This window comes from Phytobacter massiliensis JC163, assembly GCF_000321045.1.
In the GTDB taxonomy this organism is placed as follows: Bacteria; Pseudomonadota; Gammaproteobacteria; order Enterobacterales; family Enterobacteriaceae; genus Phytobacter_A; species Phytobacter_A massiliensis.
Genome location: NZ_HE578945.1, coordinates 178,278 through 219,407, shown reverse-complemented (window position 1 = coordinate 219,407; position 41,130 = coordinate 178,278). Strand labels below are relative to the sequence as shown.

The window sequence follows — 41,130 nt, the reverse complement described above, 5'->3', positions numbered from 1 at the left end:
AACCACAGCAGATACTCCTCCGGCAAATCAATTAAGCGGCGTCCCTGATACTTGCCAAACGGCATCACCGTGTTGGCAATTTCAATCAGCTGTTCCTTTTCCATTTAGTTCCCCAGCAGCCGCATCATTTCCGCCTCGTCAATAACGGCAATTCCCAGTTCCTGCGCCTTCGCCAGCTTCGAGCCTGCCGCCTCACCCGCAATTACCAGGTCGGTTTTTTTCGAGACGCTGCCCGCCACTTTCGCGCCGAGCTCGGTCAGACGCGCTTTGGCGTCATCCCTGGACAGCTGGCTCAGGCTGCCGGTCAGCACCACCGTTTTACCCGCGAAGGGGCTGTCAATCTCATCCGGGTTAACCACCAACGGCGCGGACCAGTTGACCCCGCGGTTAAGCAACTGCTGAATAACGTCGCGGTTACTCTCTTCGGCAAAGAAATTAAAGACGTGCGCGGCGACGACCTTGCCCACGTCCGGCACTTTTTGCAGCTCTTCAACCGAGGCTGCCTGCAGCGCTTCCAGCGTCCCGAAATAGGCCGCCAGGCCTGCGGCAGTCGCCTCGCCTACTTCTCGAATCCCCAACGCATACAGGAAACGGGCGAAGGTGGTGCTTTTTGCCTTCTCCAGCGCGTTGACCACGTTCTGCGCAGATTTTGGCCCCATGCGATCGAGGCCGGTAAGCTGCCCGGCCGTCAGCCCAAAGAGATCCGCCGGGGTGTGTACGTACTCTTTTTCTACCAGCTGGTCGATGATCTTATCGCCCATGCCGTCGACATCCATCGCCCGGCGGGAGACAAAATGTTTCAGCGACTCTTTACGCTGCGCGCCGCAAATCAAGCCGCCGGTGCAGCGGGTGACCGCCTCGCCCTCGACGCGCTCTACGTCAGAGCCGCAGACCGGACATTGCGTGGGAAACTTAATTTCACGGGTCTCTGCCGGGCGTTCTGACTCCACCACATTGACCACCTGCGGAATCACGTCGCCAGCGCGACGAATCACCACTTTGTCGCCGATACGCAGGCCGAGGCGGGCGATTTCATCGGCATTATGCAGCGTGGCGTTACTGACCAGCACGCCGGCCACATGCACCGGTTCGAGGCGGGCAACAGGGGTAATCGCCCCGGTGCGTCCTACCTGAAACTCGACGTCACGGACAAAGGTCAGCTGTTCCTGGGCGGGGAACTTAAAGGCCACCGCCCAGCGCGGCGCGCGCGCCACAAAACCCAGTTGCTCCTGCAGCGCCAGCGAATTGACCTTTATCACCACGCCATCGATATCAAACCCCAGCGTCGGTCGGTCCTCTTCAACGTTGTGGTAAAACGCCAGCACCTCTTCCGGCGTGTCGCACAGGGTTACCCTGTTGCTGACCGGCAGGCCCCACGCTTTAAACTGCAGCAGGCGGCCCAGATGGGTATCAGGCAGCTCGCCGCCTTCCAGAATCCCCACGCCGTAGCAGAAGAAGGTCAGCGGGCGCTTTGCCGTAATACGCGGGTCAAGCTGGCGTAACGACCCCGCCGCCGCGTTGCGCGGGTTAGCAAAGACCTTACCGCCGGTGCGCCGGGCCTCTTCGTTGATCTTTTCAAAGCCGGCCTGCGGCAGGAAGACTTCGCCGCGCACTTCAAGACGCGCCGGAATGCCTTCGCCGTGCAGTTTCAGCGGAATAGCGCGGATAGTGCGCACGTTGGTGGTGATATCCTCGCCCGTCGTGCCGTCGCCGCGCGTCGCGGCCCGCACCAGCACGCCGTTTTCATACAGAATACTGACCGCCAGCCCGTCGAGCTTTAATTCACAGCAGTAGCTCAGGGCATCGGTACTTTTTAGCCTGTCCTGCACGCGCTTGTTGAATGCCAGGAAGCTCTCTTCATCGAAAACGTTATCCAGCGAGAGCATCGGCACTTCATGCCGAACCTGGCTGAAAGCGGTTAACGGAGCAGCGCCCACGCGTTGGGTTGGTGAGTCAGGGGTGATCAGATCGGGATGCTGCTCCTCCAGCGCGCGCAGTTCACGCAGCAGGCGGTCATATTCCGCATCGGGGATTTCAGGCGCATCCATCACATGATAGAGATATTCATGATGGCGAAGGGTGGTTCGCAGTTCAGTGAGTTGTTGTTCGATTGATTCCATGTCGCACCATCAATGATAAAAACCCCCGACTGGCGGGGGTTCTGGAATAGTAAGCATTGACCGTTGCCGTCAGGCGTTAGCCTCTTTGACTTCACGGATCCGGTCCTGGTATTCACGCAGCTTCTGCGGCGTCATCATACGACGCTGGTCGTCGAGCACCACGCCGCCGACTTCATCGGCGATGTACTGCGCAGACTGCAGCATCAGTTTAAAGTTCTGGAGCTCATCGCCATAAGAAGGCACCTGCATAAACATGGTTATGCCAGGGGTAGTGACCTCGCCCATATGCTCAGGATCGAAAGTACCAGGGTTCACCATGTTCGCCAGGCTGAACAGCGTTGGGCCGCTGCCGTCCGGGCTGAGATGACGGTGGAAAATATTCATGTCGCCAAATTTGAAGCCTGCCTGCTGAATGCTGTTGAGCAGCAGTTCGCCCTGCAACACGGTGCCGTGGTGTGCCGCCACGTTCATGATGATAACCGTCTCTTTACGCGGGGCCGGCGTCTCGACAGGCGCGGGCTCCTGGATTTCCGGTTCCGGCTCGACGGGCTGTTCGACCACCGGCTCGTGACGCGCTGGCGGCTCAGCGGTAAACACCGGCTGCGGCGCGGCTGGCTGAGCTGGCTGCTGTACAGGCTGCTGCGCTTCAACAGGCGGCGCTTTAGGCGCAGGCTGCACGGGCGCCTGCTGCTGCACACGCGCTTCCGGCTGGACCGGCGCGGCCGCGCGCGGCTGGGCCGAAGCATACGGAGGCTGATACTGATGCTGCGGCTGCTGACGCTGCGGATCAGGTTCGCTCGTCGCTTTCGGCGGCGCGTTTACCCGATGAACGCGGACTTCGCCCACGCCGTCGTCATCTTCTTCGACATCCTCGTCGTAAGCGTCATCGTCGTCACGTCGCGACTTCATACGTTTTAATGGTCGATCGCGGAACATTGAGGAACGTTCTTTGCGACTGGTCCAGAAACCGTGAACCAGTAAAGCAATTATGGCGATCGCGCCAACAATGATTAATATCAGACGCAAATCCTGCATCATTATATTCTCTGTTGTTCTAACACCTTGCCAACACGGCAAACATTTACTCACTAAGAGTATTTGCCGATTACGTCAAGTGCAAGTGCACACATGGCTTTCACTGCATAAAGATGAACGAAAACGTGCTTTTTGCTGTTTTTTCGAACATTTCCGAAGCAGTTTTTTTGCGCTTAACCAGATAAGATACCTTTTTGCTTTTTTAGCTGTAATAAAAGGAGCCTGGCCTGCTTATGGTCTCACCTTCCCCGACCTCATCCCGTAGCGGCGTCTATTACTTCTCCCAGGGCTGGAAACTGATAACGCTGCCGGGGATTCGCCGCTTTGTTATTCTGCCGCTGCTGGTCAACATTCTGCTGATGGGCGGCGCGTTTATCTGGCTGTTTACCCGGCTGGATAGCTGGATCCCGGCCATCATGAGCTATGTCCCGGACTGGCTGCAGTGGCTAAGCTACCTGCTGTGGCCGCTGGCGGTTATCTCGATTCTGCTGGTCTTTAGCTACTTCTTCTCCACCATCGCCAACTGGATTGCCGCCCCCTTTAACGGTTTGCTGGCGGAACAGCTGGAAGCCCGCCTTACCGGCGCGACGCCGCCGGATGCCGGAATCAGCGCGATAGTGCGCGATATCCCCCGCATCATGAGGCGTGAATGGCAAAAGCTGGCCTGGTACCTGCCGCGGGCTGTCGTCCTGCTGCTGCTCTATTTTGTCCCGGCGATTGGCCAGACCGTCGCGCCGGTGCTGTGGTTTTTGTTCAGCGCGTGGATGCTGGCGATTCAATACTGTGACTACCCTTTCGATAACCACAAAGTTCCCTTTAAACAGATGCGCATCGCGCTGCGTACCCGCAAAATCACCAACATGCAGTTTGGCGCGCTCACCAGCCTGTTCACTATGGTGCCGGTTCTGAACCTCGTTGTTATGCCTGTGGCGGTCTGCGGCGCAACGGCGATGTGGGTTGATTGCTATCGGGATAAAAATGCCTCATGGCGTTAACGGAATTATTCTTCTTATTCCATACTGATTAGCATTATTTCGCCTCAGCATAACGATATGCTAAATCCTTACTTCCGCCTGGGCGGTAAGCAGGTATGCTGGGGTGGTTCCCAAAATTCATACAGTTAAGGACAGGCAATGAGTAAGATTTTTGAAGATAACTCGCTGACAATCGGTCACACGCCGCTGGTTCGACTGAACCGTATCGGTAATGGACGCATTCTGGCAAAGGTCGAATCCCGTAACCCGAGCTTCAGCGTTAAATGCCGTATCGGTGCCAATATGATTTGGGACGCTGAAAAACGCGGCGTGCTCAAGCCGGGTATCGAACTGGTTGAGCCGACCAGCGGCAACACCGGTATCGCTCTGGCCTATGTGGCGGCCGCTCGCGGTTATAAACTGACGCTGACCATGCCGGAAACCATGAGTATCGAACGCCGCAAGCTGTTGAAAGCGCTGGGCGCCAATCTGGTTCTCACCGAGGGCGCAAAAGGGATGAAAGGGGCAATTCAAAAAGCGGAAGAGATTGTCGCCAGCGATCCCTCTAAATTCCTGCTGCTGCAGCAGTTCAGCAACCCGGCAAACCCGGAAATTCATGAAAAAACCACCGGCCCGGAAATCTGGGAAGATACCGACGGCCAGGTTGACGTCTTTATCTCTGGCGTCGGCACGGGCGGAACGCTTACCGGCGTCTCCCGTTATATCAAAGGCACCAAAGGCAAAAGCGACCTGATCACCGTGGCCGTAGAACCTACCGACTCCCCGGTTATCTCCCAGGCGCTGGCGGGTGAAGAACTCAAGCCAGGCCCGCATAAGATCCAGGGGATCGGCGCAGGCTTTATTCCAGGCAACCTCGATCTCAAGCTGATCGATAAAGTGGTTAAGATCACCAACGAAGAGGCTATCAGCACTGCCCGTCGTTTAATGGAAGAAGAAGGCATCCTGGCCGGTATTTCTTCCGGGGCCGCCGTCGCCGCCGCACTGAAATTGCAGGAAGACGAAACCTTTACTAATAAAAACATTGTGGTTATTCTACCGTCATCCGGTGAGCGTTATTTGAGCACAGCATTGTTTGCCGATCTCTTCACTGAGAAAGAACTGCAACAGTGATGCCAGATTGTTAAATCAGCGCAAAAAAGCACCTGAGAGGGTGCTTTTTTGTGGCATACTTCAAAGTTTCACCCCTCCTGGCATTGCTTAGACTCCTCGGGTCTGGTATTTAACCATCACATTTATTTTGAAGCGCGAAATTAATCCTTACAGGAAATCCGTAAGCTGAATCGATTTTATGATTTGGTTCAATTCTCGCTTTCGCGGCATAATGTTTACTGACGAGCGAAACGTCAGCGGCCAGAGACGCCAGCATGGAATAGCACTTAAACACGCTTCTGAGTCGTGTCCGTAACGCCGGCGCTAACGATACAGGCTAAAGTCTATCCGCCAGGCTAGACTTTAGTTCCACAACACTAAACCTATAAGTTGGGGAAATACAATGTTCCAGCAAGAAGTTACCATTACCGCTCCGAACGGTCTGCACACCCGCCCTGCTGCTCAGTTTGTTAAAGAAGCTAAAGGCTTCACTTCCGAGATCACTGTGACTTCCAACGGCAAAAGCGCCAGCGCAAAAAGCCTGTTCAAACTGCAAACTCTGGGTCTGACTCAGGGTACTGTTGTGACCTTAACCGCAGAAGGCGAAGACGAGCAGAAAGCAGTAGAACATCTGGTTAAGCTGATGGCTGAACTCGAGTAAGTTTTTCCGGGTTCTTTTAAAAATCAGTCACAAGTAAGGTAGGGTTATGATTTCAGGCATTTTAGCATCCCCGGGTATCGCTTTCGGCAAAGCACTGCTGCTGAAAGAAGACGAAGTCGTCATTGACCGGAAAAAAATTTCTGCCGATAAGGTCGACCAGGAAATTGAACGTTTTCTGAGCGGTCGTGCCAAGGCATCAGCGCAGCTCGAAGCGATCAAAACCAAGGCTGGCGAGACTTTCGGCGAAGAAAAAGAAGCCATCTTCGAAGGCCATATTATGCTTCTTGAAGATGAGGAGCTTGAGCAGGAAATCATAGCCCTGATTAAAGATAAGCACGTGACGGCTGACGCGGCCGCGCACGAAGTTATCGAAGGCCAGGCCACCGCGCTTGAAGAGCTGGATGACGAATATCTCAAAGAACGCGCCGCCGACGTCCGCGACATCGGTAAACGTCTTCTGCGTAATATTCTGGGCATGGCTATCATCGATCTGAGCGCTATTCAGGATGAAGTTATCCTGGTTGCCGCCGATCTCACCCCTTCTGAAACCGCACAGCTGAACCTGAAAAAGGTGCTGGGTTTCATCACCGATCTGGGTGGCCGCACTTCTCACACCTCTATCATGGCGCGTTCTCTGGAACTGCCTGCCATCGTGGGAACCGGCAGCATTACCGCTCAGGTTAAAAATGGCGATTATCTGATTCTCGATGCGGTTAACAACAAGGTTTACGTTAACCCTACCGATGAAGAGATTGAAACGCTGCGTAACGTACAGTCGCAGGTTGCCGAAGAGAAAGCCGAACTGGCGAAACTGAAAGACCTGCCGGCGATCACGCTGGATGGTCACCAGGTAGAAGTCTGTGCCAACATCGGTACCGTGCGTGATGTCGCCGGTGCTGAACGTAACGGCGCAGAAGGCGTTGGCCTCTACCGTACCGAATTCCTGTTCATGGATCGCGACGCGCTGCCTACCGAAGAAGAGCAGTTCGACGCCTATAAAGCCGTGGCCGAAGCCTGCGGTTCTCAGGCGGTTATCGTGCGTACCATGGACATCGGCGGCGACAAAGAGCTGCCGTACATGAACTTCCCGAAAGAAGAGAACCCGTTCCTGGGCTGGCGCGCCGTGCGTATCGCCATGGATCGCAAAGAGATCCTGCGCGATCAGGTTCGCGCCATTCTGCGCGCCTCTGCTTTCGGTAAACTGCGCATCATGTTCCCGATGATCATCTCTGTTGAAGAAGTGCGCGCACTGAAAAAAGAGATTGAAATCTACAAGCAGGAACTGCGTGACGAAGGCAAAGCCTTTGACGAGACCATTGAGATCGGCGTGATGGTGGAAACCCCAGCCGCAGCGACCATTGCTCGTCATCTGGCCAAAGAAGTTGATTTCTTTAGTATCGGTACCAATGATTTAACGCAGTACACTCTGGCGGTTGACCGTGGTAATGATATGATTTCACATCTTTACCAGCCGATGTCGCCGTCTGTACTGAATCTCATCAAGCAAGTCATTGATGCTTCTCATGCAGAAGGTAAATGGACCGGCATGTGCGGTGAGCTTGCAGGCGACGAACGTGCTACACTTCTGTTGCTGGGGATGGGTCTGGATGAATTCAGTATGAGTGCCATTTCTATCCCGCGCATTAAGAAGATTATTCGTAACACGAACTTCGAAGATGCGAAGGTTTTAGCAGAGCAGGCTCTTGCTCAACCGACAACGGACGAGTTAATGACGCTGGTTAACAAGTTCATTGAAGAAAAACAATCTGCTAATCCACGAGATGCGGCCCAAATTACTGCTTAGGAGAAGATCATGGGTTTGTTCGATAAACTGAAATCTCTGGTTTCTGACGATAAGAAAGACACTGGAACTATTGAGATTGTTGCTCCGTTATCTGGCGAAATTGTCAACATTGAAGATGTGCCTGATGTTGTTTTCGCTGAGAAAATTGTGGGTGATGGCATTGCCATCAAACCGACCGGCAACAAAATGGTAGCGCCAGTTGACGGTACTATCGGTAAAATCTTTGAAACCAACCATGCCTTCTCTATCGAATCTGATAGCGGCATTGAGCTGTTCGTTCACTTCGGTATCGATACCGTTGAGCTGAAAGGCGAAGGTTTCAAACGCATCGCGGAAGAAGGCCAGCGCGTTAAAGTTGGCGATCCGGTGATTGAATTTGATCTGCCGCTGCTGGAAGAGAAAGCCAAGTCAACTCTGACGCCGGTTGTTATCTCCAACATGGACGAGATCAAAGAGCTGATCAAGCTGACCGGTAGCGTAACCGTAGGTGAAACACCGGTTATCCGCATCAAAAAATAATTGTTGCTGATGATAAAAAATGGCGCCCTCCGGCGCCATTTTTGTTTGTCCCGCAGCGGGCGATTTTATTGCGGCTCGCCTGCCGGCGGCAGTATCAGCTCGTCACAGCCGCAACGCTGTGTCCATGTCATCACTTCCAGCACGCGGGCGGCAGCCTGACGCGTGGCCATTGCCAGCGGTTTACCGTGAACGATACCGCTTATTAACTCCGCACAGAACAGATCCCCTGTTCCTTTCAGGTCCGTCTGCAGACGCGGGTGTTCAATGACCTCCAGCGAATCCGCTGTGACGACCGCTACGTTGATGGTATCAGCCGTCAGGCCAGGTGCGCTGGTAATCACAACCCACTGTAGAACGTCCGACAGAAGCGAGCGGGCAGCGACTACCGCTTCATCGAGCGTGCCGCAGGGTTTACCACTCAGCATTTCCAGCTCGAAGACGTTTGGCGTAAGCCCACGGGCCAGCGGTAAAAGGTGCTGGCGATAGGCCAGGGGGATTTCGGCTTTGACGTACATGCCGCTATCGGTATCGCCAATCACCGGGTCGACCAGAATGCAGACCTCAGGGTGAGTTTTTCTCACCCCAATCAGCCACTGCGCCAGCAGCGCGATTTGCTCTGCGCTGCCCATGTAACCGGTCGTCACCGCCTTAAGTTCCCGTAAGTGGTCTCGCTCGCTTAACGCCTGCAGATAGCCGTTAAACCAGTCGGCCGGAATAATGCCGCCGTAAAATGTGACGTAGTGCGGCGTATTACTGAACAGCACCGTGGGCACCGCCGTTACCCGCAGCCCTTGCGCTTTAATGGCGGGCACCGCAATGCTGTTGCCTACGCTGCCGTATACCACCTGTGACTGCACGGCGACGATGTCGGTCTGTAACGCCCGGTGCGTATCGTCGAAGAGCACCGACTGTATTTCACTATCCTGCCCCATCACCCTCTCCTCTTACTGGACAGCGGGCAAACGCCTCTTTAATATCGTCATATGCTAAAATTCATTTTGTCCTGGGTCAATAATGTTTGCCGGTAAAACAGCCAGCGAAATCTTTAATAACATACGTCAGCACATTGCCAGCGGGAGTTTATCCGCAGGGGACTCCCTGCCGCCGGTCCGGGAGCTGGCGGCAACGCTGAATGTGAATCGCAATACCGTTGCGGCGGCCTACAAACGTCTGGTTGTCAGCGGGCTGGCGGAGAGCCTTGGGCGCAACGGTACGGTCATAAAAGGCGCGCAGTATCCCGTTGCCCTGGAAGGAAACCATCTACGGACGCCGCTTAGCGATCTTTCCGGCGGAAACCCCGCTCCTGACCGCCTGCCGGATACGCGCCGCTATTTTGCAAAAATCATTACCACGCCCCGTCTGTATGGGGATGATGCGGTGTCCCCCGGGTTACAGGCCTGGGCGCAGGCGTGGATGCATCAGGCGATGCCGGGCGCAGGCGCAATTGATGTTACCAGCGGCGCGATCGATGCCACCGAGCGTCTGCTCTTCGCCCATTTGTTACCCGGCGACAGCGTCGCGGTTGAGGACCCTTGCTTCCTGAGTAGTATCAACACGCTGCGCTACGCGGGGTTTACCCCCTGCCCGGTAGGCGTCGACAGCCAGGGAATGCAGCCGGAGGCGCTGGAACAGGCGCTCAGCAAGGGCGCGCGGGCGGTGATCCTCACGCCGCGTGCCCATAATCCAACGGGGTGCAGCCTGAGCGCCCCGCGCGCCGCCGCGCTCCAGCAGGTTCTGGCGCAATACCCGCATGTCCTGGTGATTGTTGACGATCACTTTGCGCTGCTCTCCTCTTCCCCCTGGCATCCTGTTATTCCGCCGCAGACGCGGCACTGGGCGATAGTGCGCTCTTTATCAAAAACCCTGGGGCCGGATTTACGGCTGGCGATTGTCGCCAGCGATCCCGCGACGTCAACAAAGCTACGCTTACGGCTCAATTCCGGTAGCCAGTGGGTGAGCCATATTTTACAGGACCTCACTTACGCCTGCCTGAGCGACCACGAATACTTACAGGAACTCGCCCGTACTCGTCAGTATTACGCCGCGCAACAGCAAAAGTTCATCACCGCGCTGGCAAAGCATGGCCTTGAATTTTCACCGGGAGACGGTCTGAACTTCTGGCTACCGCTGAACAGAGAAAGCCAGACGGCAGCGTTTATGCTGGCAAAAGCGGGCTGGCTGGTACGCGAGGGTGAAGCGTTCGGCGTCAATACGCCCGCTCACGGCCTGCGTATTACGCTGTCGACATTAAATGACAAGGAAATCAGCAAGCTGGCGGCTGATATTCATCAGGCGCTAACACACTAAAGGAGAAAAAATGCGTATTCATTTTGTCGTTCACGAGTCGTTTGAATCACCGGGGGCATACTTGCCATGGGCTGAAGAGCGCGGTTACGCCCTCTCCTGGTCACGCGTGTATGACGGAGAGGCGCTGCCAGCCAGCGCTGAGGGGTTTGATATGCTGGTGGTCTTTGGCGGCCCGCAGTCACCGCGAACGACCATTGAGGAGTGCCCCTATTTCGATGCGCATGCCGAGCAGCGGCTGATTCGCCAGGCGATAGACGCAGGACGTATCGTAATTGGTATCTGCCTTGGCTCACAGCTGATTGGCGAAGCGCTTGGCGCGAAAGTGCTGCAGAGCCCGGAAAAAGAGATTGGTCATTTTCCCATCACCCTGACGGAAGCGGGTAAACAGCATCCGCTCTTCTCTCATTTCGGCTCGCCGCTGACTGTCGGCCACTGGCACAATGATATGCCAGGGCTGACCGCGCAGGCGACGGTGCTGGCCGTCAGCGAAGGTTGCCCGCGGCAGATAGTCCAGTATAGCGAGAGCGTTTTTGGCTTCCAGTGCCATATGGAATTTACCGCCGAAGCCACAGAGGCGCTCATCCAGCATTCAGCGCAGGAGCTGGCGGAGGCGAAAGGCAAACGTTTCATTCGTTCAGTAGCGGAGATGCGCGAGTGGAACTACCGGGAGATGAACGAAAAGCTGTGGCAGTTCCTCGATAAACTGGTGCTGGCGCAAAAAAAACGCTCACCGTTGTGAGCACAGAGGGTGTTGCGCCATGCCGCCATGGCGCAACGGTTAAATTCCCGCGCCCTGGCTGAAATGCTCCTCGCCAAATACCCCGGTAGACAGATAGCGGTCGCCGCGATCGCAGATGATCGCCACGACCACCGCGCTGGGGTTCGCCCGCGCAACGCGCAACGCCCCGGCAACCGCGCCGCCGGAACTGACGCCGCAAAAAATGCCTTCGCGCACCGCCAGCTCACGCATGGTATTTTCAGCCTCGCGCTGATGAATATCCAGCACCTCATCAACCAGCGAAGCATTAAAGATGCCCGGCATATACTCCGCAGGCCAGCGGCGGATGCCCGGAATACTGCTCCCCTCCTCCGGTTGCAGGCCCACTATCGTTACCGGTTTCGCCTGCTCGCGTAAAAAGCGCGACACGCCGGTAATGGTGCCGGTGGTGCCCATACTGGAGACGAAATGGCTAAGCCGACCGGCGGTTTGCCGCCAGATTTCCGGGCCGGTGGTGGTGTAGTGGGCGTAAGGGTTATCCGGGTTGTTAAACTGATCGAGCAGCTTACCTTCACCGCGCTCGGCCATCGCCAGGGCTAAGTCCCGCGCCCCTTCCATCCCCTGCTCTTTGGTCACCAGCACCAGTTCAGCCCCGTAGGCACGCATTGCCGCACGGCGCTCCTGGCTCATATTGTCCGGCATTAATAGCTTCATGCGGTAGCCTTTCAGGGCCGCAATCATCGCCAGCGCGATGCCGGTATTACCGCTGGTGGCCTCGATCAGCACGTCGCCGGGCTTAATCTCGCCGCGCTTTTCCGCCTCGACAATCATCGACAGCGCGGCTCTGTCCTTCACCGACCCGGCCGGATTATTGCCCTCCAGCTTGACCCATATTTCGCTGCCGTTGTCAGGCGTTAAACGTTGAAGCCTGACCAGCGGCGTATTGCCGATAGTATCTTGTAATGTATTCACGTTTTTACTCAATAAAAAAGCCGGGGTGCGATTCGCCTTCCCGGCCTACGGATCGGTGTGTTCTGATGCTCTCCCCCACAGGGAGAGCATGATGCAACAACCTATCAGGCAGATTCAGCGAGAGCAAGCTCCTCGCGGTTTTCAATGCGCTCATTACCGTTGTAGAGGCGTGCATGCTGCAGGCCGACAAAGAGCCGCTCGCCGCGATGCGGTGCATCGTCACCGCGCATCACCACCGTCAGCGGTTCGGTATTCCAGCCCAGCGGCTGCACCACCAGCTGGGTATAATGGCCTTTCGGGCTGGCTTCCAGTACCTGTACCGGCAGCGGCGAGTCCAGGCTGGTGCGGCGGCTGACGTCCACTTCCCACGGGCGCAGGAACAGATCGACCTCGCCCTGCCAGGCGGGGGTATATCCCAGGGGCCAGCGGTGAGCGCCAACATGAAACTGCCCCCCGCGCACGGTGCCTTTGAGGCGGTTAACCTCGCCCATAAACTCCAGTACGAAGCGGGTCGCAGGCTCCCGCCACACCTCTTCCGGCGCGTCCACCTGTTCGATATTGCCCTGGCTCATTACCACAACCCGGTCGGCGACTTCCATCGCTTCCTCCTGGTCATGGGTGACGAAGACGCTGGTGAATTTCAGCTCCTCATGGAGCTGACGCAGCCAGCGCCGCAGCTCTTTACGTACCTGGGCATCCAGCGCGCCGAACGGTTCGTCCAGCAGCAGGATTTGCGGCTCCACCGCCAGCGCGCGGGCCAGCGCCACGCGCTGCTTTTGCCCGCCGGAAAGCTGCGCCGGATAGCGATCCGCCAGGTGCGCCAGCTGTACCATCTCCAGAAGCTGAGTCACTTTCGCTTTGATCGCGGCGGCGTTCGGCCTCTCGCGCTTCGGCAGTACCGACAGGCCAAAGGCGATATTGTCGAAGACCGTCATATGGCGAAACAGCGCATAGTGCTGAAAGACAAAGCCCACTTTACGCTCGCGGGCGTGTAGCCGGCTGACATCCGTACCGTGAAAGCGGATCCGCCCGCTGGTCTGATGCTCCAGCCCGGCGATAATGCGCAGCAGCGTCGTTTTACCCGACCCGGACGGCCCCAGCAGCGCGACCATCTGACCAGAAGGGATATCCAGCGAGATATCATTCAGCACCTGGGTGCGACCAAAAGACTTCTTAATATTGGCAATCTCAATGCTCATGATTTCCCTCCTGTTGCGCGCGTTTTTCCTGATTGCTCAGACGCCACTGCAACGCACTCTTTAAAAACAAGGTCAAAATAGCCATTAATGTCAGCAGGGCGGCGGCGGTAAATGAGCCGACGGTGTTGTAATCCTGCTCCAGTAATTCGATTTGCAGCGGCAGCGACAGGGTTTCGCCGCGAATAGAGCCGGAGACCACCGACACCGCGCCGAACTCGCCAATCGCGCGGGCATTGGTCAGCACCACGCCATACAGCAATGCCCAGCGAATGTTAGGCAGCGTGACGCGGCGGAACATCTGCCAGCCGGAAGCGCCGAGTAAAATCGCGGCCTCGTCCTCCTGGCTACCCTGGCTGAGCATCACCGGCACCAGCTCGCGCACCACGAACGGGCAGGTCACAAAGACCGTCACCAGCACCATGCCCGGCCAGGCGAACATCACCTGCAGGTTATGCTCGTCAAGCCAGCCGCCCAGCGGGCCGTTAGAGCCATAAAACAGCAGATAGACCAGGCCCGCTACCACCGGCGATACCGCAAAGGGGATATCCAGCAGCGTCAGCAGCAGCTGGCGGCCAGGGAAGTTAAAGCGTGTCACCAGCCAGGCGAGCAGCGTGCCGAAGACCAGGTTGACCGGCACCGTAATCAGCGCAATCAGCACCGTCAGCCAGATGGCGTGCAGCATGTCGGGGTCTGCAAGGTTTTCCAGCACCGGCGCCAGCCCTTTGCTGAACGCCTGCACAAAAATGTAGACCATCGGCACCAGCAGAATCAGGGCGGACAGAACCATCCCGGTGCCAATTAAAAACCATTTCCCCCAGTTGATGCGGGGGCGATCAAAGCGTTTCAATTGCGTAATTTCCGCCATTAGTGACCTACCACGCGTCGGCCAAAGCGACTTTGCAGGGTGTTGATTGAGAAGAGCAGCAGTAGCGAAGCCGCAAGGATCACAGAGGCAATGGCGCTGGCCGCAGGGTAGTCAAACTCCTGCAGACGGACAAAAATCATCAGCGAAGTGACCTCTGTTTTCCACGCGATGTTACCCGCGATAAAAATGACCGCGCCAAACTCGCCAAGGCTGCGGGTAAACGACAGCGCGATACCCGCCAGCAGTGCCGGAGAGAGCTCCGGCAGTACCACTTTGCGAAAGCTTTGCAGGCGGGTCGCGCCCAGCGTTTCCGCCGCCTCTTCATACTCCGGCCCCAGCTCCTCGAGCACCGGCTGGACGGTACGCACCACAAACGGGATGCTGGTAAACGCCATCGCCACCGCGATGCCAAGCCAGGTGTAGGTCACTTTGATATCCAGCTTCGCCAGCCACTCGCCGTAGAAGCCGTTGACCGAAAACAGCGACGCCAGCGTCAGGCCCGCCACCGCGGTAGGCAGCGCGAAAGGCAAGTCCATCAGCGCATCCAGCAGAGTGCGGCCGGGAAAACGATAGCGGGTGAGGATCCACGCCATCAGCAGGCCGAACGCGCCGTTGAAAATCGATGCCACGAAGGCGGAAAGTAGCGTGACTTTATACGCCGCTACCACCTGCGGGTTGGTGATAACCTCCCAGTACTGCGCCCAGCTCATCTGGGAGAGTTGCATTACCAGCGCGCTCAGGGGCAGCAGTAAAATCAGACAGACAAACAGCAAACTGGTGCCAAGACTCAACGTGAATCCGGGCAGCACGCGTCTGGAGGAAACAGCAAACATTACTTACGCCCCGCCGCCAGCAGTTTGTCCAGCTCGCCGCCGCTGGCGAAATGGGTTTTCATCACTTCCGGCCAGCTACCGAATTTGTCTTCCACGCGGAACAGTTTGGTCTGCGGGAATTTATCTTTCAGTTTGTCCATCACTTCCGGGTTGTTTACCCGATAGTAGTAATCGGTGATGATGGTTTGCGCCTGCGGGCTATAGAGCCAGTTAAGGTATGCTTTAGCAGCCTTTTCAGTGCCGTTGGCCTGGATATTTTTATCGACCCAGGCAACCGGGAACTCGGCAAGGATATTGGTTTTTGGGATAACAACCTCAAACCCCTGCGCCTCATACTGTTTACGGATGTTGTTCACTTCAGATTCAAAGCTTATCAGCACGTCACCCAGCCCGCGCTCGGCAAAGGTAGTTGTCGCGCCGCGTCCGCCGGTATCAAACACTTCGACGTTTTTCAAAAACTGGGACATGAACTGTTCGGTTTTAGCTTTATCGCCGCCGTCGGCGTCATCTGCCGCGCCCCATGCCGCCAGGTAAGTGTACCGGGCGTTACCGGACGTTTTCGGGTTCGGGAAGATAAGCTTCACGTCGGAACGCACTAAGTCGCTCCAGTCGTGGATATTTTTCGGGTTCCCCTTACGCACCAGGAAGCCCATTGTCGAATAGAACGGCGAGCTGTTGTTCGGCAGACGGCTTTGCCAGTCGGCCGGGATCAGTTTGCCTTTATCGTGCAGGATCTGTACGTCGGTGACCTGGTTGTAGGTGACGACGTCCGCTTTCAGCCCTTGCAGGATAGCCAGCGCCTGTTTGGACGAACCGGCGTGAGACTGTTTGATAGTCAGCTTATCGCCGCCGTTATCCTTTGCCCACTGCTGTTCAAAGGGGGCGTTGAGGGCAGCAAACAGCTCGCGTGAAACATCGTAGGAACTGTTCAATAGCTCTGTTGCCTGCGCCTGCGCCATCAGCAGCAGCGAGGCAGCCAGCGCCAGAGAACCTTTTTTCAGTAATTTAACGGCCATTGCGCACCCTTATAAAATAACGACGATATGGGCATCAGTTTATTTATAACGGGTGTGAAACCAGTAACGGTTTTATATACCGTTTGGCGATTTACAAGCAGAAAAGAGAATAAGACCCTCCCCCGGACGGGAGAGGGCGAAGCGCAGTTACAGCGTCAGAAGACGCTCTGCGCAAGGGGCAAAGTAGTAGCCGCCGGTGACCGGTTTGGTGAAGCGCAGCATCGCGTCGCGCTTGCCGTCGGTATCGCCAAACATGCTCAGCAGCTGCTGTTCAATATTGTGCAGGCGCGCGCTGTAGGCACAGAAATAGAGCCCGTGCGTGCCGCTGGCCGTACCGTAAGGCAGGCTCTGACGAACAATTTTCAACCCTTTGCCGTTTTCTTTTAAATCGACGCGGCTTAAGTGAGAGGTCACGGGACGCGCGTCGCCGTCAATCTCTTCATTGGCCTCTTTGGTGCGGCCAATCATCATCTCCTGCTCGCTGACGCTCATGCGGTTAAGCTGGCGAAGATTATGTTCCCAGCGCTGCACGAAGACATAGCTGCCGCCTGCGTCGACGCCTTCTTTAATGACCGCCACTTCACGGCGCGTCTCTTCCCCGGCAGGGTTTTCCGTGCCGTCTACGAAGCCGCTCAGATCCCGCTCTTCTACCCAGCGGAAACCGTGGATCTCTTCTTGCACCTCCAGCGCGTCGCCGAAGGCTTCCAGCGCCGCCTGCGCCACCGAGAAATTGACATCATGGCGCAGCGACAAAATATGAATCAGCACGTCATACTGCGTGGCTGGGGCAAGCCCTTTACCCAGCGGAGTAAAGTTCTTAAGCTCACGCGCCTCTTCGCTACCGCTCAGTTTACGCCAGGCGTCGTGACCAAACGCGACAACCGCGCCGAGGGCTGCTTCCGGGAATTTGGCCTGAAAGGTCGCCAGCTTATCGCTAAAAATCCGGCAGCCGTCGCGCAGCGTATCGACATCCGTCACGTTTGCTTCAATCCAAATCGCCGCACGGCAATGTTCCGGCAATATGCCGCTCTGAACCTGAGACATTCTTCCTCCTGAAAAAAGATGCCACGCGACCGTGGCAATGATGGCGGGTATTGTACCCGTTTTTCTTTCAGCAGGCGGCGGGTTGGATCAAATTAGCGGCGCCAGATAATTTTATGCACTTTCCAGTTTTTCAACACGTCGTCAGGCGGCATCAGCCCTTCCGGTCCCTGCCAGCTGCCGGTAAAAAGCAGGCTGATATGTTCACTGCCCGGCGCTTTACACTCGACCCCTTTGCCCTCTTCTTCCACTGCGGCCACGCAGTGACCGAAGGCCTTGTCGTAGATAGCGCTAAACGCGTCGCCGGTTTTTACGCCGTCAGCGGTTTTAATATCGCTATCGAGCACGTCAATGCGACTTACTGTTCCCTCGCCGTTGACTACCAGCGCCAGCACATCGCCTTTAAGCGCTTCGAAATAGCGGATGATATTCCCCTTATCGGTTTTCATGCCGCTACGCAGGCGATAGTCGCCGTCAAGCGCTTCGTTTATGGCGGATTCATCCATCGCTGTCGCGCTGGTTATCTCCCCGACGCCCTGCTCGCTCACCTCTGTGGATGAACCAAACCAGTTCCAGGGGTTGGCCGCAGACCAGTTAACAGAAGAGAGGGTTGAGCATCCGGAGAGCGTCAGCGCCAGCGCGCAGAGGCTAAAACGCAGGGAATTCATCATTACATCCTTACTTGTTAAGTCATCGGCTGTTGGAGTACCGAAATGGCAAAAAGTGCCCGCTAATGTTGCGGCATAGCAAAACAGGCCCGGCAGCGTGGGTTCGTGGTAAGCCATGCCAGCGCGACGATGTCAGCCACCAGCAGCCCCAGCCCCACGCCGTTTACCGCTTCGCCTTTAAACCATAAGAGCGGCTGCCAGAGCAATAACAGAATTTGCGCGGCAATAATCAGCGGGCGCAAAACCCGCCAGAAACGGGGAAAGACGTGCCTGCGGCCGCTGAGCAAAAAGGCAAGAACCGCAGGGATGCCGGGTAACAGCCCCAGCCAGAAATTATCGTGGTCGGGATAAAAGAGCGTCAGCAGCGCATCCCCCTGCCCTCTTGACGCGCCCGCCATCACAAACAGCACCCAGGTTCGCGCCTGTAATAACAGCACGCACCAGAACAGAAAAGGCAGGCGCAAGCGGCCATAGCTATCGTAATCCGCGGGGGACAATATGAATACTCCTCAAAAAACGCCTTATAGACATCGTCTGGTAGTCCGGTTTAAGCCTGTCCTTTCTCAGCACATTTTTTATAATACTTCTCTTTTATCGACAGGAAGTCAGTATGCGTATTAGTAAATTGTCTTTGCTTGCCGCGGTGTTGTTTTCCGTTTCCGCCTGTGGCGATGATACCCCTGAGGTTATCGCGATTCCGGATACCGGGCATCAGGTAACCGTCAGTAAGAACTCCTTACGCGACGCCCGCAGCGAATTCAGCACCCAGATTATTCAAACGAGTTTTACCGACTCAGGAAATATCGAAACGCCACCGGATGACATCTATAAGCTGATACATTATCCGACCAAACTCGGCGATATGGCGGCCTATGTTACCCCGGCCCCGAAAGATGGCAAACGTCATCCGGCGGTTATCTGGGTGCATGGCGGCTATGGAGGGTTGAGCGATAGCGATTATTTTTGGGAACCGCAGGACAGGGACAATGATCAAAGCGGCAGCGCGTTTCGCAAGGCCGGCCTGGTTGAAATGATCCCCAGTTTCCGTGGGGAAGACAAAAATCCCGGTAAATACGAGATGTTCTATGGGGAGGTCGAAGATATCGAAGCGGCCTTCGACTGGCTGGCTCAACAGCCTTATGTCGATCCGCAGCGTATTTACCTGGCGGGGCACAGCACTGGCGGCACCCGCGTACTGCTCACCAGCGAATACAGCAGTAAATTTCGCGCCTATTTTAGCCTGGGCGCAGTTCCTGATTTAAAAGCCCGGGTTGAAGGTGGCCAAATGATGGTGCCGGTTCCATTTGAAAAAACAGACCAGGAGTATCGTTTACGTTCACCCGCTACCTTTATTACCTCAATACAAAAACCGACCTGGTACTTCGAAGGCGGCAATGATTACTGGTCCGCGTTTGATAATATCGCGCAGGTAGCGAAAAAACATAAGGTGCCTTTCAGCGTCAAAAAAATCCCTAATGGCGACCATTTCACTATTATCGCCCCCGTTACGGAGATGATTGCGCAAAAAATCCTGCAGGATACAGGCGAAGAGTGCAATATCACGTTCAGTGATGCGGACATTGCACGCATTGACGATGAGCTTTAATCAATGAAGAGCGCTGCCGCAGCATGCGGCGGCGCTTTCAATACTCTTCATCTTCGATGAGACGCTTGCCCAGATTTACCACGTCCGAATGCTCATAGCCCAGCCGCTCGTACATGCCAATAACGACATCATTCTCTTCACGCACCATGATATTGATCTTCGGGCAGCCGCGGGCAATTAGCTTTTTCTCCAGCCGGGTCAACAGCGCGTTGGCGATACCGCGCCCGCGAAACTCCGGGTGCACGCCAAGATAATAAGCCGACCCGCGATGACCATCGTAACCGCCCATCACCGTGCCCACGACTTCACCGTTCACCTCCGCAACCAGAAAAAGGCTCACGTCATGATGCACTTTCCGTTCGATATCCATTTCCGGATCGTTCCACGGCCGCAGCAGGTCGCAACGCTCCCAGAGCGTAATGACCTCTTCGAAATCCTGCTGGCGAAAAACGCGTATTTCCATGGTCTTACCTGCCCATTTTCACAGTGAAAGAGAAATTATGGCGCGGCAGACCGCCGAAGCCAATATGTGGCGAAAAGAACGCCAAAAAATGCCATAATGTCACTCTGTCACGTATTGAAATGAAAAGTAAAACATTTATTAATAAGGACTGTCGTAACGGCAAACACGATACGATATAACACCAGGGACTACGGATAAAAAAACAGGCTGTATGAGCACTTTCAAACCCCTTAAAGTATTCACCTCGCGTCGTCAGGTTCTGAAAGCAGGCCTGGCTGCTCTGACGTTATCAGGTATTTCACAGGCCATCGCTAAAGACGCTTCCGCGCTTAAAACCGCCAACGGCCACAGTAAGCCGAAGGCGAAAAAAACCGGAGCCAAACGCCTCGTCATGCTCGATCCAGGACACGGCGGCATCGATACCGGCGCTATCGGACACAACGGTTCAAAAGAGAAGCATGTGGTGCTGGCCATCGCCAAAAACGTGCGCTCCATTTTGCGCAGCCAGGGCATTGATGCCCGGCTGACGCGTAGCGGCGATACCTTTATCCCGCTTTACGACCGCGTAGAGATTGCCCATCAGCATGGCGCTGACCTTTTTATGTCCATTCATGCGGACGGTTTTACCAACCCCAGCGCGGCTGGCGCGTCGGTGTTCGCCTTATCGAATCGCGGCGCCAGTAGCGCCATGGCGAAATATCTCTCCGACCGGGAAAACCGGGCCGATGAGGTGGCGGGCAAAAAGGCGACGGATAAAGACCATCTGTTACAGCAGGTGCTGTTCGATCTGGTGCAAACCGACACCATTAAGAACAGCCTGACGCTGGGTTCGCATATTCTGCGCCAGATAAAACCGGTGCACCGGCTGCACAGCCGCAGCACTGAGCAGGCGGCGTTTGTGGTGCTGAAGTCGCCGTCGATCCCGTCTGTACTGGTTGAAACGTCGTTTATCACCAATCCTCAGGAGGAGAAGCTGCTCGGCACCGCCGCGTTCCGCCAGAAGATTGCCAATGCGATCGCCTCGGGCATCATCAGCTATTTTAACTGGTTCGATAACCACAAAGCGCATGCGAAGAAACGTTGATGACTAAACCTGACTCAAACGAAGTAAAAACTTTTCTGCTCGCCCTGCAGGATGACATCTGCCAGGCGCTTGCCGCCACAGACGGCACCGCGTTTAGCGAAGATAACTGGCAGCGCGACGCGGGCGGCGGCGGGCGCAGCCGGGTTCTGCGTGACGGCGGCGTCTTCGAGCAGGCCGGGGTTAATTTTTCCCACGTTACGGGCAGCGCCATGCCCGCTTCCGCCACGGCGCATCGTCCGGAACTGGCGGGGCGCAGCTTTGAGGCGATGGGCGTCTCACTGGTGGTGCATCCGCGTAACCCCTACATCCCGACCAGCCATGCTAACGTGCGCTTCTTTATTGCGGAAAAGCCAGGCGCCGATCCGGTGTGGTGGTTTGGCGGCGGCTTTGATTTAACCCCCTATTACGGTTTTGAAGAGGACGCCATCCACTGGCATTGCACCGCGCGCGATCTGTGCCTGCCGTTTGGCGAAGAGGTCTATCGCCGCTATAAAAAGTGGTGTGATGACTATTTCTTCCTCAAGCACCGCAACGAACAGCGGGGCATCGGCGGGCTGTTTTTTGACGATTTAAATACCCCCGATTTTGCCAGCTGCTTTGCCTTTATGCAGGCGGTGGGCCGCGGCTATACCGATGCCTACCTGCCCATTGTCGAGCGGCGAAAAGGGCTGTCCTGGGGCGATCGGGAGCGGGATTTTCAGCTCTATCGTCGCGGACGCTACGTGGAGTTCAATCTGGTATGGGACAGGGGCACGCTGTTTGGCCTGCAGACCGGCGGGCGTACCGAATCCATTCTGATGTCGATGCCGCCGCTGGTGCGCTGGGAGTATAACTACCAGCCAGAGGAAGGCAGCCCGGAGGCGGCCCTCAGCGAGTTTATTAAAGCCAGGGAGTGGGTTTAGCTGTCTCCCGTTCAGCGTAGCCCGCAGGGGCTACGCTGAGGTTGTTGACAAACCCGGGAGTGACGAAAGAGCGGCACAATGACGGTAGCCCGGATAAGGCATTTCGCCGCATACGGGAGTCCCGGGTGCGCTAACGCTTACCCGGTCTACGCGGCTCGTCACAGCGGCTGCGTCTGCGCCTCCACGACCGCCAGCGCCACCATATTCACAATGCGCCGTACCGAGGCGATCGGCGTCAGCACGTGTACCGGCTTCGACACCCCCATCAACACCGGCCCCACCGTCACCCCTTCCGAGCTGGAAACGCGCAGTAAGTTGTAACTAATTCGCGCCGCCTCGACGTTAGGCATAATCAGGATATTGGCCGAGCCTTTCAGCGGACTGTCGGGCATCCGATCCTGGCGAATGCTCTCTACCAGCGCGGCGTCGCCGTGCATCTCACCGTCGATCATCAGTTCCGGGGCGCGCTCGCGCACCAGCGCCAGGGTATCGCGCATTTTCACCGCCGCCGGAGAGTTGGAGGAGCCAAACTGGGAGTGCGACAGCAGCGCTACCCTGGGCTCTATGCCGAAACGGCGCACGGTTTCCGCCGCCAGCAGGGTGATCTCCGCCAGCTGTTCGGCGCTCGGATCGTCATTAACGTAGGTATCGGCAATAAAGGTGTTGCCGCTGGGCAGCAGCAGTGCGTTCATCGCCCCGGCGGCATGAATGCCCTCGCGGTAGCCGAAGATCTCCTGCACCACGCTAAAGTGCTCGTGGTAGTCGCCGATAGTGCCGCAGATCATCGCATCCGCCTCGCCCCGGTGCACCATGATCGCGCCAATCACCGTGGTGTCGGCAATCACTGCCCGCTGCGCCTGCTCCTGGGTAACGCCACGGCGTTTCATTATCGAGAAATATTCCGTCCAGTACTCTTTAAACCGGGGATCGGACTCATTGTTCACGATATCGAAATCAACGCCCGGCTTGATCTGCAGGCCCAGCTTCTGAATGCGCATCTCGATAACGCCAGGGCGGCCGATAAGAATCGGTTTCGCCAGTCCCAGCGACACCAGCTCCTGGGTAGCATGAAGCACGCGCGGCTCCTCCCCTTCGGTGAGCACTACCCGCTTCGGTTCGCTACGCGCCTGAGAAAAGATAGGTTTCATAAACAGGTTGGTTTTGTAGACAAACTCGGCGAGCTTATCCACGTAGGCGTCGAAGTCGGCAATAGGCCGCGTCGCCACGCCGGAGTCCATCGCCGCCTTCGCCACCGCCGGGGCTATTTTGACGATCAGGCGCGGGTCGAACGGCTTGGGAATAATGTAATCCGGGCCGAAGCTTAAATCCTGGTCGCCATAGGCGGAGGCCACCACTTCGCTCTGCTCGGCATGCGCCAGTTCAGCAATGGCGTGCACCGCGGCAAGCTTCATCTCTTCATTAATTGCGGTCGCCCCCACGTCCAGCGCGCCGCGGAAGATGAACGGGAAACAAAGCACGTTGTTCACCTGGTTCGGATAGTCGGAGCGGCCGGTGCAGATAATCGCGTCCGGGCGCACCTCCTTCGCCAGCGGCGGCAGGATCTCCGGCTCCGGGTTGGCCAGCGCCAGAATCAGCGGCGCACGGGCCATCTTTTGCACCATTTCCGGGGTTAATACCTTCGGCCCGGAACAGCCGAGGAAAATATCCGCGCCGTCGATCACCTCATCAAGGCTGCGCTTGCCGTTGTCGTCCACCGCATAAGCCGCCTTGGTTTCCGCCATATTGGCTTCGCGGTTTTTGTAGATAACTCCTTTCGAGTCGCACACCACAATGTTGCGCTTCTGCATGCCGAGCGCCACCAGCAGGTTCATGCAGGCGATCGCCGCCGCCCCCGCCCCAGAAACGACCATGCGCACATCGGAGAGATTCTTTTCCACGACCCGCAGGCCGTTGAGGATAGCCGCGGTGCTGATAATCGCCGTGCCGTGCTGGTCGTCGTGGAAGACAGGGATGTTCATGCGCTCGCGCAGTTTCGCCTCGATATAGAAGCACTCCGGCGCTTTGATATCTTCCAGGTTGATGCCGCCGAAGGTGGGCTCCAGCGCCGCCACCACATCGATCAGCTTGTCCGGGTCCTGCTCATCCACTTCAATATCGAAGACGTCGATACCGGCGAATTTCTTGAACAGCACCCCTTTCCCTTCCATTACCGGCTTACCGGCAAGCGCGCCGATATTGCCAAGGCCCAGTACGGCAGTACCGTTGGAGACCACCGCCACCAGGTTGCCGCGCGCCGTATATTTATAGGCCGCGAGCGGGTCTTTTTCGATCTCAAGGCAGGGGGCCGCCACGCCCGGGGAGTAGGCCAGCGCCAGGTCGCGCTGGGTCGCGAGCGGTTTGGTAGGGGAAACCTGAATTTTTCCCGGTTGGGGAAACTCGTGGAAGTCGAGGGCACTCTGTTTTAACTGGTCGTCCATTTGCTATTCCTTTCACGTATCTTGCGGAAAATTGAAGCGCGATAACGATCCTGATGCGCCGCCTAGTATGCCTTCCTCACCCACGGCAAACTTTGAACACAGCCATAGTCTGACCACGCCGTGACAAAAAATGTTATCAATTCATAACATCATTGTTACAGACCGAAAAAAGCAAGACGGCCCTCGTCTGCTATGCTTTTTAGTTATGCAGATCACTTCTTACGCCAAACTCTCTCGCAATTATTTGCCTAACACCTTGCTTTTAAAGGAGTCAATTCAATGAACCACTTAGACGGCCTCAAACAGTTCACCACCGTAGTGGCGGACAGCGGCGATATTGAGTCAATTCGTCACTATCAACCCGAAGATGCGACCACCAACCCGTCGCTGCTGTTAAAAGCCGCCGCGCTCGATCACTTTAAGCACCTGATTGAAGACGCCATCCAGTACGGAAAGGCCCACGGGGAGACCCAGGAGCAGCAGGTTGCCGAAGCCTGCGACAAGCTGGCGGTTAACTTTGGTCAGGAGATCTTAAAAAGCATTCCGGGACGCGTCTCCACCGAAGTGGATGCCCGACTCTCCTATGACAAACAAAAGAGCATTGATAAAGCGCGCAAGCTGGTGCAGCTGTATGAGGAGCTGGGGATTGATAAGTCACGGATCCTGATCAAGCTGGCCTCAACCTGGGAAGGCATCCGCGCGGCTGAAGAGCTGGAAAAAGAGGGCATTCACTGCAACCTGACGCTGCTCTTCTCCTTCGCTCAGGCCCGTGCCTGCGCCGAAGCGGGCGTCTTCCTGATTTCACCTTTCGTCGGCCGCATTTATGACTGGTATCAGCAGCGTAAACCCATGGACCCGTACGTGGTGGATGAAGATCCGGGCGTGAAATCCGTGCGCAATATCTATGACTACTACAAGCAGCACCGCTACGAAACCATCGTTATGGGCGCGAGCTTCCGCCGCACGGAACAGATTCTGGCGCTGGCAGGCTGCGACCGCTTGACCATATCGCCGGACCTGCTGAAAGAGCTGCAGGCCCAGGAAGGGATGGTGGAACGAAAACTGATCCCCGCCGCCCAGACATTCCCCCGTCAGACCCCACTTACCGAAGCCGAATTCCGCTGGGAGCATAACCAGGATCCGATGGCGGTCGAGAAGCTGGCAGACGGTATCCGCCAGTTCGCGGTAGACCAGCGCAAACTCGAAGACCTCATCGCCGCTAAATTTTAACCTTTACCAAGGAGTGTGTTATGTCCCGTAAAGAGCTTGCTAACGCTATCCGCGCCCTGAGTATGGACGCGGTACAAAAATCTAATTCCGGGCATCCCGGCGCGCCGATGGGAATGGCCGACATCGCCGAAGTGCTGTGGAATGATTTTTTAAAGCACAACCCCACCGATCCGACATGGTACGACCGCGACCGCTTTATTCTGTCAAACGGTCACGCCTCGATGCTGCTCTATAGCCTGCTGCACCTGAGCGGCTACGATCTGTCGATTGATGAGATTAAAAACTTCCGTCAGCTCCACTCTAAAACCCCGGGCCATCCGGAGATCGGCTACACGCCCGGGGTGGAAACCACTACCGGCCCGCTTGGTCAGGGGCTGGCGAACGCGGTAGGTCTGGCCATTGCCGAACGCACGCTGGCGGCGCAGTTTAACCGCCCGGACCACGAGGTCGTGGACCACTTCACCTATGTCTTTATGGGCGACGGCTGCCTGATGGAAGGCATCTCCCACGAGGTCTGTTCGCTGGCGGGCACGCTGGGGCTGGGCAAACTGATCGGCTTCTACGACCACAACGGTATCTCCATTGATGGCGAGACCGAAGGCTGGTTTACCGACGACACCGCTAAACGTTTCGAAGCCTATCACTGGCATGTGGTGCACGAAATTGACGGCCACGATCCGCAAGCCATTAAAAAAGCGATCGAAGAAGCACAGCAGGTAACCGACAAGCCGTCGCTGATTATCTGTCGCACGGTGATCGGTTACGGCTCGCCGAATAAAGCAGGTAAAGAGGAGTCTCACGGCGCGGCGCTGGGGGAAGAAGAGGTGGCGCTGACCCGTCAGAAGCTGGGCTGGAAATATCCGGCTTTTGAAATCCCTAAAGAAATCTACAGCGCATGGGACGCCCGCGAACGCGGCGGAAAAGCGCAGCAGTCCTGGGAAGAGAAGTTCGCCGCCTACGAGAAAGCGCACCCGGAACTGGCCGCCGAATTTACGCGCCGCATGAGCGGCGGCATGCCGGAGAACTGGGAGCAAACCACCCAGGCCTATATTGAAAAACTGCAGGCGGAGGGGGCGAAAATCGCCACCCGTAAGGCGTCGCAAAATACCCTCAACACTTACGGGCCGATCCTGCCGGAACTGCTGGGCGGCTCGGCGGACCTCGCGCCGAGCAACCTCACTATCTGGTCAGGCTCCACATCGCTGAAAGAAGATCTGGCGGGCAACTATATCCACTACGGGGTGCGCGAATTCGGCATGACCGCCATCGCCAACGGTATTGCCCACCACGGCGGCTTTATTCCTTACACCGCAACCTTCCTGATGTTTGTGGAGTATGCCCGTAACGCGGCGCGTATGGCGGCGCTGATGAAAGCGCGGCAGATTATGGTCTATACCCATGACTCCATTGGCCTTGGGGAAGACGGCCCGACTCACCAGGCGGTTGAACAGCTGGCGAGCCTGCGCCTGACGCCAAATTTCAGCACCTGGCGTCCCTGCGATCAGGTAGAAGCGGCCGTGGGCTGGAAGCTGGCTATCGAGCGCCATAACGGCCCGACCGCGCTTATCCTCTCCCGCCAGAACCTGGCGCAGATGGAGAGAACGCCTGAGCAGGTGAAAGCCATCGCCCGCGGCGGTTATATTCTGCAGGATAGCGACGGCAAGCCGGAGCTGATCTTAATCGCTACCGGTTCGGAAGTAGAAATAACCGTGAAGGCGGCAGAAAAACTGCGGGCCGAAGGGCGCAACGTCCGCGTTGTCTCTCTCCCTTCGACGGATATTTTCGACGCGCAGGATGAGCAGTATCGTGAGTCGGTGCTCCCGTCTGACGTGAGCGCCCGGGTGGCGGTAGAGGCAGGCATTGCCGACTACTGGTACAAATATGTCGGCCTGAAAGGGGCGATCGTCGGGATGACCGGTTACGGTGAATCCGCACCGGCGGATAAGCTGTTCCCGTACTTTGGCTTTACCGTCGAAAACGTAGTCGAAAAAGCGAAACGCGTACTTAGCGCGTAACCCAAAGCGTGGGCCAGGCGTCTGGCCCATGCCAGTTATCGCAGCTCGGCTCTTCGGCGTAGCGGGTCAGGCGAAAACGCTGGCCGTCAAACCGCCAGCGCGTCAACACGCCGCAATCCTCCAGCCCGCGACCTTTGGCAAGCGTTGTCAGTTCGCGGGTTTTCTCATCGAAGACGGCGTTCATCAGCTCAAGCTCGTTACCGCCTTTTGCCGGCGTAAAGGGCAGACGCAGGCGCACCAGACGTGAAGCGTAGGGCTTTTTACGTGACACCAGCCAGGCAAGGTCGACCGTGTTATAGGCACCGGCCTCGCAGTCTACAACGAGTAAGGCTTTGTCGTCGGTCAGGGCCGTCACCCGCACTTCACGACGCATAGGGTCAAGCGAACACTGCGTGTTGTCCATGCGCATGCTGCCATAATCCAGCAGGTCGTTAAGCTCCTCCTGAGTCAGCGGCGTGGGAGTGGGATTCACCACCGCCACCTCTTTTAACGCAGGCGCAGGGGGCACGCTCAGCGGCGGATCGTCGCCTTTTTTAATCCAGGCCGTTTCGCTCCCGACCCTTTTCTGCTGGGCGTCGATAAACAGCAGCGCCGCCTTAAGGCCAGCCAGCGAAATTACGCCGTCGCCCTCCTCCAGGGTTATAGATTGCGCATCCTGAATCAGCAGCAAAAATTCGGCAATGGTCTGCGGATTATCGTTCGCCAGGTGCCAGGGCGCGATACGCCACGGCCCGGCAGGCAGCGTCAGCGGCTGGCCGTCAAGGCGCAGACGCGGCGCAATAGCAGGCTGTTTAGCAGGCGAAAGGCCTTTGCCGCCAAGGTCAATGCGCAGCATCGCGTCGGAGCGCGCGCCGGCGCTGCGCCCCAGCGTCATGACCAGGCCGTGATGTTCTCCGGTATTACGCGTAACGCAGTAGTTCTGGTTATTGCAGGTAACCTGCCAGTCCGTAAAGCGTTGCTGCGCTGGCGCCGCCCAAAGAGACGACGCGCAAAAAACGCCCAGTAAAGCAAGTAAGACACGGTAGAACATCGATAACAGGGCCCCGGAAGTCAGACAGAAGATGGCACCGGCGTATCCTGGGTTGTATGCGCCCGTGTCTCAATCAGATTTATCGGATAGATTTATTTATAAAAATTGTTATTAACCACAACAAAATCAGTCCATTAAACCTGAAGCCTGCAAATATTGCAGCAAAATCACACTTTTCCCGTCGCGGATTTCGCCGCTTTTTACCATCGCCAGCGCCGTCGTGAACGGCAGTTCCAGCACCTCAATATCTTCATCTTCTACCCCGCCGCCTGTGCTGGCGCGGCTGCTGTCGTCATAGCGGGCGATAAAAAAGTGAACGATCTCCGTTACGCCGCCGGGGGACATATAAAGTTCAAAGAGCTTGCGTACTTCGCCAACCTGGTAGCCCGTCTCTTCGATGGCCTCTTTGCGCACGCACGCTTCCGGCTCGTCATCGTCGAGCAGGCCCGCGCAGGTTTCAATCAGCCGCCCGTCTTTATTGCCGTTCACCCAGGTCGCCACGCGGAACTGACGAATCATCACCACGCTCTTTTTTTCCGGGTTATAGAGCAGAATCGTCGCGCCGTTTCCCCTGTCGTACACTTCACGCTTATGGCGGATGACCTCGCCATTTTTGCGCGTCAGGTCATAGGTAATGTTGCGCAGAACGAAGTAGTTATCAGAAAGGATTTTGTCTTTGATGACGGTGACATTAAACGACATACGGGCTCCACAGGGTAAAACAGAAACACTATCTTACGCTGCGAAGCCCGTTTTGTCGTTGGCGGATCAGTGACTGGCCGGCGCTTTAACCCCCAGCCAGTCCATCATTCCCTGGGCTGCGTGGCGGCCTTCCGCCATCGCGGTGACCACCAGGTCAGCGCCGCGCACGGCGTCGCCGCCGGCAAAAATCTGCGGGTTGCTGGTCTGATAACGGTACGGACTGTCAACGCTTGCGGCAATCCGCCCCCAGTTGTCGACCTGCACGCCATGTGCCGCCAGCCACGGCATCGAGTGCGGGTTGAAGCCGAACGCCATGATCACCGCATCGGCAGGCATCACAAATTCGCTGCCTTCAATGGGCTCCGGGCGGCGGCGGCCGTTGGCATCCGGCTCGCCCAGCCGGGTACGCAGCAGCCTGACGCCGGTGACGCGGCCTGCCTTATCCAGCTCTAACTGCACCGGCTGAACGTTAAACTCAAATTCCGCCCCCTCTTCCCGGGCGTTTTTAACCTCTTTCTTTGAGCCTGGCATATTGGCTTCGTCGCGGCGGTATGCGCAGGTGACTTTACTGGCGCCATGGCGCAGCGCGGTGCGCACGCAGTCCATCGCCGTATCGCCGCCGCCCAGCACCACCACATTTAACCCCGCGGTATCGATAAACGGCTCTTCCGGCGTATCCGGCAGCCCCATCAACCGTTTGGTATTGGCAATCAGGAAGGGAAGCGCGTCGTATACGCCCGGCGCGTCTTCATTGGGCAAATTGGCCTTCATGGAGCGGTAGGTCCCTACCCCGACAAACACCGCATCGTAGTCAGCAAGCAGCGTTTGCAGGGGGATATCCCGGCCAATTTCGCAGTTAAGTTCGAACTGTACGCCCATAGCGCTGAAAATTTCCCGCCGACGCGCCAGCAGCGATTTATCCAGCTTAAACGCCGGGATACCAAACGTGAGCAGCCCGCCGATTTCGGGGTGGCGGTCAAACACCGTGGCGCTGACGCCGTTGCGCACCAGTACGTCCGCACAGGCCAGCCCGGCAGGCCCGGCGCCGATAATCGCCACCCGTTTGTTTACCGGCTGTACCTGCTGTAGGTCGGGCCGCCAGCCCGCCGCCAGCGCCTGGTCGGAGATATAACGCTCGATATTACCAATGGTCACGGAGCCGTAATCATCACGGATCGTACATGCGCCTTCGCACAGCCGGTCCTGCGGACAGACCCGGCCAGTGATTTCCGGCAGGCAGTTCGTCTGATGGGAAAGTTCAACGGCGGCGGCGATATCCCCCTCTTTTACGCGCTCGATCCACTGGGGAATATGGTTATGCAGCGGGCAGGTCCATTCACAGACGCTGTGCTCGCCGCATTTCAGGCAGCGTTCCGCTTCACGCTGCGCCTGGTCTGCGCGAAACGGCAGGTAAATCTCATCGAAACCGGTTTTACGCGCCGCCAGCGCCAGCTTATCCGGCTCGCCGCGCGGCGGCGTTTTCAGCATCTGTTTGAGTTTGCGATCGTTTAATGCCGGGAGCAATGCACTCCCGGTATGCCAGGGCTGCGCCTCCATACTTGCGGCGCGCAAACGCCGCGCTTTCGCCAGCCCCTCCAGCGCGTCGCGGCTGACCAGGCTAATGGCGTCTGCCGGGCAGTTCTGCGCGCAGGCCGGGCCTTCCGGGCGATCGATACAGAGATCGCACTTGTGCGCCGTCGCCTGTACTGCGCCCTGTTCAGGCGGCGTCAGGAGAATTTGCATTGCGCCGAACGGGCAGGCGACCACGCAGGATTTACAGCCGATGCATTTACGCTGATCGACCTGAATAGAGTCTTGCACCCGGCTAATCGCGCCGTTGGGGCAGCTTCGTTCGCAGGGGGCGGCCTCGCAGTGGTGACAGGTCACCGCTGTGCGCTGCCGTGGGTTTTTTATCACCGTAATTCGGGGATGAAAATGGTCGTGGCTCAGTACATGCTGCTCATTGTTATGCGCCATCACGCAGGCCACTTCGCAGGCTCGACATCCTATACATTGTTGGCTATTAGCCATAATAAAACGATTCATGGCGTCCTTCTTTTCTGGTTTAATAAACCTTATTTTTTATATAAAGAGTGTATTTACCGGGCCTTACTTGCTCAGGCAATGTTCATTTGCCCAGGATGGGCCGCTATGTGTCACGAGCATGTTGCAGATCAATTTCTCGCGGCATTAATGAAAATAATTGTCATTTAGTGAGCCGATCGGTGATGCTGACGGCCTTTTCTGGTAGCGGGAAACGTGGTGACCGTAAAACGCCCTGTGTCGGCAAGCCTTGCCAGCGCCTTTTTTTACATTGTCCTGCTGTCGTTGTTATCGACCGGCGTGGCGCTTGTTACCCTCGCCAGCAGCCTGCGCGATGCGGAAGCGGTCAATATTGCCGGTTCCCTGCGCATGCAGAGCTATCGCCTTGGCTACGATCTGGCTCGCCAGGCGCCGGAACTGGACGCCCACCGTCATGCCTACGCCCGCTCGCTCTATTCCCCGGTGCTGCAGCAGCTTAACCGCTGGTATGTTCCCGCAAGCGTAGGGCGGCGTTACGCGCAGCTCCAGACTGGCTGGCGCGAGATGGACAGCCGCCTCGCCCACCGCGACGTTAACTGGTATCAGAGCAATATTGAGCGTTATGTAGATAACATCGACCAGTTCGTGCTGGCCTTGCAGCGCTACTCCGAACGTAAGATGCTGCTGGTGGTGGGCATTTCGCTGCTGGGGGCGTTGGGTATTTTCGCGCTGGTCTGGTTTACGCTACGGCGGATTCACCAGCAGGTGGTCTCCCCTCTCGGGCAGTTACGGGTTGCCAGCCAGAATATTCAGCAGGGGCGCTTTAACTACCCGCCGTTGAATACCCGCCTTGATAACGAGCTGGGGCTGCTGGCGCTGACGTTCGACCGGATGTCCGGGGAGCTGCAAAAACTTTATCGCACCCTTGAGGCGCAGGTCGAGGAGAAGACCCGCGATCTCCATGAGGCGCACCGTCGTCTGGAGGTGCTCTATCAGTGCTCGCAGGCGCTCAATACCAGCCAGATTGACGTCAGCTGTTTTCGCCACATTCTGCGCATCGTTCACGACCACCATGCGGCAAGCTATCTCGAGCTCAATATAGGCAACCACTGGTCTATCCGCCACGGGGAAATGCAGGCAGAGCTGCCCGTCAAAATGCTGCCGGTGGCCATGCAGGAGACCACTTTCGGCGAATTACGCTGGCAAAGCGCGCAGGGCGACGACCGCCAGCTTCTGCATAGCGTAGCGATCATTCTGGGGCGCGGGCTCTATTTTAACCAGGCGCAAAAACACCACCAGCAGCTGATTCTCATGGAGGAGCGCGCTACCATTGCCAGGGAACTGCATGACTCGCTGGCGCAGGTGCTCTCCTATCTGCGGATACAGCTGGCGCTGCTGAAGCGGGCGGTGCCGGAGGATAACGCCCCGGCGCAGGCCATCATCAGCGACTTCTCCCGCGCCCTGAACGATGCTTACCGCCAGCTGCGCGAACTGCTGGCCACCTTCCGGCTCTCGCTCTCCCGCAGCGATCTCCCAGCGGCGCTTAAAGAGGCGCTGGCGAACCTGCAAGGGCAGACCGGGGCAAGCTTACAGCTCGACTGCCGCCTGCCCGCGGCGCTGACGCTGGATGCGCAGCAACAAATCAACGTCCTGCAAATCGTGCGCGAGGCGGTGGTTAACGCCATCAAACATGCTGAGGCCACCCTTATCACCGTTAGCTGCGTAACCGATCCGGACGGCGACTATTCCGTCTATATTCGTGATAACGGTAAAGGGATCGGCAGCACCGAAGAACCGCCGGGCCACTATGGCCTGAACATCATGCGCGAGCGCGCCGGGCGTCTGCAGGGCAGATTAGAGATTTCATCACCGGCGGGCGGCGGCACGCTGGTCCAGCTTCGTTTTCCCGCCGCGCCCGCCCGGCCTGCGGAGCAAGCGTAAAGAAAAGCAAAGAAAAGCCGCTGGCGGCTGGGGTAAAAAAAGATAACCGGGGTTATGCATTATTGTGCCGTGAAAAAGGATGATTATTTACATTTTCTCCTTTTTTTCTCCACGTTTGTTTAGTCGCATGCCGCTACAGTGATGCAGGCACTTTAACAATAACGATGCGCAGTAAAAGAGGTCTTCTTTCTGATGGCGAATTTTTTTATTGATCGCCCCATTTTCGCGTGGGTGCTGGCAATTTTGCTCTGTCTGACCGGAACGCTTGCCATTGTCTCCCTCCCCGTTGAGCAATATCCCGATCTGGCGCCGCCAAACGTGCGCATTACCGCCAACTACCCCGGCGCTTCGGCGCAAACGCTGGAGAACACCGTCACCCAGGTCGTCGAGCAGAATATGACCGGCCTCGACAACCTGATGTATATGTCTTCCCAGAGCAGCAGCACCGGGCAGGCAAGCATCACGCTTAGCTTTACCGCCGGCACTGACCCGGATGAAGCCGTTCAGCAGGTACAAAACCAGCTGCAGTCGGCCCTGCGTAAGCTGCCGCAGGCCGTACAGAACCAGGGGGTAACGGTACGGAAAACCGGCGATACCAATATTCTGACTATCGCCTTTGTCTCGACCGACGGGTCGATGGATAAACAGGATATCGCCGACTACGTCGCCAGTAATATTCAGGACCCGCTTAGCCGGGTCAATGGCGTGGGCGATATTGACGCTTACGGTTCGCAATACTCCATGCGCATCTGGCTCGACCCGGCGAAACTCAACAGTTACCAGCTAACGGCTAACGATGTCACCGACGCTATTGAGTCGCAAAACGCCCAGATTGCGGTCGGTCAGCTCGGCGGCACCCCTTCTGTGGATCGTCAGGCCCTGAATGCCACCATCAACTCGCAATCGTTGCTCCAGACGCCGGAGCAGTTTCGCAATATTACCCTGCGGGTGAATCAGGATGGCTCTGAAGTGCGGCTTGGGGATGTGGCCGATGTCGAAATGGGGGCGGAAAAATATGATTACCTCAGCCGCTTTAACGGCCATCCGGCATCCGGCCTTGGGGTTAAGCTCGCCTCCGGCGCCAACGAGATGGCAACCGCCGAACGGGTGCTCACCCGCCTGGACGAACTGTCGCAATACTTCCCCCACGGGCTGGAGTACAAAGTCGCCTATGAAACCACCTCGTTCGTTAAAGCGTCGATAATCGACGTGGTGAAAACGTTGCTTGAGGCGATCGCGCTGGTTTTCCTGGTGATGTACCTCTTTTTGCAGAATTTCCGCGCCACGCTGATCCCCACTATCGCCGTGCCTGTCGTGCTGCTGGGGACATTCGCCGTGCTCTACGCCTTCGGCTACAGCATCAACACGCTGACGATGTTCGCCATGGTACTGGCCATCGGTCTGCTGGTGGACGATGCCATCGTGGTGGTGGAGAACGTTGAGCGCATTATGAGCGAGGAGGGGCTCTCCCCCCGCGAAGCCACCCGTAAATCGATGGGGCAAATTCAGGGAGCGCTGGTCGGGATTGCGATGGTGCTGTCGGCGGTATTTGTCCCCATGGCCTTCTTTGGCGGCACCACCGGGGCGATTTACCGCCAGTTCTCCATCACCATTGTTTCCGCGATGGTGCTGTCGGTGCTGGTGGCGATGATCCTCACCCCTGCCCTGTGCGCCACCCTGCTTAAACCGCTGCATAAGGGCGAGCATCATGGTCGGCGGGGCTTCTTCGGCTGGTTTAACCGCACGTTTAACCGCAATGCCGAACGCTACGAGAAAGGCGTGGCAAAAATTCTTCATCGCAGCCTGCGCTGGATAGTGATCTATATTCTGCTGCTCGGCGGCATGGTGGTGCTCTTTTTACGTCTGCCCACCTCTTTTTTACCCCAGGAAGATCGGGGAATGTTTACCACCTCCGTGCAGCTACCCGGCGGCGCGACGCAGCAGCAAACGCTTAAGGTGGTGGAGAAAGTGGAAGACTACTTCTTTAAGCATGAGAAGAATAACGTCGCCTCGGTGTTCGCCACCGTCGGCTCCGGCCCTGGCGGTAACGGCCAGAACGTGGCCCGTATGTTTATCCGCCTCAAAGACTGGGAGGATCGCGATCCCGATACCGGCAGCGCATTTGCGATTATCGAACGCGCCACCAAAGCGTTTCGCAAAATAAACGAAGCAAGGGTCTTCGCCAGCAACCCGCCCGCTATCAGCGGCCTGGGCAGTTCCGCCGGCTTTGATATGGAGTTGCAGGACCACGCCGGAGCCGGACACGACGCGCTGATGGCGGCGCGCGACAAGCTGCTGGCGCTGGTGGAGGGTAACGATACGCTGACCCGTGTACGCCACAACGGCCTTGATGACAGCCCGCAGCTGCAGGTGGATATCGACCAGCGGAAAGCGCAGGCGCTGGGGGTCTCCATCGACGACATTAACGACACCCTGCAGACCGCGTGGGGCTCCAGCTACGTTAACGACTTTATGGATCGCGGGCGTGTGAAAAAGGTTTACGTGCAGGCGGCGGCGAAGTACCGGATGCTGCCTGACGATATCAATCTCTGGTATGTGCGCAATAAAGATGGCGGTATGGTGCCCTTCTCCGCCTTTGCCACCTCCCACTGGGAAACCGGCTCGCCGCGTCTTGAGCGTTACAACGGCTATGCGGCGGTGGAGATCGTCGGCGAGGCCGCGCCGGGCGTCAGCACCGGCACCGCCATGGAGACGATGGAGAAGCTGGTGCGCCAGCTTCCCGGCGGGTTTGGTCTGGAGTGGACCGTCATGTCTTATCAGGAACGGCTCTCCGGGGCGCAGGCGCCCGCGCTGTATGCCATCTCTTTGCTGGTGGTCTTCCTCTGTCTTGCAGCGCTGTATGAGAGCTGGTCGGTGCCCTTCTCGGTCATGCTGGTGGTGCCGCTGGGGATCATCGGCGCGCTGCTCGCCACCTGGATGCGCGGTCTGGAGAACGATGTTTACTTCCAGGTGGGCCTGCTGACGGTGATAGGGCTATCGGCGAAAAACGCCATTCTGATTGTCGAATTCGCCAATGAGATGAACGAGAAGGGTCACGAACTGCTTGCCGCCACGCTTCACGCCTGTCGTCAACGATTACGCCCGATCCTGATGACCTCGCTGGCCTTTGTCTTCGGCGTGCTGCCAATGGCGACCAGCACCGGCGCGGGCTCCGGCAGCCAGCATGCGGTCGGCACCGGGGTGATGGGCGGGATGATCTCAGCCACGGTACTGGCCATTTTCTTCGTACCGCTGTTTTTTGTGCTGGTCAGACGCCGTTTTCCGCTAAAAGAGCGGCAGAAGTAGCAAGAAAAAAGGCGAACCTGACGGTTCGCCTTTTACTGTGTGATGATATTGACGATTTATTCGTTATATGTGGCCACTACGCTTTATGTCTGTTCTGGATTATTTACGAAGCATGCCTTCGATAAAATCTTTCCAGTTCCCCAGTTCACGTTCAATCATAACTACCTCTCTTATTATTGTGCGTATTCTATTTAATACCGACATTGCTGTGAAGAGCATTTCATCTATAACTTCGATTACTGCTGTTTAGTATTTGTTTTGTGAAATAACTATGCTCCACTATTCATGAAATTAATGTGAGCGCCAGCAATATTTTGAAACATGATCGGCGCGCCCACGCAAACTGTGGTCTATACCCGTCATACTTCAAGCCGCATGTGCGTTGGCTTTCCTCGCTCACCCCAGTCACTTACTGGAGTAAGCTCCTGGGGATTCACTGCGTCGCCGCCTTCCTGCAACTCGAATTATTTAGGGTATCAAGCGCATCTCACTCTTTTCAGGGAAGTTGCTCCTACCGCGGCCGAAAACAACCGGTAGCAATGCGCCGAATAAGTACTATTTATCTGCCTTTTTCTGCGTTTATTCTTATTGTGCGTGATATGCAGATAAATATCAGGATAATGATTTCTCTACTAATCATCGTGTATTATTCACTGCGTCAATATTATTCTATTTTCCTGGTTATTTAAGCCAAATTAAGACAAAAGGATTCACCATGATAACGTTGTATGGGATTAAAAACTGCGACACCATAAAAAAAGCCCGCCGCTGGCTCGATGCGCACGAGGTGGCGTACCGTTTCCATGATTATCGCGTTGACGGTCTGGATGAAAAGCTGCTGGGGACGTTTATCGCGGAGCTGGGCTGGGAGGCGCTGCTCAATACCCGCGGCACAACATGGCGTAAGCTGGATGAAACGTTGCGCGCTGGCATCAATAATGCCGATTCTGCAGCCGCGCTGATGCTGGAAATGCCGGCAATTATCAAACGCCCATTGCTCTACGCGCCCGGTAAGCCTATGCTGCTGGGTTTCAATGAAACCAGTTATGAGAAGTTTATCAACGAGGTATAGTTTATGTCGTGCCCGGTTATTGAGCTGACGCAGCAGCTTATTCGTCGCCCTTCACTGAGCCCCGATGACGCGGGCTGTCAGTCGCTTCTGATTGAGCGTCTGCGCGCCATCGGTTTCACTATTGAGCCGATGAACTTTGGCGATACGCAAAATTTCTGGGCATGGCGCGGGCAAGGTGAAACCCTGGCTTTTGCAGGCCATACCGATGTCGTCCCTGCCGGGGATGCCGACCGCTGGATTAATCCCCCCTTCGAACCCACGATCCGCGACGGTATGCTCTTTGGCCGCGGCGCGGCGGATATGAAAGGCTCGCTGGCGGCGATGGTTGTCGCTGCCGAACGTTTTGTCGCGCAGCATCCTCACCATCGCGGGCGGCTGGCCTTTTTAATCACCTCTGATGAAGAGGCCAGCGCGGCAAACGGCACGGTTAAAGTGGTAGAGGCGCTGATGGCGCGCAACGAACGGCTGGATTACTGCCTGGTGGGCGAACCGTCCAGCACCGAGGTGGTAGGCGACGTGGTCAAAAATGGCCGCCGCGGCTCGTTGACCTGTAACCTTACCATTCACGGCGTGCAGGGGCATGTGGCCTATCCGCACCTGGCCGATAACCCGGTGCACCGGGCCGCGCCGATGCTCAATGAACTGGTGGCGATCGAGTGGGATCAGGGCAACGAATTTTTCCCGTCAACCAGTATGCAAATCGCCAATATTCAGGCCGGCACCGGCAGCAATAACGTTATTCCCGGCGATCTGTACGTGCAGTTCAACTTCCGTTTTAGTACCGAACTGACTGACGAGATGATCAAGTCGCGCGTAACGGCGCTGCTGGAAAAACACGGGCTGCGCTATACCATCGACTGGTGGCTCTCCGGTCAGCCGTTTTTAACCAGCCGCGGCAGGCTGGTCGATGCGGTGGTCAACGCCGTTGAGCACTATAATGAAATAAAACCGCAGCTGTTAACCACGGGCGGCACCTCTGACGGTCGCTTTATCGCCCGGATGGGCGCGCAGGTTGTGGAGCTGGGGCCGGTGAATGCCACAATTCATAAAATTAATGAATGCGTGAACGCCGCCGATCTGCAACTGCTGGCGCGGATGTATCAACGTATTATGGAACAACTGATCGCCTGACGGGAGGAACGCATGGACTGGCTGGCTAAATACTGGTGGATTCTGGTACTGGTTTTTTTACTGGGCGTACTGCTTAACGTGATCAAAGATCTCAAGCGCGTCGACCATAAAAAATTTCTCGCTAACAAACCCGATCTGCCCCCACATCGTGATTTCAACGATAAGTGGGATGACGAAGACGACTGGCCGAAAAAAGACCAGCCGAAGAAATAATATCCGCCGGGCCTCTGCATCACGCCCGGCGGTTTTCGTTACAGCAGTTCGATAATATCATCGTCGTTTGGCTTGCCGCCGCCGCTGAGCGCCTCGTCGAAATAGTGCTTCGGCACCGTGTAACGCAGATGATTCAGGGCGCACTGTACGCTGCGATCGTCAATCGCATGTCCCAGATTATCCACGATATCCAGCGTCACATCGCCGCCCGCGCGTACCAGCGCTTCCTCTGCCGCGACAGCGTGGGCCAGTTCAATCACCCGGTCTTCATCGCCGTGGATCAGATGAATGGTCGACGCGGTGGTGGCCGTCTGCGGCAGCGTGGCGTAACGCCCGTTAAAGGCAATCACCCGCGAAGCAAGTTCCGGCTGCGCCTTAATGCTTTCCAGCGCCATAATCGACCCCTGCGAAAAACCGATCAGCGCCGTGGCAAGCGGGCTGACGCCGGTTTGTTCCTGCCAGTAGCGTACCGTGGCGATAAACGCAGGCATAATGGCGTCAATACGCTGCTGGCGGTTCTCTTCACTGACGTCCTGCACTGAAAACCACTGCCGCCCCGTGGGCCCGCACGCCTCCGCTCCGCCGACGCTGACGATAGCGGCCTGCGGGAAGTGGGGGGCGAACCAGCGGGCGATCTGCGCCATATTTTCCGGGTTATCCCCCACGCCATGAAAAAACAGCAGCAGCTGTTGCGGGCTGGATGTCGGTTGTTGAACGATAACGTGCTCATGTTTCATGGCGGTCTCCTTAGTCAGGACCTGAAGTTTACGCCGCAGCGTCGTAATCACCATGCCGTTTAACTGAATGAGTCAGTTAAAAAATTGCAGCTTTTCAACCTCCGCCTGCCGGTGTTGCGCCCGTTCGCCGTCGAGATACGCCAGCGCGCGGGCGGTCTCCTGCCGCAGCCGCGTCAGAAGCGCTTTACGCCCTGCCAGGGCAAGCGCGGTACAGATATCGCGCTCATCACGCTGCGCCAGCGTCATACGCAGCGCCTGCACAGGCAAGTCAACCTGCAACAGCAGCCGGTGCAGGGCGGGAGCGGCGGCGGAAAGCGGACGGTGGGCGAAAGCAAAACCGCTCAGTTCCAGCCAGTCATCATCATTAAGGGTAGACTGCGGCGCGGCGGCCAGCGGCAGAGGCTCATTTTTCCACGCCTCAAGCCACGGCAGATCGCGGGCAAGCCGACGCTGTTCATGGTCTGCCAGCGCCCTTCCTGCTGCGGTCAGCGGCAGCAGCGCCATAGCGGTAAAGCAGCCGCTGCTGGCCTCCCGATGGCTACCAAGACGCGCCAGCTGAAAACCGCACTGCTGCCAGAAGCGCCACAGCGGCGGCGTATAACCAAAGCTTACGGAGAGATAATCGCAGCCGGTCGACCGCTGCCGCGCATGGTCGATCAGCGCCTGCCCCAGCCCGTGGCGTTGCCGCCGCGGATGCACCGCGATGCGGCTGACGCGTAGCCCGCGCAGCGTGGCGGCAAGAGGACTACCGCCGTGCGCCGCCAGCGACTGCGCCACCAGATTGCCGCGCGGACGACGAAAACCGGCCCATACCGCCTGGCTCAAATCAGCGGTTAAATTCCCCTCCTCCACCAGCCATAGTGCCGCGAGCAACTCCCCTTCGCTCATGCTCAGCCAGAAATGCTGGCCGGGCGCATCCATCATTCGCCGCAAATCGAGGGGCGAAGTGCGGTAGTGGGCGCTGGCAAGCAGGCGGTAGAAAGCGGAGGGTAGCGCCGGGTCAGCCGCCCATGCGCTGCGCGACAGCGGCTGGATGACAGCCTCTCCCTGGGGGACCGCGCCCATAGCGCCGTCCTCAAACAGCAGCAGCGTGCTGATAAATGCCTCCAGCGGACAGCCTGCGGCCCAGCGTAGCGGCGTATGCAGCTCGCGGTGAGTAAGAGAGGGGAAGCTTGCGCAGAACTTAAGCATAAAGCCCTGGCCGGTGCCTTCATATCCCTGCACGGTGGTGGTCAGCAGCACGTAACGAAACGCCGCCACCAGCTGGCGCAGCAGCGGGCCTGGAATGGCGGCGGCCTCATCGACAATCAGCCAGTCGGGCAGCGACGCGCCTTGCTCAACGCGGGCAAGCAGGGCATCCGGGGCGATAAAATCGACGTCGCTGGCATAACGCGTC

The 41,130-nt window shown here is 57.0% G+C and carries 36 protein-coding genes and 1 pseudogene; 17 read left to right on the top strand and 20 right to left on the bottom strand.

What is annotated here, in order from left to right:
- From ENTHG_RS23905 to zipA, 3 genes are all read right to left on the bottom strand, one after another.
- A partial coding sequence (locus ENTHG_RS23905) for a putative quorum-sensing-regulated virulence factor (RefSeq protein ID WP_187371627.1) occupies positions 1 to 104 on the bottom strand: 104 nt, incomplete at its 3' end.
- Positions 105 to 2,120, bottom strand: a complete 2,016-nt coding sequence (gene ligA / locus ENTHG_RS01265) for an NAD-dependent DNA ligase LigA (RefSeq protein ID WP_044172613.1) — start codon at positions 2,118 to 2,120, stop codon at positions 105 to 107.
- Between the two features lie 69 nt (positions 2,121 to 2,189).
- Positions 2,190 to 3,158, bottom strand: a complete 969-nt coding sequence (gene zipA, locus ENTHG_RS01260; RefSeq protein WP_044172611.1) for a cell division protein ZipA — start codon at positions 3,156 to 3,158, stop codon at positions 2,190 to 2,192.
- A gap of 230 nt (positions 3,159 to 3,388) precedes the next feature.
- Between zipA and cysZ the strand changes: the two genes are divergently transcribed.
- From cysZ to crr, 5 genes are all read left to right on the top strand, one after another.
- The gene (cysZ, locus tag ENTHG_RS01250; protein ID WP_044172608.1) at positions 3,389 to 4,150 is read left to right on the top strand and encodes a sulfate transporter CysZ; all 762 of its coding nucleotides are present in this window, start codon (positions 3,389 to 3,391) and stop codon (positions 4,148 to 4,150) included.
- Between the two features lie 138 nt (positions 4,151 to 4,288).
- Positions 4,289 to 5,260 carry a cysteine synthase A gene (gene cysK, locus ENTHG_RS01245; RefSeq protein WP_044172605.1) on the top strand — a complete coding sequence of 324 codons (972 nt, stop codon included), beginning with the start codon at positions 4,289 to 4,291 and terminating at the stop codon, positions 5,258 to 5,260.
- 382 nt (positions 5,261 to 5,642) lie between these two features.
- Positions 5,643 to 5,900: a phosphocarrier protein Hpr gene (gene ptsH, locus ENTHG_RS01240; RefSeq protein ID WP_039079738.1), complete on the top strand. Its 258-nt coding sequence runs from the start codon at positions 5,643 to 5,645 to the stop codon at positions 5,898 to 5,900.
- Positions 5,901 to 5,946: 46 nt separating this feature from the next.
- Entirely contained in the window at positions 5,947 to 7,704 is a 1,758-nt protein-coding gene (gene ptsI / locus ENTHG_RS01235) for a phosphoenolpyruvate-protein phosphotransferase PtsI (protein ID WP_044172602.1), read from the top strand.
- A 9-nt stretch (positions 7,705 to 7,713) separates the two neighbouring features.
- Positions 7,714 to 8,223 (top strand): PTS glucose transporter subunit IIA, encoded by a 510-nt coding sequence (gene crr, locus ENTHG_RS01230; protein ID WP_039079736.1) that lies wholly within the window; start codon positions 7,714 to 7,716, stop codon positions 8,221 to 8,223.
- A 65-nt stretch (positions 8,224 to 8,288) separates the two neighbouring features.
- On the opposite strand, the gene pdxK is transcribed toward crr, so the two are convergent.
- Positions 8,289 to 9,155 carry a pyridoxine/pyridoxal/pyridoxamine kinase gene (gene pdxK / locus ENTHG_RS01225; RefSeq protein WP_044172596.1) on the bottom strand — a complete coding sequence of 289 codons (867 nt, stop codon included), beginning with the start codon at positions 9,153 to 9,155 and terminating at the stop codon, positions 8,289 to 8,291.
- Between the two features lie 82 nt (positions 9,156 to 9,237).
- Between pdxK and ptsJ the strand changes: the two genes are divergently transcribed.
- Together ptsJ and ENTHG_RS01215 are read left to right on the top strand one after the other, a co-directional pair.
- Positions 9,238 to 10,530 carry a MocR-like B6 salvage transcription factor PtsJ gene (gene ptsJ / locus ENTHG_RS01220; protein ID WP_044172593.1) on the top strand — a complete coding sequence of 431 codons (1,293 nt, stop codon included), beginning with the start codon at positions 9,238 to 9,240 and terminating at the stop codon, positions 10,528 to 10,530.
- 10 nt (positions 10,531 to 10,540) lie between these two features.
- The gene (locus ENTHG_RS01215) at positions 10,541 to 11,269 is read left to right on the top strand and encodes a type 1 glutamine amidotransferase (protein ID WP_044172590.1); all 729 of its coding nucleotides are present in this window, start codon (positions 10,541 to 10,543) and stop codon (positions 11,267 to 11,269) included.
- A gap of 39 nt (positions 11,270 to 11,308) precedes the next feature.
- On the opposite strand, the gene cysM is transcribed toward ENTHG_RS01215, so the two are convergent.
- The 8 genes from cysM to ENTHG_RS01170 all read right to left on the bottom strand — a co-directional run bounded on the left by cysM (position 11,309) and on the right by ENTHG_RS01170 (position 18,339).
- On the bottom strand, positions 11,309 to 12,220 hold the full coding sequence (gene cysM, locus ENTHG_RS01210; protein WP_044178843.1) for a cysteine synthase CysM: 912 nt from the start codon (positions 12,218 to 12,220) through the stop codon (positions 11,309 to 11,311).
- 104 nt (positions 12,221 to 12,324) lie between these two features.
- Positions 12,325 to 13,419: a sulfate/thiosulfate ABC transporter ATP-binding protein CysA gene (cysA, locus tag ENTHG_RS01205; RefSeq protein ID WP_044172587.1), complete on the bottom strand. Its 1,095-nt coding sequence runs from the start codon at positions 13,417 to 13,419 to the stop codon at positions 12,325 to 12,327.
- On the bottom strand, positions 13,409 to 14,284 hold the full coding sequence (gene cysW / locus ENTHG_RS01200; RefSeq protein WP_044172584.1) for a sulfate/thiosulfate ABC transporter permease CysW: 876 nt from the start codon (positions 14,282 to 14,284) through the stop codon (positions 13,409 to 13,411). The genes cysA and cysW overlap by 11 nt, the downstream gene beginning before the upstream one ends.
- Positions 14,284 to 15,117, bottom strand: a complete 834-nt coding sequence (gene cysT / locus ENTHG_RS01195) for a sulfate/thiosulfate ABC transporter permease CysT (protein WP_044172579.1) — start codon at positions 15,115 to 15,117, stop codon at positions 14,284 to 14,286. The genes cysW and cysT overlap by 1 nt, the downstream gene beginning before the upstream one ends.
- Positions 15,117 to 16,133 (bottom strand): thiosulfate/sulfate ABC transporter substrate-binding protein CysP, encoded by a 1,017-nt coding sequence (gene cysP, locus ENTHG_RS01190; RefSeq protein ID WP_044172576.1) that lies wholly within the window; start codon positions 16,131 to 16,133, stop codon positions 15,117 to 15,119. The genes cysT and cysP overlap by 1 nt, the downstream gene beginning before the upstream one ends.
- 147 nt (positions 16,134 to 16,280) lie before the next feature.
- The gene (locus ENTHG_RS01180) at positions 16,281 to 17,177 is read right to left on the bottom strand and encodes a Dyp-type peroxidase (protein WP_044172573.1); all 897 of its coding nucleotides are present in this window, start codon (positions 17,175 to 17,177) and stop codon (positions 16,281 to 16,283) included.
- Between the two features lie 92 nt (positions 17,178 to 17,269).
- Complete coding sequence (locus tag ENTHG_RS01175) at positions 17,270 to 17,842, bottom strand: RpoE-regulated lipoprotein (protein ID WP_044172569.1); 573 nt, start codon at positions 17,840 to 17,842, stop codon at positions 17,270 to 17,272.
- A gap of 62 nt (positions 17,843 to 17,904) precedes the next feature.
- Positions 17,905 to 18,339: a DUF2919 domain-containing protein gene (locus ENTHG_RS01170; protein ID WP_237567441.1), complete on the bottom strand. Its 435-nt coding sequence runs from the start codon at positions 18,337 to 18,339 to the stop codon at positions 17,905 to 17,907.
- 113 nt (positions 18,340 to 18,452) lie between these two features.
- Between ENTHG_RS01170 and ENTHG_RS01165 the strand changes: the two genes are divergently transcribed.
- Positions 18,453 to 19,448 carry an alpha/beta hydrolase family protein gene (locus ENTHG_RS01165; RefSeq protein ID WP_044172563.1) on the top strand — a complete coding sequence of 332 codons (996 nt, stop codon included), beginning with the start codon at positions 18,453 to 18,455 and terminating at the stop codon, positions 19,446 to 19,448.
- A 37-nt stretch (positions 19,449 to 19,485) separates the two neighbouring features.
- Here ENTHG_RS01165 and ENTHG_RS01160 read toward each other — a convergent pair whose 3' ends face one another.
- Positions 19,486 to 19,911 (bottom strand): GNAT family acetyltransferase, encoded by a 426-nt coding sequence (locus ENTHG_RS01160; protein WP_044172561.1) that lies wholly within the window; start codon positions 19,909 to 19,911, stop codon positions 19,486 to 19,488.
- A 211-nt stretch (positions 19,912 to 20,122) separates the two neighbouring features.
- Here ENTHG_RS01160 and amiA point away from each other — a divergent pair, with 211 nt between their 5' ends.
- Both amiA and hemF read left to right on the top strand, forming a co-directional pair.
- A complete protein-coding gene (gene amiA, locus ENTHG_RS01155; RefSeq protein WP_044172559.1) occupies positions 20,123 to 20,995 on the top strand; it encodes an N-acetylmuramoyl-L-alanine amidase AmiA in 873 nt (290 codons plus the stop codon).
- Positions 20,995 to 21,897: an oxygen-dependent coproporphyrinogen oxidase gene (gene hemF / locus ENTHG_RS01150; RefSeq protein ID WP_044172556.1), complete on the top strand. Its 903-nt coding sequence runs from the start codon at positions 20,995 to 20,997 to the stop codon at positions 21,895 to 21,897. The genes amiA and hemF overlap by 1 nt, the downstream gene beginning before the upstream one ends.
- 158 nt (positions 21,898 to 22,055) lie before the next feature.
- Here the strand turns inward: hemF and maeB are convergent, their stop codons facing one another.
- On the bottom strand, positions 22,056 to 24,335 hold the full coding sequence (maeB, locus tag ENTHG_RS01145; RefSeq protein ID WP_044172553.1) for an NADP-dependent oxaloacetate-decarboxylating malate dehydrogenase: 2,280 nt from the start codon (positions 24,333 to 24,335) through the stop codon (positions 22,056 to 22,058).
- A 279-nt stretch (positions 24,336 to 24,614) separates the two neighbouring features.
- Between maeB and tal the strand changes: the two genes are divergently transcribed.
- Both tal and tkt read left to right on the top strand, forming a co-directional pair.
- Positions 24,615 to 25,565, top strand: a complete 951-nt coding sequence (gene tal / locus ENTHG_RS01140; protein ID WP_044172550.1) for a transaldolase — start codon at positions 24,615 to 24,617, stop codon at positions 25,563 to 25,565.
- A 20-nt stretch (positions 25,566 to 25,585) separates the two neighbouring features.
- Positions 25,586 to 27,580, top strand: a complete 1,995-nt coding sequence (gene tkt / locus ENTHG_RS01135) for a transketolase (RefSeq protein WP_044172548.1) — start codon at positions 25,586 to 25,588, stop codon at positions 27,578 to 27,580.
- On the opposite strand, the gene ENTHG_RS01130 is transcribed toward tkt, so the two are convergent.
- From ENTHG_RS01130 to aegA, 3 genes are all read right to left on the bottom strand, one after another.
- A complete protein-coding gene (locus ENTHG_RS01130; protein ID WP_044172545.1) occupies positions 27,570 to 28,610 on the bottom strand; it encodes a DUF1176 domain-containing protein in 1,041 nt (346 codons plus the stop codon). The two genes, tkt and ENTHG_RS01130, sit on opposite strands and share 11 nt — an antisense overlap.
- Positions 28,611 to 28,736: 126 nt before the next feature.
- Positions 28,737 to 29,312 carry a GDP-mannose pyrophosphatase NudK gene (gene nudK, locus ENTHG_RS01125; RefSeq protein WP_044172543.1) on the bottom strand — a complete coding sequence of 192 codons (576 nt, stop codon included), beginning with the start codon at positions 29,310 to 29,312 and terminating at the stop codon, positions 28,737 to 28,739.
- A 66-nt stretch (positions 29,313 to 29,378) separates the two neighbouring features.
- On the bottom strand, positions 29,379 to 31,358 hold the full coding sequence (gene aegA, locus ENTHG_RS01120; protein WP_044172540.1) for a formate-dependent uric acid utilization protein AegA: 1,980 nt from the start codon (positions 31,356 to 31,358) through the stop codon (positions 29,379 to 29,381).
- A 216-nt stretch (positions 31,359 to 31,574) separates the two neighbouring features.
- On the opposite strand from aegA, the gene narQ reads away from it, so the two are divergent.
- A complete protein-coding gene (gene narQ, locus ENTHG_RS01115; RefSeq protein WP_044172538.1) occupies positions 31,575 to 33,275 on the top strand; it encodes a nitrate/nitrite two-component system sensor histidine kinase NarQ in 1,701 nt (566 codons plus the stop codon).
- A gap of 192 nt (positions 33,276 to 33,467) precedes the next feature.
- Entirely contained in the window at positions 33,468 to 36,581 is a 3,114-nt protein-coding gene (gene acrD, locus ENTHG_RS01110) for a multidrug efflux RND transporter permease AcrD (RefSeq protein WP_044172535.1), read from the top strand.
- Positions 36,582 to 36,680: 99 nt separating this feature from the next.
- Here acrD and ypfM read toward each other — a convergent pair whose 3' ends face one another.
- Positions 36,681 to 36,740 (bottom strand): protein YpfM, encoded by a 60-nt coding sequence (ypfM, locus tag ENTHG_RS24925; RefSeq protein WP_015572204.1) that lies wholly within the window; start codon positions 36,738 to 36,740, stop codon positions 36,681 to 36,683.
- Between the two features lie 556 nt (positions 36,741 to 37,296).
- Here ypfM and ENTHG_RS01105 point away from each other — a divergent pair.
- From ENTHG_RS01105 to ENTHG_RS01095, 3 genes are read left to right on the top strand one after another with little or no spacing between them, the layout of a single operon-like run.
- The gene (locus ENTHG_RS01105; protein WP_044172532.1) at positions 37,297 to 37,653 is read left to right on the top strand and encodes an ArsC family reductase; all 357 of its coding nucleotides are present in this window, start codon (positions 37,297 to 37,299) and stop codon (positions 37,651 to 37,653) included.
- A gap of 3 nt (positions 37,654 to 37,656) precedes the next feature.
- Positions 37,657 to 38,784 carry a succinyl-diaminopimelate desuccinylase gene (gene dapE, locus ENTHG_RS01100; RefSeq protein WP_044172530.1) on the top strand — a complete coding sequence of 376 codons (1,128 nt, stop codon included), beginning with the start codon at positions 37,657 to 37,659 and terminating at the stop codon, positions 38,782 to 38,784.
- 12 nt (positions 38,785 to 38,796) lie between these two features.
- Positions 38,797 to 38,997 (top strand): YpfN family protein, encoded by a 201-nt coding sequence (locus ENTHG_RS01095; protein WP_044172528.1) that lies wholly within the window; start codon positions 38,797 to 38,799, stop codon positions 38,995 to 38,997.
- A 38-nt stretch (positions 38,998 to 39,035) separates the two neighbouring features.
- On the opposite strand, the gene ypfH is transcribed toward ENTHG_RS01095, so the two are convergent.
- Together ypfH and ENTHG_RS01085 are read right to left on the bottom strand one after the other, a co-directional pair.
- On the bottom strand, positions 39,036 to 39,734 hold the full coding sequence (gene ypfH / locus ENTHG_RS01090; protein WP_044172525.1) for an esterase: 699 nt from the start codon (positions 39,732 to 39,734) through the stop codon (positions 39,036 to 39,038).
- Positions 39,735 to 39,806: 72 nt separating this feature from the next.
- Positions 39,807 to 41,130, bottom strand: a pseudogene (locus ENTHG_RS01085) (GNAT family N-acetyltransferase); the annotation flags it as partial.

Coding starts and splice junctions, on each gene's coding strand:
- ligA (WP_044172613.1), bottom strand. CDS start 2,120: ATGGAATCAATCGAACAACAACTCACTGAACTGCGAACCACCCTTCGC.
- zipA (WP_044172611.1), bottom strand. CDS start 3,158: ATGATGCAGGATTTGCGTCTGATATTAATCATTGTTGGCGCGATCGCC.
- cysZ (WP_044172608.1), top strand. CDS start 3,389: ATGGTCTCACCTTCCCCGACCTCATCCCGTAGCGGCGTCTATTACTTC.
- cysK (WP_044172605.1), top strand. CDS start 4,289: ATGAGTAAGATTTTTGAAGATAACTCGCTGACAATCGGTCACACGCCG.
- ptsH (WP_039079738.1), top strand. CDS start 5,643: ATGTTCCAGCAAGAAGTTACCATTACCGCTCCGAACGGTCTGCACACC.
- ptsI (WP_044172602.1), top strand. CDS start 5,947: ATGATTTCAGGCATTTTAGCATCCCCGGGTATCGCTTTCGGCAAAGCA.
- crr (WP_039079736.1), top strand. CDS start 7,714: ATGGGTTTGTTCGATAAACTGAAATCTCTGGTTTCTGACGATAAGAAA.
- pdxK (WP_044172596.1), bottom strand. CDS start 9,155: ATGGGGCAGGATAGTGAAATACAGTCGGTGCTCTTCGACGATACGCAC.
- ptsJ (WP_044172593.1), top strand. CDS start 9,238: ATGTTTGCCGGTAAAACAGCCAGCGAAATCTTTAATAACATACGTCAG.
- ENTHG_RS01215 (WP_044172590.1), top strand. CDS start 10,541: ATGCGTATTCATTTTGTCGTTCACGAGTCGTTTGAATCACCGGGGGCA.
- cysA (WP_044172587.1), bottom strand. CDS start 13,419: ATGAGCATTGAGATTGCCAATATTAAGAAGTCTTTTGGTCGCACCCAG.
- cysW (WP_044172584.1), bottom strand. CDS start 14,284: ATGGCGGAAATTACGCAATTGAAACGCTTTGATCGCCCCCGCATCAAC.
- cysT (WP_044172579.1), bottom strand. CDS start 15,117: ATGTTTGCTGTTTCCTCCAGACGCGTGCTGCCCGGATTCACGTTGAGT.
- cysP (WP_044172576.1), bottom strand. CDS start 16,133: ATGGCCGTTAAATTACTGAAAAAAGGTTCTCTGGCGCTGGCTGCCTCG.
- ENTHG_RS01180 (WP_044172573.1), bottom strand. CDS start 17,177: ATGTCTCAGGTTCAGAGCGGCATATTGCCGGAACATTGCCGTGCGGCG.
- ENTHG_RS01175 (WP_044172569.1), bottom strand. CDS start 17,842: ATGAATTCCCTGCGTTTTAGCCTCTGCGCGCTGGCGCTGACGCTCTCC.
- ENTHG_RS01165 (WP_044172563.1), top strand. CDS start 18,453: ATGCGTATTAGTAAATTGTCTTTGCTTGCCGCGGTGTTGTTTTCCGTT.
- ENTHG_RS01160 (WP_044172561.1), bottom strand. CDS start 19,911: ATGGAAATACGCGTTTTTCGCCAGCAGGATTTCGAAGAGGTCATTACG.
- amiA (WP_044172559.1), top strand. CDS start 20,123: ATGAGCACTTTCAAACCCCTTAAAGTATTCACCTCGCGTCGTCAGGTT.
- hemF (WP_044172556.1), top strand. CDS start 20,995: ATGACTAAACCTGACTCAAACGAAGTAAAAACTTTTCTGCTCGCCCTG.
- maeB (WP_044172553.1), bottom strand. CDS start 24,335: ATGGACGACCAGTTAAAACAGAGTGCCCTCGACTTCCACGAGTTTCCC.
- tal (WP_044172550.1), top strand. CDS start 24,615: ATGAACCACTTAGACGGCCTCAAACAGTTCACCACCGTAGTGGCGGAC.
- tkt (WP_044172548.1), top strand. CDS start 25,586: ATGTCCCGTAAAGAGCTTGCTAACGCTATCCGCGCCCTGAGTATGGAC.
- ENTHG_RS01130 (WP_044172545.1), bottom strand. CDS start 28,610: ATGTTCTACCGTGTCTTACTTGCTTTACTGGGCGTTTTTTGCGCGTCG.
- nudK (WP_044172543.1), bottom strand. CDS start 29,312: ATGTCGTTTAATGTCACCGTCATCAAAGACAAAATCCTTTCTGATAAC.
- aegA (WP_044172540.1), bottom strand. CDS start 31,358: ATGAATCGTTTTATTATGGCTAATAGCCAACAATGTATAGGATGTCGA.
- acrD (WP_044172535.1), top strand. CDS start 33,468: ATGGCGAATTTTTTTATTGATCGCCCCATTTTCGCGTGGGTGCTGGCA.
- ENTHG_RS01105 (WP_044172532.1), top strand. CDS start 37,297: ATGATAACGTTGTATGGGATTAAAAACTGCGACACCATAAAAAAAGCC.
- dapE (WP_044172530.1), top strand. CDS start 37,657: ATGTCGTGCCCGGTTATTGAGCTGACGCAGCAGCTTATTCGTCGCCCT.
- ENTHG_RS01095 (WP_044172528.1), top strand. CDS start 38,797: ATGGACTGGCTGGCTAAATACTGGTGGATTCTGGTACTGGTTTTTTTA.
- ypfH (WP_044172525.1), bottom strand. CDS start 39,734: ATGAAACATGAGCACGTTATCGTTCAACAACCGACATCCAGCCCGCAA.